Source organism: Pseudomonas sp. PS01301 (assembly GCF_029960215.1).
GTDB classification, from domain to species: domain Bacteria; phylum Pseudomonadota; class Gammaproteobacteria; order Pseudomonadales; family Pseudomonadaceae; genus Aquipseudomonas; species Aquipseudomonas coleopterorum.
This window is the reverse complement of sequence record NZ_JASCPM010000011.1, coordinates 1-57671: the sequence shown is the minus strand read 5'-3', so window position 1 is coordinate 57671 and position 57671 is coordinate 1. Positions and strand designations below refer to the sequence as shown.

53 protein-coding genes (1 of these 53 running past the window's edge) are annotated in these 57671 nt (G+C 62.8%); 38 read left to right on the top strand and 15 right to left on the bottom strand.

Annotated features, from left to right (window positions below):
* From QMX89_RS08105 to QMX89_RS08090, 4 genes are all read right to left on the bottom strand, one after another.
* Positions 1–1500 carry the 5' portion of a hemagglutinin repeat-containing protein gene (locus QMX89_RS08105; RefSeq protein ID WP_282347738.1) on the bottom strand. It extends 3090 nt beyond the left edge of the window, so 1500 of the gene's 4590 nt are visible here — the first part of the coding sequence; its start codon is at positions 1498–1500; the stop codon falls past the left edge of the window.
* Between the two features lie 85 nt (positions 1501–1585).
* Positions 1586–3226, bottom strand: coding sequence for a ShlB/FhaC/HecB family hemolysin secretion/activation protein (locus QMX89_RS08100; protein ID WP_282347737.1), 1641 nt, complete (start codon positions 3224–3226; stop codon positions 1586–1588).
* 243 nt (positions 3227–3469) lie between these two features.
* Positions 3470–4027, bottom strand: a complete 558-nt coding sequence (locus QMX89_RS08095; protein WP_282347736.1) for a L,D-transpeptidase family protein — start codon at positions 4025–4027, stop codon at positions 3470–3472.
* Positions 4028–4078: 51 nt separating this feature from the next.
* Complete coding sequence (locus QMX89_RS08090) at positions 4079–4633, bottom strand: NUDIX hydrolase (protein WP_049861266.1); 555 nt, start codon at positions 4631–4633, stop codon at positions 4079–4081.
* A 135-nt stretch (positions 4634–4768) separates the two neighbouring features.
* On the opposite strand from QMX89_RS08090, the gene QMX89_RS08085 reads away from it, so the two are divergent.
* From QMX89_RS08085 to purT, 4 genes are all read left to right on the top strand, one after another.
* The gene (locus tag QMX89_RS08085; protein ID WP_282347735.1) at positions 4769–5368 is read left to right on the top strand and encodes a CoA pyrophosphatase; all 600 of its coding nucleotides are present in this window, start codon (positions 4769–4771) and stop codon (positions 5366–5368) included.
* Positions 5369–5419: 51 nt separating this feature from the next.
* Positions 5420–5944: a gamma carbonic anhydrase family protein gene (locus QMX89_RS08080; protein WP_282347734.1), complete on the top strand. Its 525-nt coding sequence runs from the start codon at positions 5420–5422 to the stop codon at positions 5942–5944.
* Positions 5941–6141, top strand: a complete 201-nt coding sequence (locus QMX89_RS08075; protein WP_049861269.1) for a DUF1289 domain-containing protein — start codon at positions 5941–5943, stop codon at positions 6139–6141. The genes QMX89_RS08080 and QMX89_RS08075 overlap by 4 nt, the downstream gene beginning before the upstream one ends.
* A 124-nt stretch (positions 6142–6265) precedes the next feature.
* Entirely contained in the window at positions 6266–7447 is a 1182-nt protein-coding gene (gene purT / locus QMX89_RS08070; protein ID WP_282347733.1) for a formate-dependent phosphoribosylglycinamide formyltransferase, read from the top strand.
* Between the two features lie 63 nt (positions 7448–7510).
* Here the strand turns inward: purT and QMX89_RS08065 are convergent, their stop codons facing one another.
* Entirely contained in the window at positions 7511–8746 is a 1236-nt protein-coding gene (locus QMX89_RS08065) for a transporter associated domain-containing protein (protein ID WP_122742488.1), read from the bottom strand.
* A 10-nt stretch (positions 8747–8756) separates the two neighbouring features.
* Entirely contained in the window at positions 8757–9569 is an 813-nt protein-coding gene (gene ccsA, locus QMX89_RS08060; RefSeq protein WP_122742487.1) for a cytochrome c biogenesis protein CcsA, read from the bottom strand.
* Positions 9570–9736: 167 nt separating this feature from the next.
* On the opposite strand from ccsA, the gene ffh reads away from it, so the two are divergent.
* From ffh to QMX89_RS08005, 11 genes are all read left to right on the top strand, one after another.
* Positions 9737–11119, top strand: coding sequence for a signal recognition particle protein (ffh, locus tag QMX89_RS08055; protein ID WP_043193032.1), 1383 nt, complete (start codon positions 9737–9739; stop codon positions 11117–11119).
* Between the two features lie 257 nt (positions 11120–11376).
* Positions 11377–11628, top strand: a complete 252-nt coding sequence (rpsP, locus tag QMX89_RS08050; protein WP_008366201.1) for a 30S ribosomal protein S16 — start codon at positions 11377–11379, stop codon at positions 11626–11628.
* Positions 11629–11633: 5 nt separating this feature from the next.
* Complete coding sequence (rimM, locus tag QMX89_RS08045) at positions 11634–12173, top strand: ribosome maturation factor RimM (RefSeq protein ID WP_049861274.1); 540 nt, start codon at positions 11634–11636, stop codon at positions 12171–12173.
* Positions 12174–12176: 3 nt separating this feature from the next.
* On the top strand, positions 12177–12929 hold the full coding sequence (trmD, locus tag QMX89_RS08040; RefSeq protein WP_049861275.1) for a tRNA (guanosine(37)-N1)-methyltransferase TrmD: 753 nt from the start codon (positions 12177–12179) through the stop codon (positions 12927–12929).
* A 42-nt stretch (positions 12930–12971) separates the two neighbouring features.
* Positions 12972–13322, top strand: coding sequence for a 50S ribosomal protein L19 (gene rplS / locus QMX89_RS08035; RefSeq protein ID WP_049861276.1), 351 nt, complete (start codon positions 12972–12974; stop codon positions 13320–13322).
* A gap of 193 nt (positions 13323–13515) precedes the next feature.
* Positions 13516–14412 (top strand): site-specific tyrosine recombinase XerD, encoded by an 897-nt coding sequence (gene xerD, locus QMX89_RS08030; RefSeq protein WP_056844212.1) that lies wholly within the window; start codon positions 13516–13518, stop codon positions 14410–14412.
* A 142-nt stretch (positions 14413–14554) separates the two neighbouring features.
* Positions 14555–15289 carry a DsbC family protein gene (locus tag QMX89_RS08025; protein ID WP_049861278.1) on the top strand — a complete coding sequence of 245 codons (735 nt, stop codon included), beginning with the start codon at positions 14555–14557 and terminating at the stop codon, positions 15287–15289.
* Positions 15290–15382: 93 nt separating this feature from the next.
* The gene (locus tag QMX89_RS08020; RefSeq protein WP_282347731.1) at positions 15383–16687 is read left to right on the top strand and encodes a homoserine dehydrogenase; all 1305 of its coding nucleotides are present in this window, start codon (positions 15383–15385) and stop codon (positions 16685–16687) included.
* Between the two features lie 25 nt (positions 16688–16712).
* On the top strand, positions 16713–18122 hold the full coding sequence (gene thrC, locus QMX89_RS08015) for a threonine synthase (protein ID WP_282347730.1): 1410 nt from the start codon (positions 16713–16715) through the stop codon (positions 18120–18122).
* Between the two features lie 134 nt (positions 18123–18256).
* Positions 18257–21880, top strand: a complete 3624-nt coding sequence (locus QMX89_RS08010; RefSeq protein ID WP_282347729.1) for a transporter substrate-binding domain-containing protein — start codon at positions 18257–18259, stop codon at positions 21878–21880.
* Positions 21881–21965: 85 nt separating this feature from the next.
* Positions 21966–22433, top strand: coding sequence for a response regulator (locus tag QMX89_RS08005; RefSeq protein WP_156463190.1), 468 nt, complete (start codon positions 21966–21968; stop codon positions 22431–22433).
* 40 nt (positions 22434–22473) lie between these two features.
* On the opposite strand, the gene QMX89_RS08000 is transcribed toward QMX89_RS08005, so the two are convergent.
* A complete protein-coding gene (locus QMX89_RS08000; protein WP_152965753.1) occupies positions 22474–23136 on the bottom strand; it encodes a response regulator transcription factor in 663 nt (220 codons plus the stop codon).
* 251 nt (positions 23137–23387) lie between these two features.
* Here QMX89_RS08000 and QMX89_RS07995 point away from each other — a divergent pair, with 251 nt between their 5' ends.
* A complete protein-coding gene (locus tag QMX89_RS07995) occupies positions 23388–23678 on the top strand; it encodes a DUF3509 domain-containing protein (RefSeq protein ID WP_282347728.1) in 291 nt (96 codons plus the stop codon).
* Positions 23679–23757: 79 nt separating this feature from the next.
* Here QMX89_RS07995 and QMX89_RS07990 read toward each other — a convergent pair whose 3' ends face one another.
* Positions 23758–24684 carry a TIGR02285 family protein gene (locus QMX89_RS07990; protein WP_282347727.1) on the bottom strand — a complete coding sequence of 309 codons (927 nt, stop codon included), beginning with the start codon at positions 24682–24684 and terminating at the stop codon, positions 23758–23760.
* 178 nt (positions 24685–24862) lie between these two features.
* On the opposite strand from QMX89_RS07990, the gene QMX89_RS07985 reads away from it, so the two are divergent.
* From QMX89_RS07985 to QMX89_RS07975, 3 genes are all read left to right on the top strand, one after another.
* Complete coding sequence (locus QMX89_RS07985) at positions 24863–25402, top strand: YaeQ family protein (RefSeq protein ID WP_282347726.1); 540 nt, start codon at positions 24863–24865, stop codon at positions 25400–25402.
* Between the two features lie 56 nt (positions 25403–25458).
* Positions 25459–27168 (top strand): single-stranded-DNA-specific exonuclease RecJ, encoded by a 1710-nt coding sequence (gene recJ / locus QMX89_RS07980; RefSeq protein ID WP_049861283.1) that lies wholly within the window; start codon positions 25459–25461, stop codon positions 27166–27168.
* 122 nt (positions 27169–27290) lie between these two features.
* The gene (locus QMX89_RS07975; RefSeq protein ID WP_282347725.1) at positions 27291–28397 is read left to right on the top strand and encodes an NADH:flavin oxidoreductase/NADH oxidase; all 1107 of its coding nucleotides are present in this window, start codon (positions 27291–27293) and stop codon (positions 28395–28397) included.
* A gap of 76 nt (positions 28398–28473) precedes the next feature.
* On the opposite strand, the gene QMX89_RS07970 is transcribed toward QMX89_RS07975, so the two are convergent.
* Entirely contained in the window at positions 28474–30087 is a 1614-nt protein-coding gene (locus QMX89_RS07970; RefSeq protein ID WP_282347724.1) for a glucan biosynthesis protein D, read from the bottom strand.
* 290 nt (positions 30088–30377) lie between these two features.
* Between QMX89_RS07970 and QMX89_RS07965 the strand changes: the two genes are divergently transcribed.
* From QMX89_RS07965 to QMX89_RS07905, 13 genes are all read left to right on the top strand, one after another.
* Positions 30378–31133: a tellurite resistance TerB family protein gene (locus QMX89_RS07965; protein ID WP_282347723.1), complete on the top strand. Its 756-nt coding sequence runs from the start codon at positions 30378–30380 to the stop codon at positions 31131–31133.
* A 204-nt stretch (positions 31134–31337) separates the two neighbouring features.
* Positions 31338–32960 (top strand): methyl-accepting chemotaxis protein, encoded by a 1623-nt coding sequence (locus QMX89_RS07960; protein ID WP_282347722.1) that lies wholly within the window; start codon positions 31338–31340, stop codon positions 32958–32960.
* Positions 32960–33478 (top strand): chemotaxis protein CheW, encoded by a 519-nt coding sequence (locus QMX89_RS07955; RefSeq protein ID WP_282347721.1) that lies wholly within the window; start codon positions 32960–32962, stop codon positions 33476–33478. The genes QMX89_RS07960 and QMX89_RS07955 overlap by 1 nt, the downstream gene beginning before the upstream one ends.
* Positions 33475–34749, top strand: coding sequence for a CheR family methyltransferase (locus QMX89_RS07950; protein ID WP_282347720.1), 1275 nt, complete (start codon positions 33475–33477; stop codon positions 34747–34749). Before QMX89_RS07955 ends, QMX89_RS07950 begins: the two co-directional genes overlap by 4 nt.
* Complete coding sequence (locus tag QMX89_RS07945) at positions 34746–35423, top strand: chemotaxis protein CheW (RefSeq protein ID WP_282347719.1); 678 nt, start codon at positions 34746–34748, stop codon at positions 35421–35423. Before QMX89_RS07950 ends, QMX89_RS07945 begins: the two co-directional genes overlap by 4 nt.
* On the top strand, positions 35420–37738 hold the full coding sequence (locus QMX89_RS07940; RefSeq protein WP_282347718.1) for a hybrid sensor histidine kinase/response regulator: 2319 nt from the start codon (positions 35420–35422) through the stop codon (positions 37736–37738). The genes QMX89_RS07945 and QMX89_RS07940 overlap by 4 nt, the downstream gene beginning before the upstream one ends.
* Positions 37735–38745 (top strand): chemotaxis response regulator protein-glutamate methylesterase, encoded by a 1011-nt coding sequence (locus QMX89_RS07935; protein WP_056844225.1) that lies wholly within the window; start codon positions 37735–37737, stop codon positions 38743–38745. The genes QMX89_RS07940 and QMX89_RS07935 overlap by 4 nt, the downstream gene beginning before the upstream one ends.
* Before the next feature lie 39 nt (positions 38746–38784).
* A complete protein-coding gene (locus QMX89_RS07930; protein WP_049861292.1) occupies positions 38785–39798 on the top strand; it encodes a diguanylate cyclase in 1014 nt (337 codons plus the stop codon).
* A 219-nt stretch (positions 39799–40017) separates the two neighbouring features.
* A protein-coding gene (gene prfB, locus QMX89_RS07925) for a peptide chain release factor 2 (RefSeq protein ID WP_122742474.1) occupies positions 40018–41113 on the top strand; the annotation gives its coding sequence in 2 pieces (ribosomal slippage) (positions 40018–40089 and positions 40091–41113; 1095 coding nt in all).
* A gap of 111 nt (positions 41114–41224) precedes the next feature.
* The gene (gene lysS, locus QMX89_RS07920; RefSeq protein ID WP_049861293.1) at positions 41225–42727 is read left to right on the top strand and encodes a lysine--tRNA ligase; all 1503 of its coding nucleotides are present in this window, start codon (positions 41225–41227) and stop codon (positions 42725–42727) included.
* A 351-nt stretch (positions 42728–43078) separates the two neighbouring features.
* The gene (locus QMX89_RS07915) at positions 43079–43786 is read left to right on the top strand and encodes a TetR family transcriptional regulator (RefSeq protein WP_049861333.1); all 708 of its coding nucleotides are present in this window, start codon (positions 43079–43081) and stop codon (positions 43784–43786) included.
* A 57-nt stretch (positions 43787–43843) separates the two neighbouring features.
* On the top strand, positions 43844–45121 hold the full coding sequence (locus QMX89_RS07910; protein ID WP_282347717.1) for a flavohemoglobin expression-modulating QEGLA motif protein: 1278 nt from the start codon (positions 43844–43846) through the stop codon (positions 45119–45121).
* Positions 45122–45152: 31 nt separating this feature from the next.
* A complete protein-coding gene (locus QMX89_RS07905; protein ID WP_282347781.1) occupies positions 45153–46046 on the top strand; it encodes an alpha/beta hydrolase in 894 nt (297 codons plus the stop codon).
* A 48-nt stretch (positions 46047–46094) separates the two neighbouring features.
* Here the strand turns inward: QMX89_RS07905 and QMX89_RS07900 are convergent, their stop codons facing one another.
* The 6 genes from QMX89_RS07900 to QMX89_RS07875 form a co-directional block, all read right to left on the bottom strand.
* A complete protein-coding gene (locus QMX89_RS07900; RefSeq protein WP_049861295.1) occupies positions 46095–46877 on the bottom strand; it encodes an OmpA family protein in 783 nt (260 codons plus the stop codon).
* 41 nt (positions 46878–46918) lie between these two features.
* The gene (locus tag QMX89_RS07895; RefSeq protein ID WP_056844228.1) at positions 46919–47332 is read right to left on the bottom strand and encodes a DUF4398 domain-containing protein; all 414 of its coding nucleotides are present in this window, start codon (positions 47330–47332) and stop codon (positions 46919–46921) included.
* 244 nt (positions 47333–47576) lie between these two features.
* On the bottom strand, positions 47577–48902 hold the full coding sequence (locus QMX89_RS07890; RefSeq protein ID WP_049861297.1) for a PAS domain-containing methyl-accepting chemotaxis protein: 1326 nt from the start codon (positions 48900–48902) through the stop codon (positions 47577–47579).
* Positions 48903–49069: 167 nt separating this feature from the next.
* Positions 49070–49882: an OmpA family protein gene (locus tag QMX89_RS07885; protein ID WP_282347714.1), complete on the bottom strand. Its 813-nt coding sequence runs from the start codon at positions 49880–49882 to the stop codon at positions 49070–49072.
* 41 nt (positions 49883–49923) lie between these two features.
* Positions 49924–50328 carry a DUF4398 domain-containing protein gene (locus QMX89_RS07880; RefSeq protein ID WP_122742713.1) on the bottom strand — a complete coding sequence of 135 codons (405 nt, stop codon included), beginning with the start codon at positions 50326–50328 and terminating at the stop codon, positions 49924–49926.
* 236 nt (positions 50329–50564) lie between these two features.
* A complete protein-coding gene (locus QMX89_RS07875) occupies positions 50565–50915 on the bottom strand; it encodes a pilin assembly protein (protein WP_282347713.1) in 351 nt (116 codons plus the stop codon).
* Between the two features lie 242 nt (positions 50916–51157).
* Here QMX89_RS07875 and ppc point away from each other — a divergent pair, with 242 nt between their 5' ends.
* The 6 genes from ppc (at position 51158) to QMX89_RS07845 (ending at position 57567) form a co-directional block, all read left to right on the top strand.
* Positions 51158–53803: a phosphoenolpyruvate carboxylase gene (gene ppc, locus QMX89_RS07870; protein WP_282347712.1), complete on the top strand. Its 2646-nt coding sequence runs from the start codon at positions 51158–51160 to the stop codon at positions 53801–53803.
* Positions 53804–54078: 275 nt separating this feature from the next.
* Positions 54079–54726, top strand: a complete 648-nt coding sequence (adk, locus tag QMX89_RS07865; protein ID WP_049861302.1) for an adenylate kinase — start codon at positions 54079–54081, stop codon at positions 54724–54726.
* A 115-nt stretch (positions 54727–54841) separates the two neighbouring features.
* Positions 54842–55522, top strand: a complete 681-nt coding sequence (tsaB, locus tag QMX89_RS07860) for a tRNA (adenosine(37)-N6)-threonylcarbamoyltransferase complex dimerization subunit type 1 TsaB (protein WP_282347711.1) — start codon at positions 54842–54844, stop codon at positions 55520–55522.
* Positions 55523–55670: 148 nt separating this feature from the next.
* Positions 55671–55964, top strand: a complete 294-nt coding sequence (locus tag QMX89_RS07855; protein ID WP_049861304.1) for a hypothetical protein — start codon at positions 55671–55673, stop codon at positions 55962–55964.
* A complete protein-coding gene (locus QMX89_RS07850; RefSeq protein ID WP_282347780.1) occupies positions 55961–56830 on the top strand; it encodes a DUF72 domain-containing protein in 870 nt (289 codons plus the stop codon). The genes QMX89_RS07855 and QMX89_RS07850 overlap by 4 nt, the downstream gene beginning before the upstream one ends.
* A gap of 47 nt (positions 56831–56877) precedes the next feature.
* A complete protein-coding gene (locus QMX89_RS07845; RefSeq protein ID WP_282347710.1) occupies positions 56878–57567 on the top strand; it encodes an extensin family protein in 690 nt (229 codons plus the stop codon).
* Positions 57568–57671 lie beyond the last annotated feature (104 nt).

The following is a 57671-nucleotide window of genomic DNA, read 5'->3' as shown; positions in this document are numbered from 1 at the left end:
CACCGAGTCGGTGCCCGAAAGATCAATATCACTGCGGCTGGTCAGATCACTGCCGGTGACCTTGACGGCACGCCCGGCCAGGCTGATCGATTTTCCATCCAGGCGGCTGGACGCGGCGGTTTGCGCCGTCTGCGTGGCGGTGCTGTCCAGGCGCTGCGCACCTTGGCGTTGGTTGCTGACGGTCACGCGGTCCAGGGTTTGATCGACATTGGCGATCACTTCCAGCGCGTCGCCCGCGCGCACGGCAATGTCACCGCCGCTACTGATGTGGGTGGCGGCGAGCTTGGCGTTGTTGCCTGCGCTCAGGGTTACATTGTGCGTTACGTCGAGGCTGTTGGTCAGGTGTTCGATCCGTCTTTTATCGACTGTAGTGATGGTTGCGCCCGCGGGCAGAAAGTACCAGTCGTTTTCCACGCCGTTTCTCAGGCTGGATTCAGTGGTGCGGGTCAAGGTGTCCAGGTTCAGGTTGGCACCGGCATCAGCGGTAATCGACGCGCCGCGCGCGCGCACCGACTTGAGGCTCAGATCACCGACCGCGCTGAGGCGAATATCGCCGTCGCCAGCGTTCAATTCGCCCTGGGTCGCCAGGCCGTCGCGAAGGGCGGTGCTGGCCATGTTCAGATTGCCCTGGGACGCTATATCGATGCCCTGCCGCGCCTCGATCTGGCTGATGCCCATGTTGATACCGGCACCTTCGCGCGTGCTGAGGATATTGATCCGATTGGCATGCATGGCCCCCACCAACTGCGCATCGGTCTTGAAGCCGTTCTGCTGAATGTTGCTGATTGCCAGGCTGTTGGCATCGACCCGGTGGCTGCCTAACAGAATGTCGAGATTCTGCTCTGCGTTGATCTGACCTTGCTGGTCGATCCTCGGCGCGATCAAGGCCAGCGAACCGCCGTTCACCGTGACACCTGTACCGTTCACCCGCAGTGCTGCGCGAGGGTCGACCGTACCGCCCGTGTCGAATCCGGCGATACGGCCGTTCTCGACCTGAGGCCGACCCACCAGGAAGGTCGCCTGATTATTCACCCCAAGGTTCACCCGCGCGCCGTTCAGGGAAATACCGTTGGGGTTGGCCAGTACGTAGTCGGCTGCCTGGCCGAAGATCACCTGCTCGCCATTGATATCGGAGCGGCGCCGACCAATCACTTCATTGAGAATGGTACTGGCGGCCTGACCCCTGAACTGCGCATTGGCCTGGACATCCTGGAACTCTCCACCCACGTGGGCCTGACCGGCCTGCAAGCTGTTGTTCAGCACCACGCCAGGTAGGCCGACGTTGTATTGCTCGTAGCGATTGTGCGATAGGCCGGCGGCGTTGGGTGCGACGATATCGACGACAGGCGCACGGCCCGAGCCGTTGACGATGACTGGTGTAGGCCCCGACTCGAAGGCGGGCTGGATGACGTCGGCGCTGGCCATGTAAGGGGCCAGTACGATACTGGCAATCGCCAGGCGCAAGGTGTCGCGCTGAACACAACGTGATGGTTTTTTCATGGGGATGTGTACCTGTTTTTAGAAGTTTTTCAGAACGTGTTGGTCAGAACTTCCGTGTCAGAACTTCCATGTCAGAACGCGTGTTTCAAAAGGCTTGCGACAGCCCGAAGGTCCAGAAACCTGGCTCCGGTGATGTACTGGTGCGCCGATGCAATCCGCGTTGATAGTCCAGAGTCAGCTGTCCATCGGTCCAACTCAGGGCCGCACCCGTACTCAGGCCGACGGCCTGTTGGGTCTGGACCTGGTTGTAGGTGTGCTGGCCCCAGCCCAGGTCCAACCCGGCACGGGGTGTCAGGTACAGGCCGGGGGCCAGCAGGTGAGAGGTGCTCAGGGTGTTGCGCAGGGTGGCGCCGTTGGACACCGGCTGGCTGTCCAGGCGGTAGCCACGCACGTTGCCGCTGCCGGCCAGGCGCAACTGCTCCAGGCTGGGCAGCGGGTCGGGGCTGTACTGAAGATCCAGTTCGGTGTTCCAGGCCCAGCGCCGTTCGAGCAGGTTGAACAGCGAACGGCGAGTGACCGTGCCCCGGTACTTTTCGAAACGCGGTTGGGGCGCGTCATGGCGCAGCGGTGTGCTATCGCTCCCCAGCCAACCCTGCCCGCGGGAGTAGCCCAGGTACCCACTCCACACCGAATCGCCCAGGTGAGTCAGGTTCAGCCCGAAGCTGGCAACGCTCAGCGTCGTGCGGCCGTTGCGCACGGTCGTGCCGTCGAACAGCAGGTCGGTGCGAGTCTGGTCCAGGCGCAGGTGTGCGTTGAGCAGCGTGGTCTGGTTGCGCCACAGGCTACGGTCCAGCTTGAGCCCGTAGCTCTCCAGGCTCTGCGCCACGTTGTGGCGATTAGCCAATGGTGCCCGCGATTCGAAACGACTCGCTAAGGTATTCAGCGTCCAGCGCCCGTAGGGTATTTCGTAGAACAGCCCACCTTGGCGACTGAAGCCTGCGCCACCGTCCAGGCTGTGGGCATAGCTGGCAGCCAGCGAATCGTTGAGGTGCAACGGGTTGTCCAGGCTCATGCTCAATTGCGCCTGGTGCCGCCCGGAACTGTCGCTGCCGCGGTTGTTCAGACCGGCGCCCAAGGTCCAGGATCTGCGTGTGCCTCGCGGACGCAGAATGATCCGCGTGCCGCCCACCTGCTCGCCGGGCGCGATGTCCAGGGTCAGGTCGACCGAACGCAAACGGTTGAGCTGGTCCAGGCCACTTTCCAAATCGGTGAGTTTGAGCGGTCGGCCAATCATTCCGGGGAAGGCGCTGCCCAGCGCCAGATCGGTACTGCCATCGGCGATTTCGATCGACTCGATAAAGCCTTCGAGCATGGCGAGTACCAGTTCGCCATCGGCTTCGGGCAATCGAAGGACGTAAGGTCGGGCGGCGATGTAACCGGCCTTCACATAGGCACCCGTCAGCGCGAGCAGCATCTGGTTGATGTCGCTGACGCCGATGCACGGCGAAACCCAAGGCTTGAGAACGGCTTGCAGCGTATCGGTATCCAGCAGATGGTTGTCCTGCACCTGCACGGCGGAAACCGGCCAGCAATCGGCATCGCTCTCGACCCGTTGCGGGGCGGCCGGCGCTTGCACCGCTGTGTCTTTATGAAGGGTTTCCAGTCGTTGTGCTCGTTCGGTCGCTTCGCGCTCCAGACGCTGGCTATCGAACTGGCGCAAAATCTGGTCATCCAGCTTGGGCACGCCTGTTTCGGCCAGCGCCAGGGCAGGTCCCAATAGCAGCATGGATAACAGGCAGTCTTTGCGGAAAATCGTCATTGCAGCCCAGCCCCAGTTGTCGACCAATCAATAGGGGGCCACTTTATGAGGCAGGACTTCCCAGGGAACGGGCAGGGGAGAAGGGTTGTAGGTAGGAAGAATCTGACAGACAGTGGGAAAGCGAGGATTAGAAAAAGGAACCACTCGTAGGATGGTTCCTATGATGCCTGAAGGACCGTCACGATTGCGCCGCTGCAGAAAGCCTTCGGCTCAAGGCCGGATCTCGATCATCGTGCCGTCCTTGACCAGGCTCCACACCTCTCGCATGTCGTCGTTTTTCATGGCGATGCAGCCATCGGTCCAGTCCAGGGTGGCGAAGTACCATTCCGGGTACTCCGCGTCGATCGGAGTACCGTGGATCATGATCATGCTGCCGGGTGGAACGCCCTCGCGGCGAGCCCGGGCCGCGTCGCTGATATTGGGGTAGGAAACGTGCATGGCCAGGTTGAACCGATCGCTGACCTTGCGCCAGTCGAGCCAGTAGAAACCTTCGGGGGTGCGTTTGTCGCCCTCTCGTTCCTTGGCACCGTTGGGTTGCTTGCCCAGCGAAATGCGATAGCTCTTGAGCGGCTCGCCGCCGCTGATCAACTGCAACTGGCGGCTGGTCTTGAGCACCAGCACCTTGTCGATCGGATCCACGCCCAGGCGCTTGCCGGGTTTAGCCACAACGCCGATCTGGTCAACCGGCTTGCGTTCCACGGTAACGGTGAAGGCCGCCTCGGCGCTCACGGCGAAGCACAGGCAGAACAGGGCGGTCAGGCAGCGCATCGATGGAGTATTCCTGCAATGAATACGCACCGCGGGTGCCGGTGCGTCGGGTCAGGTCTGAGGCGGCTGCGCGAGCAACGGCCCCACACACTCGTTGCGGACCGGATAGTTATGCTCCAGCCGGTCAGCGAAAAAGTATTCTAAGGTACGCCCGACGGTGGGGAAAGCGAGCTCCGCCCAAGGGATCTGATTTTGCGCGAACAATCCCACTTCCAGACTTTCCTCACCCACGGCAAACACAGGCTCGGACATTTCGGCACGGTAGAACACCTGCACCTGGCTGATGTGCGGTAGATCGAAAACGGTGTACAGCGCAAGGTCGGTCACCTGGGCGCAGGCTTCTTCCATGGTTTCGCGGCTGGCGGCCTGCTGCAGGGTTTCGCCATTTTCCATGAAGCCTGCGGGCAGGGTCCAGAAACCGCGGCGCGGTTCGATGGCCCGCCGGCATAACAGGACCTGTCCCTGCCATACGGCGATGCAGCCTGCCACCACCTTGGGATTCTGGTAATGAACGAGGTGGCAATGTCCGCAGACGAATCGGGGACGTGTGTCGCCGGTGGGGATGCGCAGGGTCACCGGGTTGCCGCAATGGCTGCAGAAATTCATGCTGAGATCCTTGATGGCTGCCGCTATCTTGGCCGTACTGTCCAAGGGCCGCAAGCCTGCGGCGGGGCAAATCGGGCTTGGGCTGCCAGCGGCTTTTGGTGCATCATGCCAGCAGGCCACGGATCGAGAAACGCCATGCTGGACGAGCTACTGCGCCGAGTGAGCAGCCACACCCCACGCACGCTGGAAACCGACAGCCGTTTTCCCGAAGCGGCGGTGCTGCTGCCCATCACTCGCAGCGACGAGCCCGAACTGGTCCTGACGCTACGTGCCTCGGGGCTCTCCACCCACGGCGGCGAAGTGGCCTTTCCCGGCGGTCGGCGCGACCCGCAGGACCCGGACCTGGTGTTCACCGCCCTGCGTGAGGCCGAAGAGGAAATCGGTCTGCCGCCGGGGCTGGTGGAAGTGATCGGTCCGCTCAGCCCGCTGTTCTCCAAGCACGGGCTCAAGGTCACGCCTTTTGTCGGGATCATTCCCGACTACGTCGAATACCAGCCAAACGATGCCGAAATCGCTGCCGTGTTCTCGGTGCCGCTGGAGTTCTTCCGCCAGGATCCGCGCGAACATACCCACCGCATCGATTACCAGGGGCGCAGCTGGTATGTGCCCAGCTACCGCTTCGGCGAATACAAGATCTGGGGGTTGTCGGCGATCATGATCGTCGAGCTGGTCAATCTGATGTATGACGCCCGGATCAGCCTGCACCGGCCTCCCGAGCACTACACCGCCATCTGAGCGTCGCTCGGCCAAGTGCCGTGCCGACCGCTGCTGCGTCGAGGACATCACATGAAATACCGTCTGGGCGACTCTCGCGTCGAAACCCATCCCGACAGCTGGATCGCACCCAACGCCACCCTGATCGGCAAGGTGCGGCTGCAGGCCGGCGCCAGCGTGTGGTTCGGCGCCGTGCTGCGCGGCGACAACGAACTGATCGACATCGGCGAGCACAGCAACGTCCAGGACGGCACCGTGATGCACACCGACGCCGGCGTGCCGCTGACCATCGGTCGCGGCGTCACCATTGGCCACAATGCCATGCTGCATGGGTGCACCGTGGACGACTTCAGCCTGATCGGGATCAACGCGGTCATCCTCAACGGTGCCAGGATCGGCAAGCACTGCATCATCGGAGCCAACTCGCTGATCGCCGAAGGCAAGGAAATTCCCGATGGATCGCTGGTCATGGGGTCACCGGGCAAGGTCGTGCGCGAACTGACCGAAGCCCAGAAGCGCATGCTCGAAGCCAGCGCCGCGCACTACGTCCACAATGCCCAGCGTTACGCGCGCGAACTGACCGAGCAGGATTCATGAATCCTCTACCCAAGCCGGTCAAGTCACCCTGCATCAGCGTGTGTGCACTGGACGAGGACGATGTGTGCACAGGCTGCCAGCGCACCGCAGTCGAAATCACCCAGTGGGGGCGCATGAGCGACGAGCAGCGTCGCGACGTCCTGCGTCTGGCTCATCAGCGCGCCGTGGCCCAGGGCCTGATGTTGCCGAGCCTTTAGTCGAGCTCGTGCCCTCGGGCGGCGGTACTGGCGCGCGCAACGCCGTGTTGGGTTAAAATGCCCGCCCCTGTCGGGCAGGCGTGCGTGCTGCCCCTCGATCCAGACGCTTCCCTGAGGACCTGAAATGACCCGTATCGGAACCCCCCTGTCGCCGACCGCGACCCGCGTATTGCTGTGTGGCTGCGGCGAGTTGGGCAAGGAAGTGGTGATCGAGCTGCAGCGCCTGGGCGTCGAAGTCATTGCCGTCGATCGCTACGCCGATGCGCCCGCCATGCAGGTTGCCCACCGCAGCCACGTCATCAACATGCTTGACGGCGCCGCCTTGCGCTCGGTCATCGAAGCGGAAAAGCCGCATTACATCGTGCCCGAGATCGAGGCCATCGCCACGGCCACTCTGGTGGAGCTGGAGTCCGAGGGTTTCACCGTGGTGCCGACCGCGCGTGCGGCCCAACTGACCATGAACCGTGAGGGCATCCGGCGCCTGGCTGCCGAAGAGCTGGACCTGCCGACCTCGCCGTATCATTTTGCCGACACCTTCGAGGACTACGAGCGGGCCGTGCAGGACCTTGGCTTCCCCTGCGTGGTCAAGCCGGTCATGAGTTCCTCGGGCAAGGGCCAGAGCCTGTTGCGCACGTCCGCCGATGTGCAGGCGGCCTGGGAGTATGCCCAGGAAGGCGGGCGCGCCGGCAAGGGCCGGGTGATCATCGAGGGCTTCATCGACTTCGACTACGAGATCACCCTGCTGACCGTGCGCCACGTGGGCGGCACGACGTTCTGCGCGCCGGTCGGCCATCGCCAGGAGAAGGGCGACTATCAGGAGTCCTGGCAGCCCCAGGCGATGAGCCCGGTGGCTCTGGCCGAATCGGAGCGTGTGGCTCGCGCGGTGACCGAAGCCCTGGGTGGGCGTGGTCTGTTCGGCGTCGAGCTGTTCATCAAGGGCGATCAGGTGTGGTTCAGCGAGGTCTCGCCGCGTCCGCACGATACCGGTCTGGTCACGCTGATTTCCCAGGACCTTTCCCAGTTCGCCCTGCATGCCCGTGCCATTCTCGGCCTGCCGATCCCGCTGGTTCGTCAGTTCGGGCCGTCGGCCTCGGCGGTGATTCTGGTCGAAGGCAATTCCCGCCAGACCGCCTTCGACAACCTTGGAGCTGCGTTGGCCGAGCCGGATACGGCACTGCGTCTGTTCGGCAAGCCTGAAGTCAATGGACAGCGGCGCATGGGCGTGGCCCTGGCCCGCGACGAATCGATCGAAGCGGCCCGTGCAAAGGCCACACGTTCCTCGCAGGCGGTCAAGGTCGAGTTGTAAGGCGTAGGTCGACTGGCGCCTGTCGAACGGCGGCGCCAGTCAAGACGGCTTGCTAAGTTGGTGTCATGCCGCAGGCAGGCTACTTGCGTGCCAGATCAGTACCCGCGACGCACGGTTTTCCTCGGTTTCGAGAATCTCCATCCGATAGCGGCCTATCTTCAGGCAGACGGCGCTGGCCGGGATGCTTTCCAATGCCTCGGTCACCAGACCGTTGAGGGTCTTGGGACCGTCACTGGGCAGGTGCCAGCCCAGGCTCTTGTTGATGTCACGGATGGAGGCCTGACCCTCGACCACGAAGCGGCCGTCCAGCTGCGGGTGGATATGGGGATTGGCCAAGGCGTCGTCATCTTCGAACTCGCCGACGATCTCTTCCAGAATGTCTTCCAGGGTAACGATGCCCTGCACCTCGCCGTACTCGTCGACGACGATGCCCAGCCGCCGCTGCTGTTTGTGGAAGTTGAGCAGCTGCATCTGCAGGGGCGTGCTTTCCGGTACGAAATAGGCTTCGTAGCAGGCAGCCAGCAAGGCTTCGATGGTCAACTCGCGTTGAGGCAGCAAGTGGCTGATCTGGCGGGTGTTGAGCACGCGCTCGACATGGTTGATGTCATTGTGGAAAACCGGCAGGCGGGTGTGCCGGCTGATCATCAACTGGTCGATGATCTCGTCCAGCGAGTCTTCCAGGTTGATACCGTCGATCTCGTTGCGTGGCACCAGAATGTCGTTGACCGTGATCTTGTCCAGGGCATGAATGCTGTTGGCCAGGTGCGGCTTGTTGCTGCGCGCCTCGGCAGCCAATTCATCGAGCACGCTGCGGGGCTGGGCAGGTTCCTGCCGGGGGCCCTGATTCGGGTCCTTGCGGGCGAAGGGTACGACCAGCAGGCGCGCAGCGCCGTCCAGCAACCACGCCAGCGGCCAGACCAGCTTGAGCAGCGGTGCCAGCAGCGCATTGGCCATGCCGATGAACGGCCGCGGGTAGCGCTGGGCAAGATGACGTGGCAGGTAGTCGGCCAGCACCAGCAGAATGATTGCAGTGCCCAGGCCCCCCAGCCAGGCGCCATGAGCGCCTCGCAGATAGATGCCCAGCGTGACGCCCAGGGTCACGGCCAGGGCGCGGACCAGGGTGCTCAGCAGTATCAGGCTGGGCAGGGGCGCCTGGAGCACTGGCCGATCGCCGTTGCGCCCGGTAGGGCGCTGAGCGGCGAGTGTGTGCACCGCCGCGTCCACTGCACACAGCAGCGCGGCGAGGAGAATGGCCAGCGCCAGCGCGCCGAGCATCGGCCCTAGGGGCAGAGTGTCCATGGGTGACCTGTCAGATGTGCAGAATGTATTCGCGAACCAGCTTGCTGCCGAAATAGGCCAGCATCAGCAGGCAGAACCCGGCCAGCGTCCAGCGAATCGCCTTGTGCCCGCGCCAGCCCAGGCGATTGCGCCCCCACAGCAGGACGCTGAAGACGATCCAGGCCAGGCACGCCAGCAGGGTCTTGTGGACCAGGTGCTGCGCGAACAGGTTCTCGACGAACACCCAGCCTGAAATCAGCGACAGCGACAGCAATCCCCAGCCAGCCCAGATGAAGCCGAACAGCAGGCTTTCCATGGTCTGGAGCGGCGGAAAGTTCTTGATCAGTCCGGCGGGGTGCTTGTTTTTGAGTTGGTGATCCTGCAGCAACAGCAGCAGCGATTGGAACACGGCGATGGTGAACATGCCGTACGCGAGTATGGACAGCAGGATGTGCGTAAGGATGCCAGGCTCTTCGTGGATCAGCGGCGCGGTTCCGCCGGGCACGAACTGCGCGATCAGGATGGTGGCCAGGCCCAGGGGGAACAGCAGCACCAGCAGGTTTTCCACGGGAATCTGACTGGTCGCCAGCAGGGTCAGGGCGATCACCGCCACGGCGATCAGGCTGGCGGCGCTGAAGAAGTCCAGGCTCAGCCCCAGCGGTGTCAGCAGTTGCGAGAACAGCGCGCAGCCATGGGCGATGACGGCCAGGAAGCCAAACAGGTAGAGCAGGCGCTTGTCAGCCTTGCTGCCTTGGCCAATGCGGGTCGCCTGATAGGCAGTCGCAGCGGCGTACAGGCAGGCGGCGGCGAGGGTGGGTAATAGACTGGGTGACAAGGGGAGCATAGGTCCTGTGGAGCACAAGCCGGAAAGTGCCTGAGTTTGGCATCAAATGCCCGCCGACGAAAGACTGCGTACCGCGCAGTGTCCGTGGCACCCACTCTTGGTTATAATCGCCGGCCTGCTCTTGCCGCCACAACCTCGGCTCAACCAGAGCCAGAAAGGATCGCGACATGTTTGAAAACCTTACAGACCGCCTCTCGCAGACGCTTCGCCACGTTACCGGCAAAGCCAAGCTGACCGAGGACAATATCAAAGACACCCTGCGCGAAGTGCGCATGGCGTTGCTCGAAGCCGACGTCGCCCTGCCGGTGGTGAAGGACTTCGTCAACAAGGTCAAGGAGCGTGCGGTCGGCACCGAGGTTTCGCGCAGCCTGACCCCGGGCCAGGCGTTCGTGAAGATCGTCCAGGCCGAGCTCGTCGAAATGATGGGCGCCGCCAACGAGGAACTGAGCCTGGCGGTGACCCCGCCGGCGGTCATCCTGATGGCCGGTCTGCAGGGCGCGGGCAAGACCACTACCGCCGGCAAGCTGGCGCGCTTCCTCAAGGAGCGCAAGAAGAAGACCGTGATGGTGGTGTCGGCCGACGTCTACCGTCCGGCGGCCATCAAGCAGCTGGAGACCCTGGCCAGCGATATCGGCGTGACCTTCTTCCCGTCCGACATCAGCCAGAAACCGGTGGACATCGCTCACGCCGCGATCCGCGAGGCCAAGCTCAAGTTCATCGACGTGGTCATTCTCGACACCGCCGGCCGTCTGCACATCGACGCCGAGATGATGGGCGAGATCCAGCAACTGCACGCGGCCGTCAAGCCGGCTGAAACGCTGTTCGTGGTCGACGCCATGACCGGTCAGGACGCGGCCAACACGGCCAAGGCCTTCGGTGATGCGCTGCCGCTCACCGGTGTGATCCTCACCAAGGTCGACGGCGACGCCCGTGGCGGTGCCGCGCTGTCGGTGCGTGCCATCACCGGCAAGCCGATCAAGTTCATCGGTATGGGCGAGAAGAGCGAAGCGCTCGAGCCGTTCCACCCCGACCGGATCGCCTCGCGCATCCTGGGCATGGGCGACGTGCTCAGCCTGATCGAGCAGGCCGAACAGACGCTGGACAAGGACAAGGCCGACAAGCTCGCCAAGAAACTGAAGAAGGGCAAGGGCTTCGACCTCGAAGACTTCCGTGACCAGCTCGTGCAGATGAAGACCATGGGCGGCCTCGGTGGCCTGATGGACAAGTTGCCCAGCATCGGCGGTGTGAATCTCTCGCAGATGGGCAATGCCCAGAATGTCGCCGAAAAGCAGTTCAAGCAGATGGAAGCCATCATCAACTCCATGACCCCGGCCGAGCGCCGCGATCCGGACGTGATCAGCGGCTCGCGCAAGCGCCGTATCGCCATGGGTTCGGGCACGCAGGTGCAGGACATCGGTCGCTTGATCAAGCAGCACAAGCAGATGCAGAAGATGATGAAGAAGTTTTCCACCAAGGGTGGCATGGCCAAGATGATGCGCGGCATGGGCGGCATGCTGCCCGGCGGCGGTGGCGGCATGCCCAAGATGTAACGCATTCCGTCGGCACGAGAGTCCTTTGGGAGCCTGCTCCCGCACCTGCACTTCCCGTGCCGATGAATACCCTGGCCATGTGGCCAAACTCCGTTGCTTGCAACGGCTTATAGGCAAATCCACGCTGCAAGCCCCGACCTATCGGAAAAAGGCATTTGCAAATGTCCGTGTATTCCTTGAGAATATGCGGCCTTTCGGGCACCCGTGTGCCCGCTGTGCATTATGATTTGCAGCACCGACTACAGGAACGATGTTCAATGCTAACCATCCGTCTTGCCCGTGGCGGCTCCAAAAAGCGCCCGTTTTACCAACTGACCGTAACCGATTCGCGCAACCCGCGTGACGGTTCCCACAAAGAGCACGTGGGTTTCTTCAACCCTGTTGCCCGTGGTCAGGAAATCCGTCTGTCCGTGAACCAAGAGCGCGTCAACCACTGGTTGAGCGTGGGTGCACAGCCTTCTGAGCGTGTTGCTCAGTTGCTGAAGGAAGCTGCCAAGGCCGCGGCCTGAGCAATATGAACGCGACGCCAGATTCCGCTGATGACTTGATCGTCGTCGGCAAGATTTTCTCGGTACACGGCGTTCGCGGCGAGGTGAAGGTCTTTTCCTTTACCGATCCGATAGAAAACCTGCTCGACTACAAGACCTGGACGCTCAAGCGCGAAGGGGTTGTCGTCAAACAGGTAGAGCTGGTCAGCGGCCGATCCACACAAAAGGATCTGGTTGCCAAGTTGAAAGGCCTGGATGATCGCGACGAAGCCCGTCTTCTGTCCGGTTACGAGATTTGCATCTCGCGCAGCCTTTTGCCCGACCTGGCCGAAGATGATTACTACTGGTATCAGCTTCAGGGCCTGAAGGTCATCGATCTGCAGGAGCAATTGCTCGGCACCATCGATCACCTGTTGGAGACCGGCGCCAACGATGTAATGGTGGTGAAGCCCTGCGCGGGCAGCCTGGATGATCGTGAACGCCTGTTGCCCTATACGGCGCAATGCGTGTTGAAGGTCGACTTGGCCGCTGGCGAGATGAGGGTGGATTGGGATGCGGACTTCTAGGCGATGGCAACCCTTCGCGTTGAAGTGATCACCCTGTTCCCCGAGATGTTCTCGGCCATCAGTGAGTACGGCATTACCAGCCGCGCGGTGAAACAGGGGTTGTTGCAACTGACCTGCTGGAACCCGCGGGACTACACCACGGACCGTCACCACACAGTGGATGACCGGCCCTTCGGCGGTGGTCCGGGAATGGTGATGAAGATCAAGCCCCTGGAAGACGCGTTGGTTCAGGCCAAGGCAGCAGCAGGGGAAGCGGCGAAGGTGATCTACCTCTCGCCCCAGGGCCGACCGCTGGTACAGGGCGCCGTGAAACAACTGGCGACTTCCGAATCCCTGATTCTGATCGCCGGGCGGTATGAAGGCATCGACGAGCGTTTCATTGAAGCTCATGTCGATGAAGAGTGGTCTGTTGGCGACTATGTGCTGTCGGGCGGTGAATTGCCCGCCATGGTCCTGATCGATGCGGTTACACGACTGCTGCCCGGAGCTTTGGGGCATGCGGACTCCGCGGAGGAAGACTCCTTCACGGACGGTCTGCTGGATTGCCCGCACTACACCCGACCGGAGGTGTATGCGGATCAGCGTGTTCCCGACGTATTGCTTAGCGGCAATCATGCACACATCCGGCGCTGGCGTTTGCAGCAGTCCCTTGGGCGGACCTACGAACGACGTGCCGATCTTCTGGAAAGACGCTCGCTTTCTGGAGAAGAGAACAAGCTGCTGGCGGAGTATCTCCGCGAGCGGAACGATAGTTAACGTATCGATGGCAATTCAGACGATTTGCCTTAGGAGCACAGCATGACCAACAAAATCATTCTGCAACTCGAAGCCGAGCAGATGAGCAAAGAAATCCCTCCCTTTGCCCCGGGCGACACCATCGTCGTTCAGGTGAAAGTGAAGGAAGGCGATCGTTCCCGTCTGCAGGCGTTCGAAGGCGTTGTCATCGCCAAGCGCAACCGCGGCGTGAACAGTGCTTTCACCGTACGTAAAATCTCCAACGGTGTTGGCGTAGAGCGTACTTTCCAGACCTACAGCCCGCAGATCGACAGCATGGCCGTGAAACGTCGTGGTGACGTGCGTAAAGCCAAGCTGTACTACCTGCGCGACCTGTCTGGTAAAGCAGCACGTATCAAGGAAAAACTGTCCTGAGAACAGTTTGTTTCTGATGCAGAAAAAGGCAGCCTTCGGGCTGCCTTTTTTGTGGGTGAAGGTTTGTGGGCGAGTGTTGGCAGGTGAGTGCTCAATGGCAATGTTCATGTGGGAGCGCGCTCTGCCCGCGAAGGCGTCGCCCTGACTCTGCGCCCTGTTATCATCCCCGGACCCCCACAACCCTACGATCTCGATGCCAGCCCTAGACCACCCCCTGATCGACCAATTCCTCGATGCCTTATGGCTGGAAAAAGGCCTCTCGCAAAACAGTCGCGACGCCTATCGCAGTGACCTTGCCCTGTTCAACGGCTGGCTGCAGGAGCGCGGCATCGCGCTGGAGGCCGCCGGCCGCGAGGTGCTGCTCGATCACCTGGCCTGGCGGGTCGAACAGGGTTACAAGGCGCGTTCTACAGCGCGGCTGCTGTCGGGCGCACGCGGTTTCTACCGGTACTTGCTGCGCGAGAAGCTGATCGGCAGCGATCCGACCTTGCAGATCGATATGCCGCAGCTGGGCAAGCCGTTGCCCAAATCATTGTCCGAAGCCGACGTCGAGGCGCTGTTGCAGGCGCCGGACCTGAGCGAGCCGATCGGCCAACGTGACCGCGCCATGCTCGAGGTGCTGTATGCCTGCGGCCTGCGGGTGACCGAATTGATCAGCCTGACCCTGGATCAGGTCAATCTGCGCCAAGGCGTGTTGCGCGTGGTGGGCAAGGGCAACAAGGAACGCTTGGTGCCCATGGGCGAGGAAGCCGTGGTTTGGGTCGAGCGCTACCTGCGCGATGGACGCCATGAACTGCTCGGCGGCAGGCCCAGTGATGTCGTCTTTCCCAGCCAGCGTGGCGAGCAGATGACCCGGCAGACGTTCTGGCATCGCATCAAGCATCAAGCTCAGGTCGCCGGCATCGCCAAGTCGTTGTCGCCGCACACGCTGCGTCATGCATTCGCCACCCATCTGCTCAACCATGGCGCGGATCTGCGCGTGGTGCAGATGCTGCTCGGCCACAGCGATCTGTCGACCACGCAGATCTACACCCACGTGGCGCGCGCGCGTCTGCAGGACCTGCATGCCAAACACCATCCGCGCGGATGAAATCGGACGATTCGGTACTGTGTCGAGCGTTGTCCGCAGTCGGTCTTGCCCAATGAATGTGGTAGGCTTGCCCGGTTTATGCAGCGGGCCGTGACGAGTTGATCGTCCATCGCCCCTCAAGTCCGTCGCTCCAGGAGTTCCCATGCGCGTGACCCGTCTTTTCGCCGCCGCAGCCCTTGCGTTGGCCAGCACCTTTGCCGTGGCCGACCCGGCTGCGGAGCAAGCCATTCGCAAGACCCTGCAGACCTTGCAACTGGAAGTCCCTATCGAAAGCGTGGGCGCAAGCCCGCTCAATGGTCTGTACGAGGTCAAGCTCAAGGGCGGTCGTGTGCTGTACGCCAGCGCCGACGGTCAGTTCGTCATGCAGGGCTACCTGTTCCAGATTCAGGACGGCAAGCCGGTCAACCTGACCGAGAAGACCGAACGGCTGGCCATCGCCAAGACCATCAATGCCATTCCGGTCGCCGATACCGTGGTGTACCCGGCGGTGGGCGAAACCAAATCACACATCACCGTGTTCACCGACACCACCTGTCCGTACTGCCACAAGCTGCACGCCGAAGTGCCCGAGCTGAACCGCATGGGTGTCGAGGTACGCTACGTGGCGTTCCCGCGCCAGGGTCTGAAATCGGCCGGTGACGAACAACTGCAGGCCGTCTGGTGTTCCAAGGACCGCAAGGCGGCCATGGACAAGATGGTCTCGGGCGATACCATCAAGGCGCCTTCCTGCGTCAATCCGGTTGCCAAGCAGTTCGAGCTGGGCCAGTCGATTGGTGTCAGCGGCACGCCGGCCATCGTGCTGGAGAACGGGCAGGTCATTCCTGGCTACCAGCCGGCCGCGAACGTCGCCAAACTTGCGCTCGACGCGAAAGGCTGAACGGCACTCGCACGTCATCAATAGCCGCAGGCCCAGGGCCTGCGGCCAGTATCACGACTGTCATCTGGGCGGTCGTTTCATGGGGAGTTCAGAGTGAAACCGGTCAAAGTAGGCATCTGTGGGTTAGGTACCGTCGGTGGCGGCACCTTCAACGTACTTCAGCGCAACGCCGAGGAGATTGCCCGCCGTGCCGGGCGCGGTATTGAAGTGGCGCAGATTGCGATGCGCTCGCCGAACCCCAACTGCCAGATTGCCGGTACCCCCATTACCAACGATGTCTTCGCAGTGGCCGGCAACCCGGAGATCGATATCGTCATCGAGCTGATCGGTGGCTACACCATCGCCCGTGAACTGGTGCTCAAGGCCATCGAGAACGGCAAGCACGTGGTCACCGCCAACAAGGCGCTGATTGCCGTGCACGGCAACGAGATTTTCGCCAAGGCGCGCGAGAAGGGCGTGATCGTCGCGTTCGAAGCTGCGGTTGCCGGCGGCATCCCGGTGATCAAGGCGATTCGCGAAGGTTTGTCGGCCAACCGTATCAACTGGGTAGCGGGCATCATCAACGGTACGGGCAACTTCATCCTGACCGAAATGCGCGAGAAGGGCCGTACCTTCGAAGACGTCTTGGCCGAAGCACAGGCACTGGGCTACGCCGAAGCCGATCCGACCTTCGACGTGGAAGGCATCGATGCCGCGCACAAGCTGACGATCCTGGCGTCCATCGCCTTCGGCATCCCGTTGCAGTTCGACAAGGCCTACACAGAAGGCATCACTCGCCTGACCACGGCCGACGTCAACTATGCCGAAGCCTTGGGCTACCGCATCAAGCACCTGGGCGTGGCACGCAGTACCGAGCGCGGCATCGAGTTGCGCGTCCATCCGACGCTGATCCCGGCTGATCGCCTGATCGCCAATGTCAATGGCGTGATGAATGCGGTGATGGTCAACGGCGATGCAGCCGGTTCCACCCTGTTCTACGGTGCCGGTGCTGGCATGGAGCCCACCGCTTCGAGCGTGGTCGCCGACCTGGTCGACGTGGTCCGGGCCATGACCTCGGACCCGGAGAATCGTGTTCCCCACCTCGCTTTCCAGCCAGACTCGCTCTCCGCCCACCCGATCCTGCCGATCGAGGCGTGTGAAAGTGCCTACTACCTGCGTATCCAGGCCAAGGATCATCCGGGAGTGCTGGCACAGGTGGCGAGCATCCTGTCCGAGCGCGGCATCAACATCGAGTCGATCATGCAGAAGGAGGTCGAGGAACACGACGGCCTGGTGCCGATGATCCTGCTGACCCACCGCGTCGTCGAACAGCACATCAATGATGCCATCAAGGCGCTGGAAGCCTTGCAGGGCGTCGTCGGGCCGGTTGTGCGCATCCGTGTCGAGCACTTGAACTAAGCGGCAGCTGCCAGAGGAATTCGCAATGCGTTATATCAGTACTCGCGGTCAGGCCCCGGCCCTGAACTTCGAAGAGGTCCTGCTCGCCGGCCTGGCCAGCGATGGCGGCCTGTATGTGCCGGAGAATCTGCCGCGTTTCACCCAGGAAGAAATTGCCTCGTGGGCAGGCCTGCCTTACCACGAGCTGGCCTTCCGAGTGATGCGCCCGTTCGTCACCGGCAGCATCCCGGATGCCGATTTCAAGAAGATTCTCGAAGACACCTACGGGGTGTTCGCCCACGCCTCGATCGCGCCGCTGCGCCAGCTGGGCGGCAACGAGTGGGTAATGGAGCTGTTTCACGGCCCAACCCTGGCGTTCAAGGACTTTGCCCTGCAGTTGCTGGGTCGTCTGCTCGACTACGTACTGGCCAAGCGCGGCCAGCGTGTGGTGATCATTGGCGCCACCAGTGGTGACACCGGCTCGGCGGCGATCGAAGGCTGCAAGCACTGCGAGAACGTCGACATCTTCATCCTGCACCCGCATGAGCGCGTGTCGGCGGTGCAACGTCGGCAGATGACTACGATCGGCGGCGACAACGTGCACAACATCGCCATCGAAGGCAACTTCGACGATTGCCAGGAAATGGTCAAGAACAGCTTCGCCGATCAGAGCTTCCTCAAGGGCACGCCGCTGGTTGCGGTGAACTCGATCAACTGGGCGCGGATCATGGCCCAGATCGTCTACTACTTCCATGCCGCACTGCAGCTGGGCGGGCCCGCGCGTTCGGTGGCATTCTCGGTGCCGACCGGCAATTTCGGCGACATCTTCGCCGGTTACCTGGCACGCAACATGGGCTTGCCGATCAACCAGTTGGTGGTGGCCACCAACCGCAACGACATCCTGCACCGCTTCATGAGCGGCAACCAGTACGTCAAGGAAACCCTGCACGCCACGTTGTCGCCGTCGATGGACATCATGGTGTCGTCGAACTTCGAGCGTCTGCTGTTCGATCTGCACGGTCGCAACGGCGCGGCCATTGCCGGCCTCATGGACAACTTCCGCCAGGGCGGCGGTTTCAGTGTCGAGCAGGAGCGCTGGACCGAGGCGCGCAAGTTGTTCGACTCGCTGGCGGTCAGTGACGAGCAGACCTGCGAGACCATCGCCCAGGTGTTCGCCGAGTGCGGCGAAGTTCTCGATCCGCACACGGCCATTGGCGTGCGCGCGGCCCGCGAGTGCCGACGCAGCCTGGATACGCCCATGGTCGTGCTGGGTACCGCGCATCCGGTCAAATTCCCTGAGGCGGTACAGAAGGCGGGTGTGGGTAAAGCGCTGGAGCTGCCGCCGCACCTGGTCGATCTGTTCGAACGCGAAGAGAAGTGCATTGTACTGCCCAATGACCTGTCGGCCGTACAAGCCTTCGTGAGTCAGCACGGCAACCGCGGCAAGCCGCTCTGACGGTACGCAGCACCGCGCCTGACGCGATCTGAAACACATAAAGCCCGCTCGATGCGGGCTTTCTGCTTTTTACAGTGCCAAGCTTATGCAACTTTTTCCCAGGCCCTTTCGGCCCGCAGGCAAGGATGCACGGCATGAGACCCAAACCGACCTCGTTTTTCACGCGCGCAGGGGCGATGGCGTGGGCAGCGGGGCTTTTGGTGGGCGCCTGCATCCTTTTGCCCGGCTTGGCCACTGCCGCCCAGAGTCTGCCTTTCGCGCTCGTCGCACCGTTCGCCCAGCTCGCGCCCCTGCCGCTTTCCAGTGCCGAGCAGCAATGGTTGCAGCGCCACGGGACGCTCCGCGTCGGCGTTTCATTGGCTGACTATGAACCCATCGATATCACCAGTGAGCGCAACCGCTATCAAGGCGTGAGCGCCGATTACCTGAGCCTGATCGGTAGCCGCCTGGGGGTTGAATTGCGAGTACTGGGCTTCGCCCAGCGCAGCGAAGCGGTGCAGGCACTCAAGGATGGCGAAATCGACCTGCTGACCAGCGCCAATGGGTATGAACAGGCTATCGGCGGCCTGGCGTTCACCAAGGAGTACATGCCCGACCATGGTGTTATCGTGCGGCGCGTCGGTAGCAGGGAGGGGAGCGGCCTGGCTGGACAGAAGGTCGCGCTGGTGGATGGCTACGCCGACGACGCTACGGTGCAGCGCGTGTATCCGGACAGCCGCATCGTCATGGCACCCAGCCTGAGCAGCGGCCTGCAAGCGCTGCATCAGGGCGATGTCGATGCGATGATCAGCAACGAAGTCATCGTGCGTGCCTACAATGCGCTGCGTCCCTACCTCGATCTGGACATCATCGGCCCCAGTGGCCTGCCCCCGGTGGGGTACACCATCGCCAGTCGCAAGGCCGATCCTTTACTGGGACAGATGGTCGAGCGGGCGCTGGCCAGCATCGACGACGGTTTGCGCCGTGAGATCCTGACCCGCTGGACCACTGGGCTGGGTTCGGAAATCGGTCACCACCGGGTCCCGTTGGAACCCGCCGAGCAAGCCTGGATCGCCCGGCACCGACAGGTTCGCGTGGTTGCGACCCAGTATCCGCCCTACCTGTACCGAGATCGGCAGGGGAACTGGGTAGGGCTCAACAGTGAGGTGCTGGCGACCCTGTCGCACATGACGGGACTGCAGTTCGTCTATCTGCCTTCCAGTTCCATGGCCCAGAGCCTGGACATGCTCAAGCATGGCCAGGCCGACATGAACACCACGCTCTCGGAAACCCCGGAACGCAAGGCGTTCCTCAGCTTCAGCCATTCCTTCGGGGGCCAGGGTTGGGTCTTCATCGTTCGCGCCGAGGATCTGCCCATCGGCCATCTGGACGAGCTCGCCGGCAAGGTACTGGCGATTCCGGCCGAACATGCCCTGGAAAGCGCGATCCGCAGCCAGTACCCGCAGATCAAACTGGTTCTGGTCAGCACCTACGACAAGGCGCGCGAGATGGTTGCCAGTGGCGAGGCGGATGCAACCATCGACAGTGAAGTCGGGGCCTATCGCGCAGTGGGACGGTATCCGCCTGGCGTGCTCAAGGTCGGACGCAATGTCGATGGCGAATGGTCACCCGATCGTTTCGCCATTCGCGCCTCGGAGCCCGAGCTGACGGCGATCATCAACAAAGCGCTGGAAGCGTATCCGGTAGCCGAACTGCGCGCGGCGCGCTTGAAATGGCTGGGTGCGGTGGTGCCGCCAGAGCCCATGTGGCAGCGCATTGCCACGTGGGTCTATTGGCTGCTGGCAGTGGCCCTGGTGCTGGGCGCCGTGTCACTGGTGTGGAGCGGCCGACTCAAGGCGCAGATACGTCAGCGACTCGAGGCCGAGCATGCGCTCAACGATCAGCTCGCCTTCCAGCGCGCATTGCTCGATGGCATTCCCAGCCCCATCTATGTGCGCGATCTGCAGGCACGGCTGTTGTCCTGCAACAAGAGCTACGAGCAGAGCTTCGCGACGCGCTTGCAAGACATCAAGGGCCGCACGTTGCAGGAGGTTGTCGTGGTGAACTCGGACGAGGCCGAGCAGATGCATCGCGACTACCTCAAGCTGCTGGACGATCAGCAACCGGTATCCGCTGATCGGCAGATCCAGATGCACGGCCGCAAGGTGCATGCCTGGCAATGGATCGTGCCGTTCTACAATGCCGAGGGCCAGCTTCAGGGCTTGCTGGGCGGCTGGATCGACATTTCCGAGCGCAAGCGCCTCGAAGATCAACTGGTAGAGGCTCGGCACACCGCCGAGCAGGCAAACCAGGCCAAGAGCGCCTTTCTGGCGACCATGAGCCATGAGATTCGTACGCCCATGGCGGCCATCATCGGCTTGCTCGAGTTGGAGCGTGAGCGACGCCGGCGGGACGAGCAACCGGTGTCCGAGGCGCTCGAGGTGGCCTGGCGTTCGGCCCAGGAGCTTGTCGCCCTGATCGGCGACAGTCTGGACCTGGCGAAGATCGAATCAGGCAGCCTGCAACTGGCCGAGCAGGTGACCGAAGTCCGGCCGTTCTTCGAAGGCATGCTCAGCTTGTTTTCGGCCCAGGCACAGCGCAAGGGCATTGCGCTCGATCTCGACATCGCACCGGCCATGGCCAGCACGTTCTGGTTCGATCCGTTGCGGTTGCGGCAGGTGGTGCACAACCTGCTCGGCAACGCCTTGAAATTTACCCGCCAAGGCAGCGTGCGCCTGGCTGTCGACGCGCAGCTGCTCAACCCGGGCCAGTGGCGGATGACCATTGTCGTCAGCGACACGGGCGCGGGCATGACGCCTGGGCAACAGGCCAGATTGTTCAAACCGTTCGTTCAGGGTGGCGTGGACCTGCAACAGGAATCCATCGGTACCGGCCTGGGTTTGACCATCTGCAAGCAGTTGATCCAACTGATGGGCGGCACGATCGACCTGCACAGTACCGAAGGCGTGGGAACGCGAGTCGAAGTGCAGATCGATGTACGCCACGATGCAGAGCACGCGGCGGCAATGGCTCCTGTCCAACCGAGGCCCGACACAGCCGCGCTGGACATTCTGGTGGTGGATGACCTGTCCGCCAATCGGATGGTGTTGACCCAGCAGTTGCAGTTTCTGGGGCATCGGGTGCAGGACGCCAGCGACGGTGTGACGGCGCTGGCTGCCTGGCAAGCCGGGCATTACGATCTGGTGCTCACCGACTGCAACATGCCAGGCATGAATGGCCACGCCCTGTGCCAAGCCATCCGCCAGCAGGAGGCGCTATCCGGTGCACGTCCGGTTCGGGTTATCGGCTGTACCGCCAATGCCATGCAGGATGAGCGGTTGCGCTGTGCCGAAGCGGGCATGGATGAACTGCTGGTCAAGCCAATAGCCCTGGACAGGCTGGCTCAGATCATCGCCGACCTGCAGCAGGGTCCGGCATTCTCCATGCAGGCGCTGCAACGTCTGACCCAGGCCAATGAAAAGGTCATGCGACGAATGCTCGACGAGTTCTCCCGGAATCTGGAGGCAGAGGCCGGAGCGCTGACCGAGGTCGTCGAGGCGCTCGACTGGTTACGCCTGCAAGAGGTGCTGCATCGGCTTCAAGGCATTGCTCGTCTTATCGACGCGGAGCCATTGATACGCGCGCTCGCCGAAGTGGATGCGTGTTGTCAGTTGGGCGATGAGCAGCGATTGCTCGTCGAGGGCAAGGAGCTCCATTGCGAAATCGCAAGGTTGGCCACGGCCATAGCGCGCTGTCGAGAAAATTCCTCGGAAATTTAGGACTTGTCCTATCCCAAGCGTTCCACTTGCCCTTTAGAGTGCCAGGCAATGCGCAGCTCGATGCGCTCCTTCGAGGTTTTCACTCATGCGTTCGCTCAGAGTTCTGGTGCTGGAAGATATTCCGTATCAGTTGATCGCCATGCATCAGGTGCTCAATGCCTGTGGGGTATTCGACGTCCTCACCGCTCAGAGCTTCAACGCGGCCTGTCTCTCGCTGGAAAAGCGCCATGGGGCGGACGTGGCCATTTGCGAGGTGACGATGGCCGGGTTGGACATGGGCGAGCTGATCCGCCATCTGGCCGCGACCGGGCTGGCACGGGCACTGATCCTCTACAGCAATGGCTCGCAGTCAGTCGAACCGCTGGCGGCACTGGCTCGCCAGCATCGGTTGCCATTGTTGGGCGTGTTGTACACGCCCGTGTCGGCTGTCGCGGTGCATGGGCTGCTGCAGGATTACCAGCGTCGAATGGATGTACAGGCCTTGCTACCCTTGCCTGACGTGCACGAGATCAGTTCCTGCGACGGCGCCTGGCCTCTGCCTTTGCGCCCCTAGCGCCGCCCGGTGGTGCGATGCAGGCCCGTCCCGATCCCGGTCATTTCAATCCGTGGGCCTGCATGTAGATATACAACGCCGCATCGTTATCGATGCCCAGCTTGCGCATGGCGCTGACCTTCTGCGCGCTGATCGTCTGCTTGCTGCGGTTGAGTTGGAGAGCGATTTCGTTGACCGAGAGGCCTTGGGCCAGCAGACGTGTTATTTCAAGCTCGCGCGGAGACAGGTCGACATGGCCCGTGAGCTGGCTTGCGGGATTATCACCTGGCAGGGCCAGGATACTTCTTATCGACTGCGCCACGAACGGCTTGTTGCGCTTGAGGCTGGCAATCGCTGCCGGCAATTCGTCGACGAGGCTGGCTTTGCCCAACAGCCCGACCACGCCCAAGTTCAGGATTGCCCGCAGCAGCCCTGGATTGGTCAGCATGGTGACCACCATTACAGGCAGCTTTGGCCAATGCCGGCCGACATACCCGATCAGCCTCAGGCCATCACTCTGATCCCGAGAGGGCATCATGTAGTCGGTGATCAGCAGGTCGCATTCGGTTTCATTCAGGCAGTGCGTCAGCTCCTGTGGCGAGGCGGCTTCGGCCACCACGCGCAAGCCGGGGTCTCGCTCCAGCACGGCGCGCAGGCCGATACGAAAGATCGGATGGTCATCGGCCAGCACGATCCGCAGGGGTGCGCTCAGTGGGTCGGTCAAGGCAGGCTCCGGTGACGGGTAAATCAGGCGGTGAATTCTGGCACAGCTGTGGTCTATTCCTGATCTGTTTTGTAGTCCATTTCTGGCCCTGTAGCCACCTAGCCGCACAATCAGAAAAGTCTTACATTCGTACTGTCATATTCCGAAGGCACTGTCGGAAATAGTCTGACATGGCGAGCCCAGAACTTTTCTCGCTGGGGAGGGGTCAGTGTCATGCACCTTAAGAATTCGAACAGACGAGTGGTGATGCGATGAAGAATATCAGCCTGTTGCTCAATGAAGCCCTGACACCGTATCGCGTGACTCTCGAAGGGCAGGATAGTCTTGGCAATTGCCAGGTCGTGGTCATGAGCGCGGCTGGAAGCGTAGTGACCCAGCGTTCGGTCAACCGCAGCCAATTCGAGGACTTGCGCTCCTTTACCGATGTGGTCGATGGTTTGCACCGTGACCTGCTGGTTGCCGAGGGGCGCCTCGAACCGTCGATGATTGCAGCGCTGCGCAATGTTTCGCAAAGTGCTGGCTTCAGCCACGCGCTGGCCTGAGCTTGATCAGGCCCTGGCTGTCCAAGAGGTAGGGCCTTTGGCGAGTAGCGCGCGCGCCGCGGCCCTGCCATTTTCCTTCCTACCGCTGGCTGCTCAAGGCCTCGGTGCTCTGTGCATTGAACCTCCGCGCATTGAACAATGCACGGGTTTCGCGCAGATAATCCGACCTCTCATGGGGTGCCAGCCATTGCGCATACAGCTGCGCTAATTGACCACTGCGCAACTCCACCAGCAAAGGGTTCAGGGCGTCCACTACGCGGCGGCCGGTGGGGCTGTCAGAGCAACCCACATGTACGATCTGTGTTCTTGCCGCGCCCTTGATCGGGACCTGCACCATTTGCTGCGGATCCAAATCTTCCTGGCGCGCCTGATAGCGAGCCTCCAGCCAGTAGCCCAGCAGGGCATGGATCCGCCCCAGCCTTTCCATGCGCAGCAGGCTCCCCATGGCGTCGTTGCCATGATGGGCGAGGATCTGGCGGCTGTCGGCTTCGGCCAGAATGCGGTCGACGACGCTGCCGTAGCTGCGACCGGCAATGATGCCCAGGGCCAGGGTACCGCTGCGCAGCAGGGCGCCAAGGTCGACCTTGCCGTCGTCCATGAAATCGGCGATCAGCGGCAGGTCGATTCGCTGCATGACCAATGTACTGCCCAGCACGTGCATGCTGGGCACTGAATAAAAGATGGTCTGCGCGCGCTGGCGCGTCCAGAGCAGCGCAGGGTCGCAGTAAAGCCCCGGCTCGGCGAGCATCTGCGAGGCGCGCGCGCGGTTGACCCTGAGCACGCTGTGATCGTAGTCCGGCAGCGCTGCGCGCATCAGTGGCAGGGCCTGGTCGACGGCGCCGCGGTTACGGTCAGGCCCTCGGGCTATGGTCAGCGGTGCCAGGTCGCGCAACAGCCATGTGATGGTTTCCCGGCCATGTGCATGGGGTGTGATAAGCAGGCAGGCGCACAGCGCCAGTGACAGTAAAAGGCTGCCGGCCGGCAGGATTTTGAAACATGAGTCCATGGCAGTCCTTGCGCAGGGAGTAGGGCAGGTTGTCCGTTTTTGAAACACCGCACCATCTTTGCACACCCAGGCGTATGATCAAAACGCACCGCAGCGTCGCAGTGGTCTGTGGTGGTCGTTGATCAAGGCCGCATCGGGTAGACTAGCGGCCTTTTCCCGTTCCCAAGAAGCCTGCCTAATGGCCCAGCCGTCGACCACGTACAAATTCGAACTGAACCTGACCGATCTTGACCGCAGCGTTTATGAGAGCGTCAAGCAGACCATTGCCCGTCACCCCTCCGAAACCGAAGAGCGGATGGCGGTGCGCTTGCTGGCGTATGCCCTGTGGTACAAGGAGCACCTGTCTTTCGGCCGCGGTCTGTCGGATGTCGATGAAGCCGCGCTGTGGGAAAAAAGTCTGGACGGGCGGATCCTGCATTGGATCGAGGTCGGTCTGCCTGATGCGGAACGTCTCACCTGGTGTTCGCGGCGTACCGAGCGTACCAGTCTGCTGGCCTATGGCAGCCTGCGCGTGTGGCAGACCAAGGTGGTCGATGCGGTCAAGAACCTGAAGAACGTCAACATCGCCGCAGTGCCTCAGGAAGTGCTCGAGACCCTGGCCAAGGACATGCCTCGGGTCATCAAGTGGGACGTCATGATCAGCGAGGGCACGGTGTTCGTCACCGATGACCGCGGTCAGCACGAAGTCCAACTCGAGTGGCTGTTGGGCGAGCGCTAGGCCGCCCGGTTTCACCTTTCCTCTTTTGTCTTGCAGTGAGAACCGCCCCAGGCACCATGCGCATCGAACCCCGTCAGTTGCCCCAGATCCTGCCCTTCCTCGGCGATATGCCGCCCCTGCTGAATCGCCTCTACGCGGCGCGTGGTGTATCGAGTGCGCAGGAGCTGGACAAGAGCCTGGCGCGCCTGATTCCCTTCCAGCGGCTCAAGGGTATCGAAGCCGCTGTCGAGCTGTTGGTGACGGCCATCGACCAGCGTCAGCGCATTCTCATCGTAGGCGACTTCGATGCCGACGGTGCCACAGCCAGTGCGGTGGGGGTGCTCGGGCTGCGCCTGTTGGGCGCTGCCCATGTCGATTACCTGGTGCCCAATCGCTTCGAGTACGGCTACGGCCTGACCCCCGAGATCGTCGAAGTTGCCTTGCAGCGCGAGCCGCAGTTGCTGGTGACGGTCGACAACGGTATTTCCAGCGTCGAGGGCGTGGCGGCGGCCAAGGCTGCCGGGCTGCAGGTGCTGGTGACCGACCACCACTTGCCGGGGCACGAGTTGCCGGCTGCGGATGCCATCGTCAACCCCAATCAGCCGGGCTGCGAGTTTCCGAGCAAGAACCTGGCCGGGGTCGGCGTGATTTTCTACGTGCTGATGGCCCTGCGCGCACGGCTGCGTGAATTGGGCCGCTATGCCCAGGTGGCGCAACCCAACATCGGCGAACTCCTCGATCTGGTAGCGCTGGGCAGCGTGGCGGACGTCGTGCCGCTGGATGCCAACAACCGCATTCTGGTGCATCAGGGGCTGGAGCGAATTCGTGCGGGTCGGGCCCGGCCCGGTATCACGGCGATTCTGGAGGTGGCACGCCGCGAGGCTGCGCGGATCACCTCTACCGATCTGGGCTTCATCCTCGGGCCGCGCCTCAATGCCGCCGGGCGCCTGGACGACATGAGCCTGGGCATCGAGTGCCTGTTGAGCACCGATCTGCCCAGCGCCCAGGCGATTGCCTCGCAGCTCGATGGGTTGAACCAGGACCGCAAGTCGATCGAGCAGGGCATGCAGCGCGAAGCCCTGGCCCAGCTCAAGGACCTGGCGGTGGAATCCATGCCGTTCGGCCTGTGCCTGTTCGACGCGCAGTGGCACCAGGGTGTGATCGGCATCCTTGCCTCGCGCCTCAAGGAGCGCTACCACCGGCCGACCATTGCCTTCGCCGATGCGGGCGATGGTTTGCTCAAGGGCTCGGCGCGTTCGGTGCAGGGCTTTCACATTCGCGACGCACTGGATGCGGTGGCGGCCAGTCATCCGCAGTTGATCAGCAAGTTCGGTGGGCATGCCATGGCGGCGGGACTGACCCTGCCGCAGGAAAACTTCCCGGCGTTCTGCGAAGCGTTCGATGCCCAGGTGCGCAGCCAGCTGTGCGAGGAAGACCTGACCGGACGCCTGCTGTCCGACGGCACTTTGGGCGTCGAGGAGTTCCACCTGGAGCTGGCGCGCGCCCTGCGCAATGCCGGGCCCTGGGGGCAGCATTTTCCCGAGCCGATGTTCCATGGCGTATTTCAGCTGGTGGAACAGCGCGTGGTCGGCGAGCGTCACCTCAAGGTCACGCTCAAGACCGAGTGCGGCAGTGTCAGCCTGGACGGTATCGCCTTCGGCGTCGACCGCGAGGTATGGCCCGATCCGTCGGTACGCTGGGTGCAGCTGGCCTACAAGCTGGACCTCAACGAGTTTCGCGGACGCGAGACGGTGCAATTGCTCATTACCCACATCGAGCCGCGCTGACAGGCGGAACCACGGTCGCCGGCGGGTTGTCGACTGGTCTTCAAGAGCGAGATGGGTACGTCCGCCACGTCTATCGGCCGACTGCCTCTCGTCCCACGTGGAACTGCCAACCGAGGTGCCCGATGAGCATGCTGCTCGAACCCTATACCCTCCGCCAGCTGACCCTGCGCAACCGCATTGCGGTATCGCCGATGTGCCAGTACTCCAGCGCCGATGGCCTGGCTAACGACTGGCATCTGGTGCACCTGGGCAGTCGTGCCAGCGGCGGTGCCGGTCTGGTCTTCACCGAAGCCACCGCGGTGACCGCCGATGGTCGCATCACACCTGAAGACCTCGGTCTGTGGAATGACGAGCAGATCGAACCACTGCAGCGCATCACCCGCTTCATCACATCACAGGGCGCTGTGCCGGCGATCCAGCTCGCCCACGCTGGGCGCAAGGCCAGTACCTGGCGACCCTGGTTGGGCAAGCATGGCAGCGTGCCGGTCAATGAAGGTGGCTGGGTGCCCGTCGGACCCTCGCGGATCGCCTTCGACCCGCAACACACCGCACCCACTGCGTTGGACGAAGCCGCCATCAAGGACATCGTCCAGGCGTTCGTCGCCGCGACCAAGCGCGCATTGACCGCCAACTTCAAGGTGGTCGAGGTCCATGCGGCCCACGGTTACCTGCTGCACCAGTTCCTGTCGCCGCTCAGCAATCAGCGTCAGGATCAGTATGGAGGCAGCTTCGAAAACCGAATTCGTCTGACCCTTGAGGTCACGCAAGCCATTCGCGAGGTCTGGCCTGAGGAATTGCCCGTGTTCGTCCGCGTATCCGCGACCGACTGGGTCGAAGACGGCTGGAACCCGGACGAAACCGTGGAGTTGGCCAAACGCTTGAAGGCGCTGGGCGTGGACTTGGTCGACGTATCGTCGGGCGGCAGCTCGGCCAATGCCGAGATTCCAACCGGACCAGGCTATCAGACGCGCTTTGCCGAGCGGGTCCGCAAGGAGGCGGATCTTGCCACGGGCACCGTGGGCATGATCACCGACCCGGCTCAGGCCGAGCACATTCTGCGTACCGGTCAGGCTGACATCATCCTGCTTGCGCGTGAACTGCTCCGCGATCCGTACTGGCCTCTACACGCCGACGAAGACCTGGGCGGGCGCCTGGCCACCTGGCCAGCCCAGTACCAGCGCGCTACCCACCGCGATCAACCGATCCTGGAGTCGGATCTGCGCGACTGATCGTCGTCTACCGTTTCGATGATGGCCTCTTCGCCCCTGGAATCATGGGGCAAAGAGGCCAGGCCGCTTCAGTTCATCAGACGTACTTGCGCTTTTCCGGAGCTGGAGGGAAGTACTGGTAGAGCCAGGTTTCGCTCAGCGTGCGTCCCTGGGTCTTGATAAACAGGCGCATGTCCACCGGATCGACGCTGTCGCTGGTGGGGTACCAGTCGAACAGCACGCGGAAGCCCTTGATGTCCGGCAACTCCAACACCTGAATGTCCTGCACCTTGCCGCCCGAGGCCGTGATGATCGGTTCGATCGGGGTTTTCAGCGATTCCAGCCCGCCGCCGGTGAAGTCCACGGCGAAACGTCGTGCCCAGACGTTGGGGTAATGCTCGCCCGGGGCCCAGCCTTCGGTGAAACCACCCATCCCGGAGCGCGTTGCCGCGACACGCGCAAGCGGCGTGCCGACCGGTGCCAGGGCGCTCCAGTACAGCTTGTAGCCGAAATTCAGGGAGTTACCGGCCTTGACCGGGTTCTTGGGTGTCCAGAAGGCGACGATGTTGTCCATGGTTTCACCGGTGGTCGGCAGCTCCACCAGATCGATGGCGCCTTCGCCCCAGGCGGTGGTCGGCTCGACCCACAGGCTCGGCCGCTTGTGGTACCAATCGACCGTATCCTGATAGTTGCTGAAGTTGTGGTCGGTCTGGATCAGGCCGAAGCCTTTCGGATCGACATCGGCGAAGGCGTTGAAACGCACGCGGTCCGGGTTGTTCAGCGGTCGGCAGATCCATTCGCCATTGCCGCGCCACATGGCCAGGCGATCCGAATCGTGGATCTGTGGATGAATAGTGTCGCACATGCGCCGCTCGTGGTTGCCGCAGCTGAACATGCTGGTCATCGGTGCCACACCCAGTTGCTCGATGTCTTGACGCGCGTTGATGTGCGCATCGATGTCCATGACCACGCGCTCTGCCTGGCAATCGATGTCGAAGCGATAGGCGCCGGTGGCACTCGGTGAGTCGAGCAGGGCGTAGACCACGAAGCGGGTGCTGTCCTTGCTTGGCGTTTCGAACCAGAACTTGGTGAAGTCGGGAAATTCTTCCTGTTTCTTGGCATAGGTATCGATCGCCAGACCGCGCGCGGACAGACCGTACTGGCCGGTGGCATCGACGGCGCGGAAGTAGCTGGCGCCGAGGAAGGAGACCACGTCGTGGCGTTCGAGGTTGGGCGCCTTGAACAGCTTGAAGCCGGCGAAGCCCAGGTCGCCCTTGAGCTGCGAAGTGTCGACCGTGGTGTTCTGGTAGTTGAACAGCGGCGGATGGAAATGCACCTCGCGCGCCTGCTTGCGATCGGCATCGACGCTGTACATGCGCACCGGGGTGCGGAAGCCCATGCCGACGTGGAAGAACTGCACGTCCAGCTGGCCATTGAGGTCGTTCCACAACGAATGGTTGGCGTCGTAGCCAATCGCATTGAATTGTTGCGGCGTCATGTTGGCCAGGGTCGGGGGCAGGGTCTGCTTGTTGCTGACATAGGCCTGTGCGGCCAGGCTCTTGGCCTGGGCCTTGAGCATGTCGAAGCTGAACGGCTCGGCATCGCCATCGGCGGTGGCGGCCAGGGCCTGGGCGGCGAGCAGCCCGGTGCCCGACAGTCCGGTATAGGCCGCGAGGGCCATCGACGCTTTCAGAAGGTGTCTGCGGTGCATAGCTAACCTGTTCTGAATCAACCTCGGTCGCTCCAAGCGACCTGCGAGGCTCAAATGGGAAGGTTTGGGCCTGCCTTGTCCAAACGCAGCGAACTGTACACAGATACCGGAATGACCGATGTGTTCGCAAACTCCTGTAAAAAAGTTTTCCGGATATGTCCCCGTCGCCCCCTCGATTGACCGTTGTGGTCGAGCATTTGCGCAACATCCCGAAGCAAATCACCATTCGAGCCAAGCAACGGAATGCCCTTACTCTCGTCAAACGTTTCTCCCATTGACGAGACCAAAAAATGAACACGCGTGGCTTGCTCGACCAGTTGTTCAAATCCGGCCAGGAGCTGCTGAAGAACAAAAGCGGCGGTGGATCTTCACCCCTGGGTGGCGCCGGTGGTGCCGGTGGTGTCGCTGGTGCACTCGGCGGTCTGCTTTCTGGTAAAGGCGGCGCGGGCGGCGCGTTGGGTGGCCTGTTGTCCGGCGGCAAGGGCGCGCTGACCGGTGGCGCCATGGGCCTGCTGCTCGGCAACAAGAGCGCACGCAAGTACGGCGGCAAGGCGTTGGCCTATGGTGGCCTGGCAGCGTTAGGCGTCATTGCCTACAAGGCCTATGGCAACTGGCAGGCCCAGCAGCAGAGCGCGCCACGTGGCGAGCCGCAGACGGTCGACCGGGTGCCACCCCAGCAGGTCGAGGAGCACAGCCAGGCCATCCTCAAGGCGCTGGTCGCGGCAGCCAAGTCCGACGGCCATGTGGACGACCGCGAGCGTGAACTGATCGAAGGCGAGTTCACCCGCCTGGATTCGGACAACGAGCTGCAGCAGTGGCTACACGCCGAATTGAACAAGCCGCTGGATCCGGTGGACGTAGCGCGCGCTGCCAAGACCCCGGAGATTGCCGCCGAGATGTACATCGCCAGCGTGATGATGGTGGATCAGGAGCACTTCATGGAGCGAGCCTACCTGGACGAACTGGCCAAGCAGCTGTCCCTTGACCCTGCGCTGAAGCTGGAACTGGAAAAGCAGGTTCGTCAGGCCGAAGCCGAGGTCGCGTGAGGTGAATAGACGGGTTGAACGGAGGGCGTCACCGTTCATCTGCCGATCACGACGTCGGTCGGCAATAGTCCTGCGTTGATCACGTAGCAACTGGCATTACCCTCGCTGATGAACGAAAGTTGAGCAACAGCACGAAATCGCCTGAGGTAGGGCTATACTCAGGCGATTTTTCGTTTGTGCTGTAGGAATTTTCGAGGGTTGACTGTGAAGAACTGGTCCTTGCGCCACCGCATCCTGGCGAGTTTCGCCGTTGTCATCGCAATCATGCTGTTGATGGTCGTGGTGTCCTATTCACGTCTGCAGACCATCGAGACCAACGAAACCAAGGTGCGCACCGACAGTGTGCCGGGCGTGGTGTTCAGCTCCATGATCCGCAGTGCCTGGGTGGACAGCTACGTCTATACCCAGCAACTGGTGGGCCTGAGCTATCAGCGCGAGCTGATCACGGCCGACGAGGAGCAGTACAAGAGCTTCGCCGAGCGCCTGACCCAGCAGATGGCCAATTACCGCAGCACCGTCCAGGACAGCGAAGACCAAGCCGCTTTCGAAGAATTCGCGCGGATGCGCGTGACCTATGAAAAGACCCTGGCCGACGTGCTGGAAGCCTATCGCCTGCGCAAGTTCAGCGAAGCCCAACAGATGGCCATCGACGACCTGACGCCAGCCTGGGTTGCCGGTCGCAAGCAACTCAACACCTTGATCGATCGCAATCGCGAGGGGGCCGAGAAGGCCACTTCGGCCATCGACTCCTCGGTGGCCGCGGCCAAGGTCAGCCTGGTGATCTCGCTTCTGGTGGCAATCATCGTCGCCGGTGTCTGCGGGCTGTGGCTGCTGCGTACGATCATGGCGCCCATGCAGAAGATCGTGCGGATCCTGGAGGTCATGCGCAACGGCGACCTGAGCACTCGCCTGAGCCTGGCGCGCAAGGACGAATTCAATGAGGTCGAACTGGGCTTCAACGACATGATGACCGAGCTCACCGCGCTGGTGGCCCAGGCGCAGCGATCGTCGGTGCAGGTCACCACCTCGGTGACCGAAATCGCCGCAACGTCCAAGCAGCAACAGGCCACGGCGACCGAAACCGCCGCCACAACTACTGAGATCGGCGCTACTTCGCGAGAGATCGCTGCCACCTCGCGCGATCTGGTGCGGACCATGGGTGAGGTCACTTCGGCAGCCGACCAGGCGTCCTCCCTGGCCGGCTCCGGTCAGCAGGGTCTGGCGCGCATGGAAGAAACCATGCATCAGGTCATGGGCGCTGCGGAGCTGGTCAACGCCAAGCTGGCGATCCTCAACGAGAAGGCCGGCAACATCAACCAAGTGGTGGTGACCATCGTCAAGGTGGCAGACCAGACCAACCTGCTGTCGCTCAACGCTGCCATCGAGGCCGAGAAGGCCGGCGAGTACGGTCGCGGCTTTGCGGTGGTCGCCACCGAAGTACGCCGTCTCGCCGACCAGACCGCCGTGGCCACCTATGACATCGAGCAGATGGTGCGCGAGATCCAGTCGGCGGTTTCGGCCGGGGTCATGGGTATGGACAAGTTTTCCGAGGAGGTGCGCCGCGGCATGTTCGAGGTGCAGCAGGTCGGCGATCAGCTGTCGCAGATCATCGGCCAGGTGCAGGCATTGGCGCCGCGCGTGCTGATGGTCAACGAGGGCATGCAGGCGCAGGCCACCGGTGCCGAACAGATCAACCATGCCTTGGCGCAGTTGGGCGATGCCAGCAGTCAGACGGTGGAATCGCTGCGTCAGGCCAGCTTCGCCATCGACGAGCTGAGCCAGGTCGCCACCGGACTGCGCGGCGGTGTCTCGCGCTTCAAAGTCTGATGGGCGCGATGCCGATCGCCGCGCGCAACAAGCTGTTCCTGCTGTTTCGCATCGCACAGGAGCGCTTCGCGCTGGACGCGCTGGAAGTGGCGGAGGTTTTGCCGTTGCTGCCACTCAAGCCGGTCCCGCAGGCGCCGGCGTGGGTGGCCGGTGTATTCGCCCACCGCGGTCGTGTGGTGCCGGTGCTGGACGCCAGCGCGTTGAGCTTTGGCGTCGCGGCGGTGCGTCGTACCAGTACCCGTCTGGTGCTGGTGCACTACCCGAATGACCAGGCCGGTCCTCAGGCTCGTCTGGGGCTGATCGTCGAATTCGCCAGCGAAACGCTGCGCTGCGATCCACGCGACTTCAAACCCAGTGGTGTGCATAACCGTGCCACGCCCTACCTGGGGCCAGTGCGCGAAGACAGTCAGGGTCTGTTGCAGTGGTTGCGCGTGCAGGATCTGCTCGAACCGGCCGTGCGCGAACTGCTCTTTGCCCCGCAGTTGGCGGCCTCGGTCGTGGAGGAGGGCGCGCGATGAGCGACGACCAGCGCTTCGTGCGTTTTCTGCGTGACCGCATCGGTCTGGATGTGGCGTCGGTAGGTCCGGCGTTGATCGAACGCGCGGTCGCACAGCGCAGCCAGGCAGCGCATGTCCCGAACCTGGATGCCTACTGGACGCTGTTGCAGGGCTCGGCAGCGGAGCAGCAGGCGTTGATCGAGGCGGTCATCGTTCCGGAAACCTGGTTCATGCGCTACCCCGAATCCTTCGCCGCGCTGTGCAAGGTCGCCAAGGCGCGCCTCGCCGAACGGCCCGGCGTGCCGCTGCGTATCCTCAGCCTGCCCTGTTCGACGGGCGAGGAGCCTTATTCGATCGCCATGGCCTTGCTCGACGCCGGGCTGGCGCCGGAGCAGTTCAGCGTGGACGGTGTGGACATCAGTCCACTCTCCGTGAGCCGGGCCACACGGGCGGTCTATGGGCGCAATTCGTTTCGCGGAGCGCCGCTGACGTTTCGCGATCGACATTTTGCGCCGACGGATGAGGGTTACCTGCTCGCACCGCAAGTTCGCGCGCAGGTGCGCCTGCAGGTGGGCAACATTCTCGATCCGCTGTTGCTCGGCGGCGAGCGCGCCTATGACTTCGTGTTCTGTCGCAACCTGCTGATCTATTTCGACCTGCCGACCCAGCAGCAGGTGTTCGAAGTGCTGAAGAAACTGACTCACGAAGACGGCGCACTGTTCATCGGTCCGGCCGAGGGCAGTCTGCTGGCGCGATTGGGCATGCGCCCGATCGGCATCGCACAATCGTTCGCCTTCGTCCGCGATCGTCAGGTCGCGCCTGCGCCCACGCCCTTGGCCCCTGCGCCGGCGCGGTTGCAGATGCCGATCAAGCTGCTGCCCGAACCGGGCCGACAGCCGCTGCGTACCCGCACGCGGGTGCTGGCGCTGCCGGTGGCCAATACGGCTGAAACGGTAGCCAACGACGGCACAGCCTTGCTTGCGCAGATCGCCAGACTCGCCAACGAAGGTAAAAGTACCGAGGCCCAGGCGGCGTGCGATGCCTACCTGCGCAGCCATGGGCCCGACCCTCAGGTGTTCTATTGGCTGGGCCTGCTCAGTGACCTCGGCGGCCAGGTGTTGCAGGCCCAAGGCTACTATCGCAAGGCGTTGTACCTCGATCCCCAGCACGCCGAGGCGCTGGCTCACCTGGCCATGCTCCTTACCGCCCAAGGCGACATCGCCGGTGCGCGGCGCCTGCAGGAGCGCGCCGCGCGCAGTGACCGGCCGCGGGCGCAGGAGCACAAACGATGAGCGCCCCGGACCTGATCGACATCGACGCCCAGCAGATCGATGACTGCTGGAACCGCATCGGCATTCATGGCGACAAATCCTGCCCACTGCTGGCCGAGCACATCCACTGCCGCAACTGCGCGGTGTACGCCTCGGCGGCGGTCCGTCTGCTGGACCGCTACGCTTTGGATCGTCAGCACGCGCCTCTGCATTACAGCGAAGCGGTAGGAAGGGTCGAAAGCAAATCACTGGTCCTGTTTCGCCTGGCCGATGAATGGCTGGCGCTGGCCACCCGCTGCCTGGTGGAGGTGGCGCCGGTGCAGGCCGTGCATTCGCTGCCGCACCAGCGTTCGCGGGCGTTGCGCGGCGTTGCCAACGTACGCGGCGCGCTGGTGCCGTGTCTGGCGTTGGAGGAGCTGTTGGGCATCGACACCCAACACGCCACCCCAGCCGTCTCCGCGCGGGTCATGCCGCGTATGCTGATCATCGCCATAGACGGCGGCTCGGTGGTGGTGCCGGTGGAGGAAGTGGACGGTATCCATCGCATCGATCTGGTCGAGCTCGAACAAGCTTCCACGGCCACGACCCAGGCGGGCGCACGGTACACTCAGGGCGTTCTGCCATTTCGCGGGCGCAGCGTGCGCCTGCTCGACGACACGGCGCTGCTGCAGGCCATGAACCGGAGCCTGACATGACCCCGGAGCAGATGCGCGACGCCTCGTTGCTGGAACTGTTCAGCCTGGAAGCCGAGGCCCAGACCCAGGTGCTCAATGCCGGGCTGTTGGCCCTGGAGCGCAACCCGACCCAGGCCGATCAACTGGAAGCGTGCATGCGCGCGGCCCACTCGCTCAAGGGCGCCGCGCGCATCGTCGGCCTGGACGCCGGAGTGCGCGTGGCCCACGTCATGGAAGATTGCCTGGTAGCGGCCCAGGAGCGGCGCGTGTACCTGATGGCCGAGCACATCGATGCGCTGCTGCTGGGCACCGATTTGCTGATGCGTATCGGCACGCCCGGTGCCGGCGCGCCCGGCACGCACGATATCGATGCCTACGTGGCGCAGATGGCGGCGGTGATGGATCCGTTGGCCGCCGCCGCAGCGCAGCTCTCGCCCACGGTGCCACCGGCTGCACCTGCGCCGGCCGAGCTACCCATGGAGACCCCGCCCGAGGCGCCCCCCGTCGCCGAACTGGCGGACGCAACGCCCGCCTTGGACGATTTCGTGGCCGAACTCCCGGCGAACCGGGCACGCCGGGTCAGTGACACCGGCGAGCGGGTATTGCGGGTCACGGCGGAACGTTTGAACAGCCTGCTGGACCTGTCGAGCAAGTCGCTGGTGGAAACCCAACGCCTCAAGCCCTATCTGCTGACCATGCAGCGTCTCAAGCGCATGCAGGCGCAGAGCATCCGTGCGCTCGGCGGCCTTGCCGAACAATTGCAGCTCGAAGGGCAGAGCGCCGAGGTGCGCGACGCCTTGGCGCAGGCCCAGTCGCTGCTGGATCAGACCCAGCAGATGCTGCTGCAGCAGACTGCGGAACTGGATGATTTCGGCTGGCAGGCCAGCCAGCGCGCGCAGTTGTTGTACGACACGGCGCTGGCCTGTCGCATGCGCCCGTTCGCCGACATGCTGGGTGGTCAGGAACGCATGGTCCGCGACCTGGGCCGCTCGCTGGGCAAGCAGGTGCGGCTGGACATCGAAGGCGAGAAGACCCAAGTCGACCGTGACGTTCTGGAAAAACTCGAAGCGCCGCTGACCCACCTGCTGCGCAACGCCGTCGATCACGGTATCGAAACCCCCGAGCATCGCCTGCTGGCTGGCAAGCCTGCCGAAGGCCGGGTGGTGCTGCGCGCCTCCCATCAGGCAGGCTTGCTGGTGCTGGACCTGAGCGACGACGGCGGTGGGGTCGATCTGGCTGCGCTGCGCCGCAGCATTGTCCAGCGCGGCTTGTCGGCCGCCGATACGGTGGAGCAGCTCAGTGAAGAGGAGCTGCTCAGCTTTCTGTTCCTGCCTGGTTTCAGCATGCGCGACACGGTCACCGAGGTCTCGGGCCGAGGCGTCGGGCTGGATGCGGTGTTGCACCTGATTCGCCAGCTGCGCGGCTCGGTCGAGCTTATTCAGGTGCCGGGGCAGGGCAGCCGTTTTCACATCGAGGTGCCGCTGACCCTGTCGGTGGTACGCAGTCTGGCGGTGGAAGTGGGCGGCGAGGCGTACGCGTTTCCGCTGGCACACATCGAACACACCATGGACCTGCCGGCCGAGGACATCATCCAGCTCGAAGGCCGCCAGCACTTCTGGTTCCAGGACCGTCATGTCGGCCTGGTGGCCGCCAGTCAGCTGTTGCAGCGGCCGTCCGGTCAAGGCAACGAGGCGACCGTCAAGGTCGTGGTGATCCGCGACCGCGAAGCGATCTACGGCGTGGCCGTGGAACGCTTCATCGGCGAGCGCACGCTGGTCGTGCTGCCGTTGGACGCGCGCCTGGGCAAGGTCCAGGATATTTCCGCCGGTGCCTTGCTCGACGACGGTTCGGTGGTGCTGATCATCGATGTCGAAGACATGTTCCGCTCGGTGGAGAAGCTGCTCAATACCGGTCGCCTGGAGCGCATCGACAAACGCAGCCAGCAGGCCGAAGCGGCGCGCAAGCGGGTGCTGGTGGTGGATGACTCGCTGACTGTCCGCGAGCTGCAACGCAAGCTGCTCAGCCATCGCGGTTACAATGTGGCCGTGGCCGTCGACGGCATGGATGGCTGGAATGCCTTGCGCAGCGAAGACTTCGACCTGCTGATCACCGACATCGACATGCCGCGTATGGACGGCATCGAACTGGTGACCCTGCTGCGCCGCGACAGCCGCTTGCAGTCGTTGCCGGTCATGGTGGTTTCCTACAAGGACCGCGAAGAGGACCGCCGCCGCGGCCTCGACGCCGGGGCCGATTATTACTTGGCCAAGGCCAGTTTCCACGACGATGCCTTGCTCGATGCGGTGGTTGAGTTGATTGGAGGAGCGCGGGGATGAGGATCGCCATCGTCAATGACATGCCCATGGCCGTGGAAGCGTTGCGTCGGGCGATCGCGCTGGAGCCGTCCCACGAGGTGGTGTGGGTGGCCAGCAACGGCCGCGAAGCGGTCGAGCGCTGCCAGACCGTAACCCCGGACCTGATCCTGATGGATCTGATCATGCCCGTGATGGACGGCGTGGAAGCCACTCGGCAGATCATGGCCAACACCCCGTGCGCCATCGTCATCGTCACGGTCGACCGCCAGCAGAACGTTCATCGTGTCTTCGAGGCCATGGGCCACGGTGCCCTGGATGTGGTCGATACCCCCACGCTGGGTGTCGGCGACGCTCGCGAGGCTGCGGCGCCGTTGTTGCGCAAGATCTTCAACATCGGTTGGCTGGTGGGACAGCGCAGCCCGGCGGTGCGCAGCGAGTTGCCGCTGCCGCGCGCGAGCGGGATGCGACAGAAACTGGTGGCCATCGGCTCGTCGGCCGGCGGCCCCGCCGCGCTGGAAATCCTGCTCAAGGGATTGCCGCGCGATTACCCGGCGGCCATCGTTCTGGTTCAGCATGTGGACCAGGTGTTCGCCGCCGGAATGGCCGAATGGCTGAGCAGTGCCTCGGGCCTGCCAGTGCGCCTGGCGCGGGACGGTGAGACCCCTCAGGCTGGCACTGTGCTACTGGCTGGCACCAATCATCATATTCGTCTGCTGAAAAATGGTACCTTAACCTACACGGCAGAACCGGTGGACGAGATCTACCGACCTTCCATAGATGTTTTTTTCCGTAGTGTGGCGCAATTCTGGAACGGCGACGCCGTGGGCGTGTTGCTCACCGGCATGGGCCGCGACGGCGCGCAGGGCTTGAAGTCGATGCGTCAGCGCGGTTACCTGACCATCGCCCAGGACCAGCTCAGCAGCGCCGTCTATGGAATGCCGAAAGCGGCGGCGGCCATTGATGCAGCTGTTGAAATTCGTCCGCTCGAGCGGATCGCACCCCGACTGATGGACGTATTTTCACGATGAACTCGAGCCACGGCGCAGGCAGTATCCAGGTGACAAACCATGATTGATCTACAGATCGAAGCCTTCAGGTCCAACGACAACAACAAGTCGATGGTACTTCTGGTGGACGACCAGGCCATGATTGGTGAAGCCATCCGTCGCAGTCTCAGCGACGAAGCCAATATCGACTTCCACTTTTGTGCCGATCCGCAGCAGGCCATCAACCAGGCCATGCGAATCAAGCCGACCGTCATCCTCCAGGACCTGATCATGCCGGGCCTGGATGGCCTGTCGCTGGTGCGCGACTATCGCAATCACCCGGCGACCCAGGACATCCCGATCATCGTCCTGTCGACTAAAGAGGACCCTCTGATCAAGAGCGCCGCCTTTGCCGCAGGCGCCAATGATTACCTGGTCAAGCTGCCCGACACCATCGAGCTGGTGGCGCGCATTCGCTACCACTCCAAGTCGTACCTGACGCTCCTGCAGCGCGACGAGGCCTACCGCGCGCTGCGCGTGAGCCAGCAGCAGCTGCTGGATACCAATCTGGTCCTGCAACGGCTGATGAACTCCGATGGCCTGACCGCGCTGTCCAACCGTCGCCACTTCGATGAGTACCTGGAGCTGGAATGGCGTCGCGCGATGCGCGACAAGACCCAGCTGTCGCTGTTGATGATCGACGTCGACTACTTCAAGTCCTACAACGACAACTTCGGCCATCTGGCGGGCGACGAAGCCCTGCGCCGCGTGGCCGATGCCATCCGCCACTCCAGCAACCGCTCCAGCGACTTGCCGGCGCGCTACGGCGGCGAAGAATTCGCCCTGGTGCTGCCGGGCACCTCGCCTGGCGGTGCCCGGCTGGTCGCCGAGAAGCTGCGCCAGACCATCGCCGCCCTGAACATCCCGCACATCGCGCCCCAGGCCGACGCCTGCCTGACGGTGAGCATCGGCCTGGCGACCATGACGCCGCAGCAGTCCAGTCATTGCCGCGAGCTGATCCTGGCTGCGGACAAGGGGCTGTATACGGCCAAGCACAATGGGCGCAATCAAGTGGTGGTGGGCGAGCAGGAGTAGGGCGTCGGTTTCGGTTGGCCTCTTCGCGGGCAGAGCCCACTCCCACAACGGTTCGTGTTCAGCTGTGGGAGCGGGGCGGGCGGCGAGCTCTCTGCCCGCGAATAGGCCGACGGGTCAACCCAAAAAAAACACCCATCCCCAGCTCGACGGGCTGCTGTCCATGGCCGGCTGCGTTATACTCTCCGGCTTTTCACACGTTACGCACGAGAGCTGCCCGCCATGGAAATCAACCCGATCCTTAACAGCATCAAGGACCTGTCCGAGCGCTCCGAAACCATTCGGGGGTATCTTTGACTACGATCAAAAGCATGAGCGTCTGACCGAAGTCAATCGCGAGCTTGAAGATCCTGCTGTCTGGAACAACCCTGCCTACGCCCAGGAACTGGGTCGCGAACGCTCGCTGCTGGCGCAGATCGTCGACACCCTCGACGAAATGAACGCCGGCCTGAGCGACGCCAAAGACCTGCTGCAAATGGCTGCCGAAGAAGAAGACCAGGGCGCCGTCGACGACGTGTCCGCCGAGGTCGAGCGCCTGCGCGCCCAGCTCGAGAAGCTGGAATTCCGTCGCATGTTCAGCGGTGAAATGGACGCCAACAACGCCTACCTGGACATCCAGGCCGGCTCCGGCGGCACCGAAGCCCAGGACTGGGCCAACATCCTGCTGCGCATGTACCTGCGCTGGGCCGACAAGCGCGGCTTCGACACCACCATCATGGAACTGTCGGCCGGTGAAGTCGCCGGTATCAAGGGTGCGACCCTGCACATCAAGGGCGAGTACGCCTTCGGTTGGCTGCGTACCGAGATCGGCGTGCACCGCCTGGTGCGCAAAAGCCCGTTCGACTCCGGCAACCGTCGTCATACCTCCTTCTCGGCGGTGTTCGTCTCGCCGGAAATCGATGACAACATCGAGATCGACATCAACCCGGCCGATCTGCGCATCGACACCTACCGTTCCTCCGGTGCCGGTGGTCAGCACGTCAACACCACCGATTCGGCGGTGCGTATCACCCACGTGCCGACCAACACCGTGGTCAGCTGCCAGAACGAACGTTCGCAGCATGCCAACAAGGACACGGCGATGAAGATGTTGCGTGCACGCCTGTACGAACAGGAAGTGCAGAAGCGCAACGCCGCCTCGCAGGCGATGGAAGACAGCAAGTCGGACATCGGCTGGGGTCACCAGATTCGCTCCTATGTGCTCGATGCCTCGAGGATCAAGGATCTGCGCACCAACATCGAACGCAGCGACTGTGACAAGGTGCTTGACGGCGACATCGACGAATACCTCGAAGCCAGCTTGAAACAAGGGCTGTAACACCGCCGGACAGGCCGATGCATCATCCGCATCGGCCTGCCATGGCTGGCCTGCCCGCGATCCCGGCGACGTAGTCGGGAGCAACGAACCCGTGATGGAAAATCTGAAGACATGAGCGACCAACAACTCGACCCGCAAGACCTGCAACAGGAAGAAAACAACCTGATCGCCCTGCGCAAGGAAAAGCTTGCTGCCGTGCGCGCCCAGGGCCAGGCCTTCCCCAACGACTTCCGTCGCGACAACTATGCAGGCGACTTGCAGAAACAGTACGTCGACAAGACCAAGGAAGAGCTCGCCGAGGCAGCGATTCCGGTCAAGGTCGCTGGTCGCATCATGCTCAACCGTGGCTCGTTCATGGTGATCCAGGACATGACCGGACGCATCCAGGTCTACGTCAACCGCAAGACCCTGCCCGAAGAAACCCTGGCTCAGGTGAAGACCTGGGACATGGGCGACATCATTGCCGCCGAAGGCACCCTGGCCCGTTCCGGCAAGGGCGATCTGTACGTCGAAATGACCAGTGTCCGCCTGCTGACCAAGTCGCTGCGTCCGTTGCCCGACAAGCACCACGGCCTGACCGATACCGAGCAGCGCTACCGCCAGCGCTACGTCGACCTGATCGTCAACGAAGACGTGCGCGATACCTTCCGCGTGCGCTCTCAGGTCATCGCCCATATCCGCAGCTTCCTGGCCAAGCGCGACTTCCTCGAAGTCGAGACGCCGATGCTGCAGACCATTCCCGGCGGCGCCGCGGCCAAGCCGTTCGAAACCCACCACAATGCCCTGGACATGGAAATGTTCCTGCGCATCGCTCCTGAGCTGTACCTCAAGCGTCTGGTGGTCGGTGGCTTCGAAAAGGTGTTCGAGATCAACCGCAACTTCCGTAACGAAGGCGTCTCGACTCGGCACAACCCCGAGTTCACCATGCTCGAGTTCTACCAGGCGTACGCCGACTACGAAGACAACATGGACCTCACCGAAGAGCTGTTCCGTGAGTTGGCGCAGCTGGTGCTGGGCAGCACCGACGTGCCCTACGGCGACAAGGTGTTCCATTTCGGCGAGCCGTTCGTGCGCTTGTCGGTCTTCGATTCGATCCTCAAGTACAACCCCGAGTTGACTGCCGATGATCTGAACGACATCGACAAGGCTCGCGCCATCGCCAAGAAGGCCGGCGCCAAGGTGCTGGGCTTCGAAGGTCTGGGCAAGTTGCAGGTGATGATTTTCGAGGAGCTGGTCGAGCACAAGCTGGAGCAGCCGCACTTCATTACTCAGTATCCGTTCGAAGTGTCGCCCCTGGCCCGCCGCAACGACGACAATCCTAACGTCACCGACCGCTTCGAGCTGTTCATCGGCGGCCGCGAGATCGCCAACGCTTACTCCGAGCTCAACGACGCCGAAGATCAGGCCGCACGCTTCATGGCCCAGGTGGCGGACAAGGACGCCGGCGACGACGAGGCCATGCACTACGATGCCGACTTCGTTCGCGCGCTGGAATACGGCATGCCGCCAACGGCCGGCGAAGGGATCGGTATCGATCGCCTGGTCATGCTGTTGACCAACTCGCCCTCGATCCGCGACGTGATCCTGTTTCCGCACATGCGGCCGCAAGCCTGACAGTTGTCGATCAGCCGCCCCATGGGGCGGCTTTTTTATGGGCGCCAATACGGTGTGTCAATGCCGGCCCCGACGCGGCTTGCACCGCTGCTACAGGGGATCGCGACAACCTGCCGTTGTCCCAAAGGATTACGATATCGTGTAGCAGCGACGCAAGCGCTCAAGGATCCGCAGGCCTGCGCGATCTCTGTAGCAGCGGCGCAAGCCGCGTCACAATCCACGGGCTCTCACGTACCCTGTAGCAGCGGCGCGAGCCGCGTCAGAATCCTCGGGTTCTCACGTACCCTGTAGCAGCGGCGCGAGCCGCGTCAGGGCCCGCACCTCCCACTTACTCAAAGGATACGAGCAGTGATTCCAGCAACACCCAGACAAGGAGCCGCCAGCGTCGCCTCGACGCTGGCCCGCAACGTCCAGTACCAAGGACGCAAGGCCAGCCGCCAGGGCAGCGAGCTGCGTCGCCAGGCGATTCTCGACGCGGCCATGCGCATCGTCGTGCGCGATGGCGTACGGGGCGTGCGCCACCGCGCCGTGGCCACCGAAGCCGGGGTGCCGCTGTCGGCGACCACTTATTACTTCAAGGACATCGATGACCTGCTCAACGATGCCTTCGCTCAGTACGTCGAGCGCAGCGCCGTGTTCATGGCCAAGCTGTGGAGCAACACGGAAGAGATGTTGCGCGCCCTGATCGCTCGCGGCGACGGCAGCCCCGAAGCCCGCGCCCAGCTGGCCGACGAGATCGCCCGCCTGACCGCCGATTACGTGATGCACCAACTGCAGACCCGTCGCGATCACCTGATCGCCGAGCAGGCCTTTCGCCAGGAGGCATTGCTCAACCCCCGCCTGGCCTCGCTGGTACTGGCCCATCAGGACATTCTTCTGCAAGGCGGCCGACAAATGCTCGAAGTACTGGGCTCGCGCGATCCCGTGCAGGACGCGCAGGTGTTGACGGCGATTATCGGGCGGATGGAATATCAGGGGCTGCTGGCCAGTACCCAGGCGGACGCCGACCGCGAAATGCTCGGTATCCTGACCCGCTTCATGCAATGGGTACTGGGCTGAGCCCACGCAGTGAAAGGCCCGCGGTTGGTGGGCCCAGCCAGAACGAGGAGCAGTACGGTGGATGAGTATCAGCAGACGATTCGAGGCTTGTCCGACCGGATCGTGCAGGCACAGACGCCGATTCGCGTGCTCGATGCGGTGAAGTGGGACGACTCCATTCGTCACGGCTTTCTGCAGGCAGGCGGCAAGCAGATGCCAGCGGTGGATCGCGACTATTACCAGAACCGAGCCCTGGGCTTCGACTCCAGCGCGGTCAAACTGGAATTTCAGAACATCGAGCGCGATATCACCCGCCAGCTCGGCCAGTTCAATCCGGTCGGGCAGATCATGCGCCGCATGTGCAAAGAGTACCGCATGGTCGTGCGCATGCTCGAAGCCCGCGGTACCGAGGACTTCGGCCTGATCTCACAGGAGCTGTACGGCGCCGCTTCCGATGCCTTCCATGCCGGCGACCCGACCCTGGCCGATCTGGGGCTCATGCTTTCGGACTACCTGAACAACATCGCCGGGCGCGGAGACCTCAAGGACGAAGCCAAGACCCTGACGGCCAAGGATGCGGTGAACCTGTTGCAGGGGCGCCTGAACCGGGTGTTCGGTGAAACCGAAGGCACTATTCGCGTGTTCGAATCCGATGGCATCGTTGCCGACGCCGCGGCCGGTGCGGATTACATCAAGATTCGCAGCGATGCGATGTTCAACGAGCGCGACGTGCGCGCCCTCGAAGTCCATGAAGGTCTGGTCCACGTCGCCACGACGCTGAACGGCCAGAACCAGCCGATCTGCACCTTCCTCTCCAAGGGGCCGCCCTCGTCGACGGTCACCCAGGAAGGCCTGGCCATCTTGATGGAAGTGATTACCTTCGCGTCCTATCCCAGCCGCCTGCGCAAATTGACCAATCGCACCCGTGCGATCCACATGGTCGAGGAGGGTGCCGACTTCCTCCAGGTGTTCGATTTCTTCCGCGAAGAAGGCTTCGAGATGCCTGAAGCCTATGGTAACGCCAGCCGCGTGTTCCGCGGCTCGACCCCGGCCGGTCTGCCGTTCACCAAGGATCTGTCGTACCTCAAGGGCTTCATCATGGTCTACAACTACATCCAGCTGGCCGTGCGCAAAGGCAAGCTGGAACAGGTGCCGCTGCTGTTCTGTGGCAAGACCACCCTGGAAGACATGCGCACGTTGCGCCAGCTGGTCGACGAAGGGCTGGTGACACCGCCCAAGTACCTGCCCAAACAGTTTCGCGACATGAACGCGCTGTCCGCCTGGATGTGCTTCTCGAACTTCCTCAACCACCTGAGCCTGGACCGAATTGAAGCCGACTACTCGAACATCCTCTGAGCGGCCGCCGCAGCGACGCTGGCGTACTGCCCTGGCCCTGGCAGTGACGGTCAGCCTGGCCGGCTGCAGTTCGCTGCTGTTCTACCCGGAGCCCGGGCTGCCGTTCACGCCCGCCAAGGCGGGCCTGGCCTACGAAGACGTTACGCTGACGGCCGCCGATGGTACGCGCCTGCACGGCTGGTGGTTGCCGGCCAAGCCCGGTGTCGAGGTCAAGGGCACGGTGCTGCACTTGCATGGCAACGGCGGCAACCTGGCTTGGCACCTGGGCGGCAGTTGGTGGTTACCCGAGCAGGGTTATCAGGTGCTGATGCTCGACTACCGCGGCTATGGACTGTCCGAAGGCTCGCCGCGGCTGCCACAGATCTATCAGGATATCGACAGCGCCTTTGCCTGGCTGCAGGCGCGTACGCAGGTGCGCGACAAACCGTTGGTGCTGCTTGGGCAAAGCCTGGGTGGAGCGATGGCCGTGCATTACTTGGCCGAGCATCCGCAGCAGCGCGAGCGCCTCAAGGCCTTGGTGCTCGACGGTGTCCCGGCCAGCTACCGGGCTGTGGGTCGTTATGCCTTGAGCACCTCCTGGGTAACCTGGCCATTGCAGGTGCCATTGTCCTGGTGGGTGCCTGACGGCGACAGTGCCATCGCCTCCATCGAAAAACTGAAAGGTACGCCCATGCTGCTCTTCCAGAGCATCGACGATCCGATCGTACCTCTGGACAACGCGCTGCAATTGTACCGAAAGGCGCCATTGCCGAGGGTGTTGCAACTGACCCGCGGCGGCCATGTGCAAACCTTCGCCGACCCTACATGGCGTCAGGTCATGCTGCGCTACCTGGACGACCCGCAGCATTTCAACGGCCTTCGCCGTCTCGGCGAGATACCCAACTATCCCACGCCTGCCGAATCGGTGCCCGCAGCGCACAAATGAAAACGCCCCGGTGATCACTCACCGGGGCGTTTATTTACAGCGGGTGGATCAACGCATGGACGAGCGCGGGGCCACTGGCTGGTTGTCGTTGGAAATGGTCACTTCCACACGACGGTTCTGGGCACGGCCGGAGTTGCTGGTGTTGTCGGCAACTGGGTATTCCTTGCCATAGCCTTGAGCGACGATGCGCGAAGGCTCGACGCCGGCGCGGACCAGGGCGGCCATCACGGAGTTGGCGCGGCGCTCGGACAGGCTCTGGTTGTAGGCAGCCGAACCGGTGCTGTCGGTATAGCCTTCGACGATGACCTTGCGATCAGCGTTTTCCTGAAGGAACTGGGCCAGCTTGGCGATGTTGGGGAACGCGGACGACTTCAGCTCAGCCTTGTTCAGGTCGAACAGTACGTCACCGAAGGTCACCAGGGTACCGCGGTCAGTCTGTTTGGCGTTCAGGCTGTCCTGAAGCTTCTTGATCTGAGCGTCGCGGGCATCCAGGCGAGCCTGAGCGCGCTGGGCAGCAGCACCTTTGAGGGTTTCCTCGGCGCTGCGCAGAGCGATGGTCTGCTTGGCCACTTCAACGCGCTGGTTGGTCAGGTAGGCCAGCTGGTCGACTTTGGCGCGGTCAGCGTCGTCACGGTAGGCCTTGTCAGCCTTGTCCAGCCATTCCGAAGCGTCTTTGGTTTCCAGCGCAGCCAGCTGTACCGACTTGGGGTTGGTCTGCAAGGAAGAGAAATTAGTCCGCGCCTGTTCCAGGTTCGGGTTAGGCGGGGTGGAGCAAGCTGCCAGGCCAACGCTGAGAGCCAACAGGGCAGGAACCATCAATTGTTTACGCATAGTCTTCATCCTTTATTCGAGTTCAAGTCGCGATGGGCAGCTTACTGAGCGCTGCGCATGCCTTCTTCACGCAGGTCCTGTACACCCTGCTTGGCGTCTTGTACGGCCTTGGCTGCTTTGCCAGCCTGCGCCTTGCGCTCGGCCAGACGTGCGTCCCACTCGGCCTGTTCGGCGAGGACCTTGGCTTTCTCGTAGTTCTTGTCGTGCATGGCGATTTCAGCCTGCTTGAACTTGTCCTGCGCAGCTTTCATTTCCACAGCGGCGTATTCGGTACCGCCAGCGCTCACCGCGCTGTTCACGGCCGATTGAGTCACGGCGTACTGCTCGGTTGGAGGCTTGCCGGCGCAGCCAGCCAGGACGAAGGTAGTGCCCAAGGCGAGGGCAGCCAGTTTCAGCCCGCGCAGAGGGTTGGACGAGGTTTTGGCAGTACGGGTATTCATGGCTTTCAACTCCATTGGATAGCTCCTGAAAAACATCAAAATCCATGACAGTCGAACGTTTCACGCGCCTGGGTAAAGCCCGGCGACTAGCACACGCCGCTGGCTGTAATGGTTAAACGTTGGGACACAAGGCAATTTTGAATAGTTCAGAAATTTGTCCGAATGGGCGAGTTTTTCTGACGCCGCTGGTTTGTCACGCAGATGCGCCGGTCGGCGAGCCGACAAGGCGCATCAGGTAGCGACTGGTGACACACAGACCCTAGGACTCGGTGGCCAGCTGCGTTGTAAAGCTTGCCACCGCACCTACCACGCGCTTCGCGCCGTCCTGAATCTCGGTGATGACGGTACCTGCCTGATTGGCCAGTTGCAGGCCGGATTCGGCTTTGTGCCTGCCGGCGCCGATGGTTTCCACCGCGTCGGTGGCAAGCTTCTGGTTCTGCCTGACGACGCCCTCGATCTCGGCAGTAGCTTGGGTCGTACGTGAAGCCAGTTGGCGAACCTCATCGGCCACCACAGCAAAACCGCGGCCCTGTTCACCCGCGCGTGCGGCCTCGATAGCGGCGTTCAACGCCAGCAGATTGGTTTGCGCGGCGATACCGCTGATGGTCTTGATGATGTTGGAAATCACCTGGCTCTGCTCGTCCAGCGCCTCGATGCCTTCGGCCGCACTTTGCATGTGATGGGCGAGGTCCGTCATCACCTTGACCGTATCTCGCACGACTTCGGCTCCGCGCAGGGCCGTTTCATCGGTGCGCACCGACGTGTCGTACGCCACCGTGGCGGCTTCGGCGATGGCGATCTCGCGTTCCACCATCTCGGTGATGACGGTTGCGACCTTCACGACCTTGTAGACATTGGCATTGCCATCCCGAACCGGGTTGTAGGAAGCCTCGAGCCACACCGTACGACCGCGGCTGTCCACACGCTCGAAGCGCTCGGCAACGAACTCGCCGCGGCGCAGGCGCTCCCAGAACGCTTGATAATCCCGCGAATTGGCGATTTCGCCACTGCAGAACATGCGGTGATGCTTGCCCTTGATCTGCTCCAGGCCGTAGCCCATCGCCTGCAGAAACAGATCGTTGGCGGTCAGCACATGGCCGTCGAGGTCGAACTCGATGACCGCGGTGGAGCGCAACAGCGCCTGGATGAAGTTCTCGTGTGCCCGAGAGGTTTCGATGGTGTTGGTCAGGTCGCTGGCATAGCACGAGAACTTGACCAGCCGGCCATCGGTGGCGTGTACCGGGTGCATGATGACCCGTAGCCAGGTCTCGCCGCCGTCCTTGCGCAACAGCCGCCAGGCCCCGCAGAAGTGTTCTCCCTGGCGTATGGCGGTACGCACGCGTGCGTGGTGCTTGTCCTTCTGCACATGCTCGGCAACCAGGCTTTCCAGAGGTTTGCCCACCAGCTCGTCGTTGCGATACTGAAGCACGGCCTCGAAGTTGGCGTTCACCCCCAGAATGCATCCCTGGGGGTCGAGCCTGAGGTGGATGGTTTCCTCGTCCAGGCCTTGGCGGATCTGTCGCACGATCGCCACCTCCTCACGCAGGGCGGCCATTTCGTTTTTCAGGCGTTTGAAGAAGAACATGGCACAGGCCTCGAGAAGGGAAGGGCATGTAAAAGTATCGACAGCCTCCATGGTTACTTAAGGCCGCAACCTCCCAGCGGTAGGTTGAAACGATTAAGCGCAAACAAGCGCAAAAACCCGGCGCGCTGGCCGGGTTTTTTCTGGTTTCTTTTTCCAGGGTTCGAAAATCAACGCATCGACGCGCGCGACCTGGCCGGCTGGTTGTCATTGGAAATGGTCACTTCGACCCGACGGTTCTGGGCACGACCCGAAGCGTCGCCGTTACTGGCCACCGGATAGGACATGCCCAGGCCTTGCGCGACGATGCGCTCGGGGCTCACGCCGGCGCGCACCAATTGCACCAGGACCGCATTGGCGCGACGCTGCGAGAGGGTCTGGTTGAAGGACGCGGAGCCGGTACTGTCGGTGTGTCCTTCGACGATCACCTTGCGGTCCGGGTTGTCGCGCAGAAATTGCGCCAGACGGGCGATGTTGTCGTAGGCCCCAGGGCGCAGTTCGGCCTGGCCGGTTTCGAACAGCACGTCACCGAAGGTCACCAGGCTGCCGCGTTCGGTTTGCTGCACGGCCATCGCTTCAGCCGCAGGTTGTTTGGCGTTGAGGCTTTCCTGGAGCTTCTTGATCTGCGCATCGCGTGCTTCCAGGCGGGCCTGGGCACGCAATGCGGCAACACCTTGGATCGCTTGTTCAGCGGTCCGCAGCTCGATGGTCTGCCGGGCCAACTCGATACGCTGACGGGCCAGATAAGCCAGGTGATCCACCTGATCATCGGCCTCTTTCGCCCGCGCCGCTTTTTCGGCACGTTCCAGCCACTGTGCGGCGTCCTTGGTTTCCAGGGCAGCCAGCTGGACCGACTTGGGATTACCTTGCAGGTCGGCAAAACTCGCCTGGGCCTGCACCAGTTGCGGATTGGGGGCTTTGGAACAGGCAGCCAGCAGCACGACCAGCGCCGACAGCGCGGGGAATTTGAATTTATTGTTCACGGTAATTTCCTGAATCTTGAAAGAAGAACGCGAAAGCCAGCTCAAGAGGCGGCGCGCAGGCCTTCCTCACGCAGGTCCTGAATACCCTGGCGAGCATCTTCGACGGCGCGACGGGCTTTGGCGGCCTGAGCCTTGCGCTCGGCGAGGCGGGCGTCCCATTCGGCTTGTTCGGCCAGGCGGCGAGCCTGCTCGTAGTGTTTGCCGTGCAGTGCCAGTTCAGCGTTCTTGAGCTTGTCCTGAGCGGACTTCATTTCGACGGCGGCGAACTCGGTGCCGCCGGCGCTGACCGCAGCATTGACCGCCGACTGGCTCACGGCATATTGCTCGACCGGCGCGATACCGGCGCAGCCTGTCAGGACGACACCGGTGGCAAGGCCCAGGAGGGCTGTTTTCAGAGGGCCGAAAGACGACCGTACGCTGGATGTATTCACGCGATAGTGCTCCATTGAACAGCGATTGATTGCTTCGTCCGTCTTGCGCAACACGCCAGCAAAGGCCTGCTGGCGCAATGCATTGCGGACGAATCGGTGGCCAGTGGCTGGCTCTTTTTTTTCCGAGTCTACAATCGCTTTTGAGCACTATCCTATTGATTTGTATGAATTTTGCCGCCAAGTTCAGGATTTTTTTATGACCATCTGACCGGGGCTGGCCAGCACGTAGGAGCTTTCGCAAACCTACCGGTTCAGATTCGATTCGCAGCGTCGTCCGCAGTGCTTTTCAGGCGTTGCAGGTGTTCACGTGACAGCGCCAGGAATCGAGGTGTCGCGCCGACATCCTCATACAGGGGATCACCCTCCTCGTCGGTGGCGATGACCTTGGTCCCCTTGACGTAGGGAAAGCTGCCCTCGAGCTCTTCGAGTGCCGCCCCGATCAGCTCGCCGAGCAGTTCCTGAGCGTGGTGCTTGGGGTACATCTGGGTCAGCGCCGCCAGGCGCGCTGCCGACTCCATGTCCAGGTGAATGTTGATACCGGTGTCGGTCAGGCGACCCTTGGCGTTCTGTTCCCAATGCTCGGCCAGCTCGTGAATCTTCATAAACACCTCTCGCGCAGGTTGTTCGAGCCCCGCTTGACCACGCTTGTCAGCGTTGGCTTGGCTGGGGCACTCTCTATCTATAGCAAAGATGCTGTGGCACAGAGGCTATGGCCCAGATCGTTTGCATAGATGAGTTGTAGAGCCATTTTTCCCGTGCTTGTTCAGTAACCCAGGCGATCCAATCACACGCCGCGCCGGGCTGGCTGGACGGGCAAACCGTTTCCAAGCCACGGAGAATGCCGATGTCCGATATCGATCTGCGCCTGCGCGAAGACGTGCACCTGCTCGGTGAATTGCTGGGCAATACCATTCGCGAGCAGTACGGCGATGCCTTTCTGGAAAAGATCGAGCGCATTCGTCGTGGCGCCAAGGCGGACCGTCGACGCGATCCGACCGGTGATGCGGTCAGTGCTGAACTGAGGTCCAGCCTAGACGACCTCGGCGAGGAAGAACTGCTGCCCGTGGCCCGCGCGTTCAACCAGTTCCTCAACCTCGCCAACATCTGCGAACAATACCAACTCATCCGTCGCCGCGACGAAGGCCAGCCCGAGCCCTTCGAAAACCTGGCACTAAGTGAGCTGCTGGGAAGGCTCACGGCCGCCGGTCATCGTCCCGAAGCACTGGCGCAGCAATTGGCGGCGCTGGATATCGAACTGGTGTTGACCGCACATCCAACCGAAGTCGCGCGTCGTACCCTGATCCAGAAATACGACGCGATCGCCGCACAGCTGGCCTTGCACGACCACCGCGATCTGACCACTGTCGAGCGCAAGGCGGTGCGCGAGCGACTGCAACGGTTGATCGCCGAGGCCTGGCATACAGAGGAAATCCGCCGCACCCGACCGACCCCGGTGGATGAGGCCAAGTGGGGCTTCGCGGTCATCGAAAACTCGCTCTGGCAGGCGGTGCCCAATCATCTGCGCAGGGTCGACACCGCGTTGCAGGCCGCCACCGGGCAGCGTCTGCCCCTGAGTGCTGCACCGATCCGCTTCGCCTCGTGGATGGGCGGCGACCGCGATGGCAATCCCAATGTCACGGCCAAGGTCACTCGCGAAGTGCTGTTGCTGGCGCGCTGGATGGCGGCCGATCTGTTTCTGCGCGATGTCGACCAGTTGGCTGCCGATCTGTCCATGCAACACGCCAGTGCGCCGCTCATGGCGCAGGCGCCCGACAGCAGCGAGCCTTACCGCGCGGTGCTCAAGCAACTGCGCGAGCGCCTGCGTGCCACGCGCCACTGGGCCCAGGCATCGCTGCCGAACACTCAGCCGACCGACGACCAGGTGCTGCAGGACAACCGCGAGCTGATCGAACCGTTGCAGTTGTGTTTCGACTCGCTGCATGAATGCGGCATGGGCGTGATCGCCGATGGACCCTTGCTCGATTGCCTGCGCCGTGCGGTGACCTTCGGTCTGTTTCTGGTGCGTCTCGATGTGCGTCAGGATTCGACCCGCCACCGCGGTGCTTTGAGCGAGATCACCCAATACCTCGGGCTGGGTCGCTATGACGACTGGGACGAGGACGCGCGAATCGAATTCCTCGTGCGCGAACTGGCCAATCGCAGGCCGCTGCTGCCCACCTGCTTCGAACCCAGCGAGGACACTGCCGAAGTGCTGGCCACGTGCCGGGAAGTGGCAGCAGCCCCGGCCGCATCGCTGAGCTCCTACGTGATTTCCATGGCTGGCGCAGCTTCTGACGTGCTGGCGGTGCAGCTTCTGCTCAAGGAGTCCGGGCTGCGCCGGGCGATGCGCGTGGTGCCGCTGTTCGAAACCCTGGCCGACCTCGACAATGCCGGGCCGGTGCTCGAACGCCTGCTGCAGCTGCCGGACTACCGCAGCCGTCTGCAAGGCCCGCAGGAAGTGATGATCGGCTACTCCGATTCGGCCAAGGACGCCGGGACCACGGCGGCCGCCTGGGCGCAGTATCGGGCGCAGGAAACCCTGGTGAATATCTGCCAGGCCCATGGTGTCGAGCTGTTGCTGTTCCACGGTCGCGGCGGCACCGTGGGCCGGGGCGGCGGTCCGGCCCATGCGGCCATCCTGTCGCAGCCACCGGGTTCGGTGGCCGGGCGCTTCCGCACCACCGAGCAGGGCGAAATGATCCGTTTCAAATTTGGCCTGCCGGACATCGCCGAGCAGAACCTCAACCTCTATGTAGCCGCGGTGCTGGAAGCCACCTTGCTGCCGCCGCCTTTGCCCGAGCCGGCCTGGCGCACAGTGATGGACCAGCTGGCGGGGCAGGGCGTCAAGGCGTACCGGCAGGTGGTGCGCGAGCATCCGCACTTCGTCGAGTACTTCCGCCAGGCCACGCCCGAACAGGAACTGGGTCGGCTGCCATTGGGCAGCCGGCCGGCCAAGCGTCGGCAGGGCGGGATCGAGAGCCTGCGGGCCATCCCGTGGATCTTCGGCTGGACCCAGACACGGCTGATGCTGCCCGCCTGGTTGGGATGGGAAGCGGCTTTAGGCGCAGCGCTGAAACAGGGTGAAGGCGAGCGACTGGCTTGGATGCGCGCGCAGTGGCCGTTTTTCCGCACGCGCATCGACATGCTCGAAATGGTGCTGGCCAAGGCCGATGCGGAAATTGCCGCATTGTATGACCTGCGTCTGGTCGAGTCTGGCCTGCAGCCACTGGGTGCGGAGCTGCGCGACCTATTGTCGCAGTGTTGCGCGGCAGTACTGGCACTGACCGGCCAGACACACCTGCTCGCCCACAGCCCGACAACGCTGGAGTTCTTCCGTCTGCGCAACACCTATCTGGATCCGCTGCACCTGCTGCAGGCCGAATTGCTGGCTCGTTCGCGCACGCGAGAAGCGGCGCTCGACAGCCCTCTGGAACAGGCGTTGCTGGTGACCGTGGCCGGTATCGCCGCCGGGTTGCGCAATACCGGCTGAGCCAGGCGGTCGACGGGTACGACCTGCCCGTGCCTGGGCAGCTGTGACCCAGGGTGCAACCGATTGGCGGTGGCACCCGGTGCAACCCCTGCCAGGCAGCCTCTGCGGGGGCGGGTGCCTGCGACTTTCGGTGGCTTGTGTGCCCCGTGCACGCTGTGTATCTTGATCAGCCTTTGGCCGTTCTGCGGCCATCATTTTTTTGGGAAGGGCTTCTGCCGTCAGCGCGGTGGAAGCAGATCTGACGACTATCTATAAAAATCGAGAGGAGCACATCGATGCGCGTGATTCTGCTGGGAGCTCCCGGGGCCGGTAAAGGTACTCAGGCAAAATTCATCACCGAAAAATTCGGTATCCCGCAAATTTCCACTGGCGACATGCTTCGCGCTGCCGTCAAGGCCGGTACCGAATTGGGCGTCATGGCCAAGAGCGTCATGGACAGCGGCGGCCTGGTGTCCGACGACCTGATCATTGCCCTGGTGAAGGAGCGCATTGCCCAGCCCGATTGCGCCAACGGCTTCCTGTTCGATGGTTTCCCGCGCACCATTCCCCAGGCCGAAGCCCTGGTCACCAACGGCGTGGAGCTCGATCACGTGCTCGAGATCGCCGTCGATGACGAAGAGATCGTCCAGCGTATCGCGGGTCGTCGTGTCCACGAAGCTTCGGGCCGCGTCTACCACACCGTCTACAATCCGCCGCGCGAAGAGGGCAAGGATGACGTGACCGGTGACGCGCTGGTGCAGCGCAAGGACGACACCGAAGAAACCGTGCGCCATCGCCTCTCGGTCTACCACTCGCAGACCAAGCCGTTGGTGGCCTTCTACCGCGAGCTGTCGGCCGCGCAGGGCAAGCCCAAGTGCAGCCACGTCGAAGGCGTCGGCTCGGTGAACGACATCACCGCCAAGGTGCTTGCTGCACTGAGCTGAGTGAAAGGCGTCGACACCTCTTGTGTCGGCCATCGCCTTGCCATGAACGGCCCGCTTGCGGGCCGTAGTTGTCTATAATCGCTTCCTTCCCACACACATTGCCTGGACCCTTTCGATGACCACCCTGCTGGCCCTGGACACTGCCACTGAAGCCTGCTCCGTCGCCTTGCTGCATGACGGCAAGGTGTCGAGCCACTATGAAGTGATCCCGCGCCTGCACGCGCAGAAGCTGTTGCCCATGATCAAGACCCTTCTGGCCGAGGCAGGCGTGGCGCTGACGGCGGTCGATGCGATCGCGTTTGGCCGCGGGCCGGGCGCGTTCACCGGTGTGCGCATTGCGGTAGGGGTGGTCCAGGGCCTGGCGTTCGGCCTGGATCGGCCGGTCCTGCCGGTGTCCAACCTGGCCTTGCTGGCTCAACGCGCCTGGCGCGAGCACGGTGTGAATCAGGTTGCGGCTGCCATCGATGCGCGCATGGACGAGGTGTACTGGGGGTGCTATCAGGAGCACGCTGGGGAAATGCGCCTGCAGGGCGAGGAAGGGGTATTTGCGCCCGAACGGGCCCAGCTACCGGCACAGGCCACGGGAGAGTGGTTCGGTGCAGGCACCGGCTGGACCTATGCCGAACGGATCGCCGTTGCCACCGTGGGGCGCGACGCCGACCTGCTGCCCCATGCCCAGGACCTGCTGGAGCTGGCCCGCTTTGCGTGGGCGCGCGGCGAAGGACTGCCTGCCGATGGCGCCCAGCCGGTTTACCTGCGCGACAACGTCGCCACTCCGAAAAAGTCGCTTTTGTAGTACGCTTCGTCGGCGTTCACGCCTGTAGTGCGCATTTCATCGGCAGAATCTGCCATTGAGATAAAACTTTGTCGCAATTTGTGGTCTAGTGATCACCTGAGTCGCAGCCTGACCGGCGCCGGCTTCTTTCGACGATCGAGTGAACCTGATGCGTATCGATGGTGTTTCCTCCCAGCCTTACCCGATCAAGCGCAAGCCGCTTGCGGATAAAGCGCGGGTGCAGGATGCCGTTGACGATATCGAAGGCGAATTCGAAGTCCCTGCGCAACCCACCCCCCAGCGCTCCCGCGCTCGGGGCGCCAGTGTTCCTGCACGCCAGCAGGACATGATCTTCCCTCGTTCGATGAGCCGCCGCGCCGCTGACGCCTTGGGCATGTACCTGAGCACTCAGGGTTTCGTCGAGTGGGATAACGAGGTGCTGGGCCTGGACGTGCATATCTGACTGTGTCCAGCCTGCCTTATTTCATCGGTTGTCCTTCGTGGAGTGAAAACGCCTGGCGCGGTGATTTCTACCCGCACGATGCGCGTCCGCCCGATTTCCTCTCCCTGTACGCCCAACTGTTCAATGCCGTGGAGGGCAACACCACCTTCTACGCACGCCCTGCGCCCAGTACCGTTGAACGCTGGGCCGCGAGCATGCCGTCGGACTTCCGCTTCACCGCAAAACTGCCCCGCGACATCAGCCACGGCGGTGACCTGCGCGAGCAGTTGGGCGCCGCCGAGGACTTCTGCCGCTTGCTCGATCCATTGGGTGAACGAGTGGCGCCGCTGTGGTTGCAATTGCCGGCTTCATTCGCGCCTTGGCGACTGCCGGAGCTGATGGGCTTCATCGACATTCTGCAACGGCCGATTGCCGTGGAAGTGCGCCACGGCGCATTTTTCGCCCGTGGCGACGAGGAGCGTCTGCTCAACAACCTGCTGCGCGAGCGCAATGTCGAGCGTATCTGCCTGGACCCACGGGCCTTGTTCAGCTGCACCTCGGACGCACCCGCCGTGCTTCATGCCCAATCCAAGAAGCCCCGTGTGCCGCCACGTCCGACGGCTTTCAGCAACAGCCCGCAGGTACGTTTCATCGGTCATCCGCAGTTGCAGGCCAACGAGCCGTTCCTGACGCCCTGGGTCGAGAAGATCGCCGGCTGGATCGAGGAGGGGCGCACCCCCTACATCTTTCTGCACACGGCCGACAATCTGTTCGCACCAGCCCTGGCCCGGCGTTTCCACGAGCGCCTGATGGAACGTTTGCCGGGGCTGCCGGCCTTAAGGGAACTGCCTCCGGAGCCCCAGACGGCGCAGCTCGGCCTGCTCTGACCCGGTACTGCAGTGGTTTCCTTCAGCCATGCCGAACCGAGGCCGATGTGTCGAGATTGCTGATCATTCTGTTGCTACTGGCCGCAGCCCCGGTTGCCGTATGGCGAGGCTGGATAGAGGTGCCCGACCGGTGGAATCCGTGGGCGCCGCTGGACATCGCCGAGCCAGTGAATTTTCTGACGCGCTACAAGCTCAGCCGGTTGCAGAGTGATCCCCAGCTTTGTGTGCAGGCCCTGGCAACGTCTACCGTGCGCTACAGCCAGCAGGCCGACAGTGCGGCCGATGCCAAGTGTCCGTTGGTGAATGTGCTGCGCGTGCAGGGCAGCGAGGTCAGGTTGAGCAGCAGCTTCCTAGCGACCTGTCCGGTCGCCGTGGCGTTCGCGATGTTCGAGCGTCAGGCCCTGCAGCCGGCTGCGCAAGCCGTGTTCGGCCAGGCGGTGACCCAAGTGGATCATCTGGGCAGCTTCGCCTGCCGCAATGTCTACGGTCGCAGCGAAGGACGCCTGAGCCAGCACGCCAGCGCCAACGCGCTGGACATCGCCGGTTTTCGCCTGGCCGATGGCCGGCGCATAAACGTCCTCAAGGACTGGCCCGGCGACAGCGCCAACGCGCGCTTCCTGCGTGAGGTGCGCGACGGTGCCTGCAAGCATTTCAATACCGTTTTGGGTCCCGATTACAACGCCGCCCACCGCAACCATTTTCACCTTGATATGGGACGCTGGAGCGTGTGTCGTTGATCGTGTTCGTTCCCGGCTGTTGCGGTGCACCCGGACGCGGCTCGCGCCGCTGCTACAGGGGGTGGGTACCGCGGGGCGGCAATTTTGGTGCTTCTGTAGCAGCG

Bases quoted from the DNA above. Each gene is read 5' to 3' on its own strand.
- QMX89_RS07990 (WP_282347727.1), bottom strand. From the start codon at position 24,684: ATGGACTCATGTTTCAAAATCCTGCCGGCCGGCAGCCTTTTACTGTCA.
- purT (WP_282347733.1), top strand. From the start codon at position 6,266: ATGACCCGTATCGGAACCCCCCTGTCGCCGACCGCGACCCGCGTATTG.
- QMX89_RS08025 (WP_049861278.1), top strand. From the start codon at position 14,555: ATGCGCGTGACCCGTCTTTTCGCCGCCGCAGCCCTTGCGTTGGCCAGC.
- QMX89_RS07855 (WP_049861304.1), top strand. From the start codon at position 55,671: ATGCGTATCGATGGTGTTTCCTCCCAGCCTTACCCGATCAAGCGCAAG.
- tsaB (WP_282347711.1), top strand. From the start codon at position 54,842: ATGACCACCCTGCTGGCCCTGGACACTGCCACTGAAGCCTGCTCCGTC.
- QMX89_RS07945 (WP_282347719.1), top strand. From the start codon at position 34,746: ATGAGCGCCCCGGACCTGATCGACATCGACGCCCAGCAGATCGATGAC.
- rimM (WP_049861274.1), top strand. From the start codon at position 11,634: ATGAACGCGACGCCAGATTCCGCTGATGACTTGATCGTCGTCGGCAAG.
- QMX89_RS07890 (WP_049861297.1), bottom strand. From the start codon at position 48,902: ATGTTCTTCTTCAAACGCCTGAAAAACGAAATGGCCGCCCTGCGTGAG.
- QMX89_RS07895 (WP_056844228.1), bottom strand. From the start codon at position 47,332: ATGGAGTTGAAAGCCATGAATACCCGTACTGCCAAAACCTCGTCCAAC.
- QMX89_RS07940 (WP_282347718.1), top strand. From the start codon at position 35,420: ATGACCCCGGAGCAGATGCGCGACGCCTCGTTGCTGGAACTGTTCAGC.
- lysS (WP_049861293.1), top strand. From the start codon at position 41,225: ATGAGCGACCAACAACTCGACCCGCAAGACCTGCAACAGGAAGAAAAC.
- QMX89_RS08090 (WP_049861266.1), bottom strand. From the start codon at position 4,633: ATGAATTTCTGCAGCCATTGCGGCAACCCGGTGACCCTGCGCATCCCC.
- QMX89_RS07970 (WP_282347724.1), bottom strand. From the start codon at position 30,087: ATGCACCGCAGACACCTTCTGAAAGCGTCGATGGCCCTCGCGGCCTAT.
- thrC (WP_282347730.1), top strand. From the start codon at position 16,713: ATGCGTTATATCAGTACTCGCGGTCAGGCCCCGGCCCTGAACTTCGAA.
- QMX89_RS08010 (WP_282347729.1), top strand. From the start codon at position 18,257: ATGAGACCCAAACCGACCTCGTTTTTCACGCGCGCAGGGGCGATGGCG.
- recJ (WP_049861283.1), top strand. From the start codon at position 25,459: ATGCGCATCGAACCCCGTCAGTTGCCCCAGATCCTGCCCTTCCTCGGC.
- QMX89_RS07875 (WP_282347713.1), bottom strand. From the start codon at position 50,915: ATGAAGATTCACGAGCTGGCCGAGCATTGGGAACAGAACGCCAAGGGT.
- QMX89_RS08095 (WP_282347736.1), bottom strand. From the start codon at position 4,027: ATGCGCTGCCTGACCGCCCTGTTCTGCCTGTGCTTCGCCGTGAGCGCC.
- QMX89_RS08005 (WP_156463190.1), top strand. From the start codon at position 21,966: ATGCGTTCGCTCAGAGTTCTGGTGCTGGAAGATATTCCGTATCAGTTG.
- ffh (WP_043193032.1), top strand. From the start codon at position 9,737: ATGTTTGAAAACCTTACAGACCGCCTCTCGCAGACGCTTCGCCACGTT.
- trmD (WP_049861275.1), top strand. From the start codon at position 12,177: ATGGCAACCCTTCGCGTTGAAGTGATCACCCTGTTCCCCGAGATGTTC.
- QMX89_RS08065 (WP_122742488.1), bottom strand. From the start codon at position 8,746: ATGGACACTCTGCCCCTAGGGCCGATGCTCGGCGCGCTGGCGCTGGCC.
- QMX89_RS08085 (WP_282347735.1), top strand. From the start codon at position 4,769: ATGCTGGACGAGCTACTGCGCCGAGTGAGCAGCCACACCCCACGCACG.
- QMX89_RS07935 (WP_056844225.1), top strand. From the start codon at position 37,735: ATGAGGATCGCCATCGTCAATGACATGCCCATGGCCGTGGAAGCGTTG.
- QMX89_RS08080 (WP_282347734.1), top strand. From the start codon at position 5,420: ATGAAATACCGTCTGGGCGACTCTCGCGTCGAAACCCATCCCGACAGC.
- ccsA (WP_122742487.1), bottom strand. From the start codon at position 9,569: ATGCTCCCCTTGTCACCCAGTCTATTACCCACCCTCGCCGCCGCCTGC.
- QMX89_RS07985 (WP_282347726.1), top strand. From the start codon at position 24,863: ATGGCCCAGCCGTCGACCACGTACAAATTCGAACTGAACCTGACCGAT.
- QMX89_RS07880 (WP_122742713.1), bottom strand. From the start codon at position 50,328: ATGGAGCACTATCGCGTGAATACATCCAGCGTACGGTCGTCTTTCGGC.
- QMX89_RS07955 (WP_282347721.1), top strand. From the start codon at position 32,960: ATGGGCGCGATGCCGATCGCCGCGCGCAACAAGCTGTTCCTGCTGTTT.
- QMX89_RS07965 (WP_282347723.1), top strand. From the start codon at position 30,378: ATGAACACGCGTGGCTTGCTCGACCAGTTGTTCAAATCCGGCCAGGAG.
- adk (WP_049861302.1), top strand. From the start codon at position 54,079: ATGCGCGTGATTCTGCTGGGAGCTCCCGGGGCCGGTAAAGGTACTCAG.
- QMX89_RS07950 (WP_282347720.1), top strand. From the start codon at position 33,475: ATGAGCGACGACCAGCGCTTCGTGCGTTTTCTGCGTGACCGCATCGGT.
- xerD (WP_056844212.1), top strand. From the start codon at position 13,516: ATGCCAGCCCTAGACCACCCCCTGATCGACCAATTCCTCGATGCCTTA.
- QMX89_RS07930 (WP_049861292.1), top strand. From the start codon at position 38,785: ATGATTGATCTACAGATCGAAGCCTTCAGGTCCAACGACAACAACAAG.
- QMX89_RS08075 (WP_049861269.1), top strand. From the start codon at position 5,941: ATGAATCCTCTACCCAAGCCGGTCAAGTCACCCTGCATCAGCGTGTGT.
- ppc (WP_282347712.1), top strand. From the start codon at position 51,158: ATGTCCGATATCGATCTGCGCCTGCGCGAAGACGTGCACCTGCTCGGT.
- rpsP (WP_008366201.1), top strand. From the start codon at position 11,377: ATGCTAACCATCCGTCTTGCCCGTGGCGGCTCCAAAAAGCGCCCGTTT.
- QMX89_RS08100 (WP_282347737.1), bottom strand. From the start codon at position 3,226: ATGCTGCTATTGGGACCTGCCCTGGCGCTGGCCGAAACAGGCGTGCCC.
- QMX89_RS07975 (WP_282347725.1), top strand. From the start codon at position 27,291: ATGAGCATGCTGCTCGAACCCTATACCCTCCGCCAGCTGACCCTGCGC.
- rplS (WP_049861276.1), top strand. From the start codon at position 12,972: ATGACCAACAAAATCATTCTGCAACTCGAAGCCGAGCAGATGAGCAAA.
- QMX89_RS07900 (WP_049861295.1), bottom strand. From the start codon at position 46,877: ATGCGTAAACAATTGATGGTTCCTGCCCTGTTGGCTCTCAGCGTTGGC.
- QMX89_RS07995 (WP_282347728.1), top strand. From the start codon at position 23,388: ATGAAGAATATCAGCCTGTTGCTCAATGAAGCCCTGACACCGTATCGC.